This window comes from Pseudomonas sp. DW-iso3, assembly GCF_058725305.1.
Window position 1 is genome coordinate 55,438 of the sequence record NZ_JBZXDZ010000012.1, and the last position, 49,031, is coordinate 104,468.

Below are 49,031 nucleotides of genomic sequence, written 5' to 3' on the forward strand. Positions count from 1 at the left end.
CGCCCGCCGCGGGATGGCGTTTCGCCCTCCCGTTTGATCCCGCGCAATATCCACACAGAAAAAACCAGAAACCGCCAATAGGCACTTGCTATTCTACGAATAAGAATTATTCTCATTGAAACCCATCAAGGAGATGAGAACCATGACTTATTTGATAGACGCCTGGCTGGACCGACCACACCCTTACCTGCGGATCCTGCATCGGGAAACCGGTGAAGTCTGTGCGGTGCTGGAAGAAGAAGCGCTGAACGAACTGCAGGACCAGGGTGACCTGGACGTCAACGGGCTGAGTTCGAGCGAACCCGGTGTGTTGAAGGAAGTGGTGCGCAATCTGTTTCTGTTCTGCTATGCCCGAGCGTTGCGCCCGGCGACGGAGCTGAATGGCAAGTTCCATCCATGAGCGACCGCGCAAAACACTGTAGGAGCGAGCTTGCCCGCGAAGAACTTGAAACCGCCGCGCTACACCAGACGCGCGGCGTTATCGTTGACGTTTTTCGCAAGCAAGCTCGCTCCTATAGGTAATCAACAACAGGTCTTACAGAACGTCGAGCAGTTCGACGTCGAACACCAGAACGCTGTGCGGCGGGATGCTGCCAACGCCTTGAGCGCCGTAAGCCAGTTCGCTCGGCACGTACAGGCGCCATTTGCTGCCGGCATTCATCAGTTGCAGGGCTTCGGTCCAGCCGGCGATCACGCCGCCAACCGGGAACTCGGCAGGCTGGCCGCGCTCGTAGGAGCTGTCGAACACAGTGCCGTCGATCAAGGTGCCGTGGTAATGAGTGCGCACTTGGTCTTCACGGGTCGGCTTGGCGCCGTCACCTGCGGTCAACACTTCGAATTGCAGGCCGGAAGCCAGGGTGGTGATGCCATCACGCTTGGCATTTTCAGCCAGGAACGCCAGGCCAGCGCCCGCTGCAGCTTCAGCCTTGGCGGCCGCTTCGGCTTGCATGACTTCACGGATCACTTTGAAGCTGGCGGCCATTTGCTCTTGGTCTACACGGCTTGGCTTGCCGCCGAAGGCGTCGGTCAGGCCAGCCAGGATGGCGTCCAGGCTCACACCTGGTGGCGGGTTGTCACGCAGTTGGTCGCCCAACTGACGGCCGATACCGTAGCTGACGCGGGTTTCGTCGGTGGACAGATTAACTTCGGACATGAAGAGGCTCCGCTGTAGGACAACACTGGTTTTCCCAGGCTACCCAGAACTAAAAGGGCCCGCAGACTAGCACACAAGATCGCCCCATGATCAGCCCCCCCTCCCCGCGCCACGACTGCAGTGCGCCTCTTCGTCGCACCCGGCAAATTAGCATTTCAGATTCAACGCCCGCCGCCGATACAGCCCTACACAGCAGCTGGCTCCAAAATCAATAACCGTCCAGCACACCCCATCATTCTTGCGGAGCATTCGATGAATAGCTGGTTCGGCAACATCAGCGTCAACCTCAAACTGGGCCTGGGCTTCGGCCTGGTGCTTGTCCTCACGTCGATTCTGGCATTGACCGGCTGGACCAGCCTGGGCGGCCTGATCGACCGCAGTAACTGGATGAGCGATATCACCCAGCTCAACGCGTCGTTGACCAAGCTGCGTATCGTGCGCCTGCAATACATGCTCGCCAACGGCGACGAAGCGGTGGCCCAGAACGTACAGACCAACCTGGACGCTTTCGCTGCCCAGCAGCAGAAGCTGATCGACAGCTTCAAGAGCCCGGAAAACCTCAAGCTGCTCAACGAGCAGAAAGCCATCATCACCGCTTATCAGCAGTCGCTGAACAAAATGCGCGAGGCCTACCGTAATGGCAACGCCTCGCGCCAAGTGATGGGCGACAAGGCGGATATTGCCAATGCACAGATCAACGCATTGGAAACCAGCGTGAAGCAAATGCCTGACAGTTCGGAACACCTGGCGCAGTTCCAGGCGGTGGCCGATGCCAAGATGCAATTCCAGTTGGCTCGTTACGAAGTACGCGGCTACACCGGTAACGTCAGCCCGGAGACCGAAGCGCGCGCAGCTGCACAGATTGAAAAAGCCATCGCCGGCTTGAAAGACCTCAACGCCACCTTTGGCGCCAGCCAGCAAAGCGCGCTGACCGCATTGGAAACCGCCCTGGGTGCCTACCGCAGCGCGGTGCAGAACTACAAGGCAGCCAACGCCAACATCGTGACTGCCCGTGCCGAAATGACCACCCAAGGCGCTGATATCGTCACAATCAGCGACAAACTGTACGAAATCCAGCTCACTCGCCGCGACGCAGAAAGCGCCCAGGCTCGCAGTCTACAGTTGATCAGCACCTTGCTGGCCTTGCTGGTTGGCGTGATCGCCGCACTGGTCATCACCCGTCAGATCACCCGCCCGATCCAGGAAACCCTGGCGGTGGTGGAACGCATTGCCTCCGGTGACTTGAGCCACAACATCCAGGTCACTCGCCGGGACGAACTGGGCGTGCTGCAACAAGGCATCCAGCGCATGGGCACCACCTTGCGTGAATTGATCAGCGGTATTCGCGACGGCGTAACTCAGATCGCCAGCGCTGCCGAAGAACTGTCGGCCGTCACCGAGCAGACCAGCGCCGGCGTGAACAGCCAGAAGATCGAGACAGATCAGGTCGCCACGGCGATGCACGAAATGACCGCCACCGTGCAGGAAGTGGCGCGCAACGCGGAGCAAGCTTCCCTGGCCGCCGCCGATGCCGATGGCCAAGCCCGCGCAGGCGACAAGGTGGTGGCCGAGGCCATCGCCCAGATCGAGCGCCTGGCCGCTGAAGTGGCGCGTTCCACCGACGCCATGACCCACCTGCAACAAGAGAGCAACAAGATCGGCAGCGTGATGGACGTGATCAAGGCCGTCGCCGAACAGACCAACCTGCTGGCCCTCAACGCGGCGATCGAAGCAGCGCGGGCGGGTGAAGCCGGGCGTGGGTTTGCCGTGGTGGCTGATGAAGTGCGCGGCCTGGCCCAGCGCACGCAGAAGTCCACCGAGGAAATCGAAGGCCTGGTCGCCGGGTTGCAGAATGGCACCCAGCAAGTGGCCAATGTGATGAACAACAGCCGCAGCCTCACCGACAGCAGTGTCGAGCTGACCCGCAAGGCCGGCGTGTCGCTGGAGAACATCACGCGTACGGTGTCGAATATCCAGTCGATGAACCAGCAGATCGCCGCCGCCGCCGAGCAGCAAAGTGCCGTGGCTGAAGAGATCAGCCGCAGCATTGTGAATGTGCGTGATGTATCGGAACAGACCGCTACGGCGAGTGACGAGACGGCCAAGTCGAGTGTGGAACTGGCGCGGCTGGGCAGCCAGTTGCAGCAGATGGTCAGTCATTTCCGGGTGTAAGCAACCAAAAAGCCGCCTCGGCCTAAACCCAGGCGGCTCCACTTCTCAGACCTTAGCGGTCATCGAAGCTGTCTCGCAGGAACTTCCAGACGTGATAAGCACGCAGGCAGTTCACGACGAGGTTCCACGTACGTCGTGCAAACTTAGACATACTCGGCCCTCCGTGAGTTAGGCCTTACCTCCAGCGCACTTACCGGAACACGTGAGCCTTTGGACGCGGGTCATCGCATCTTTGAGGCGGCCGGGCTAATGGGCTTCCCGCATGAATCCGGCACGGATTACTAGCCCGTGGCGATCAGTCCAGAATTCGCGCGCGTACCCGGCTCACCTAATAGCAACCAACGCAGAACGGGGTGAAGCCTAACCAAAACCCGCCATGAAGGTGTGACAGAAAGTGGTTAAATATCCAGTATTTGTTTCGAAGATTTACTGCAAGCTAGTGCAGCGGAAATCGACATAATGAAACGCTCAAGATTATCGGTGCCGACCATCGCCTAACCTTGCGCGATAAAATGACCGGCGGTAGTATCCTCCCGCGGGTCATCGCATCTTTGAGACAGCAACCCCAGCCACTAACTGGGATTGCAAAAAAAACCGCCCTACCAAGGCGGTTTTTTATTGCCTGCGATTTGCCCTTCAGCCCTCGCCTTCCTCGACAAACACCACGCGATTCCCGAACGGGTCCTTGATGCTCATCTCCCGCGATCCCCAAGGTGTTTCCTCAACCCCAGGCTTGGCATACCGATAATCCTTGCCCGCCAACTGCTGCTGATAGGCGTCCACCCCTTGCGCCTGGATCCGCACCGCAGCACCCGGCGAGGCATCGCCATGATGCTCAGTCAAATGCAGCACACATTCACCCAACGACACCTGCAAATACAGCGGGAAATTCGCCTCGAAACGATGCTGCCAATCCACCTTGAACCCCAGGAAATCGACGTAGAATTCCAACGCCTTGGCCTCGTCGAAAATCCGCAGGATGGGGGTGACTTTTCCTAAGTGCATGGCGACCGCTCCGTTTAAAAGAGCCCCCACTATAGAGACGAAAAACCCCGACGCAAATCCCCGCTGCGTGCCAGGAAGCGACCCGGCCGCTGACCGTTCGCCTGCCCCTCGCTGTAGCTCAGCACGCCGTTGATCCACACCCCATCAATACCTTCCGCCGCCCGCTGCGGCGCCTTGAAATCTGCCACGTCGCGCACACGCAACGGGTCGAACAGCACCAGGTCAGCCCAGTGCCCTTCACGAATCTCCCCGCGCTCAGCCAAGCCAAACCGCGCCGCCGACAACCCGGTCATTTTGTGCACGGCGGTGTGCAACGGAAACAATCCGATATCCCGGCTGAAATGCCCCAATACCCGTGGAAACGCGCCCCACAAACGCGGATGCGGGAACGGATCCTCGGGCAACCCATCCGACCCGACCATGGACAGCGGGTGCGCCAGGATGCGCCGCACATCCGCTTCATCCATCCCGTAATACACCGCGCCTGCCGGTTGTAGCCGACGTGCTGCGTCCATCAATGAAACGTCCCACTCTGCGGCAATATCCTGCAAGTCACGCCCGCTCACTTCCGGATGCGGCGTCGACCAGGTGATGGTAATACGAAACGCGTCGGTCACCTGCTTGAGGTCCAGGGTCGAGGAACTCGCCGCATAGGGGTAGCAATCACAGCCCACCGGATGGGTTTTCGCCGCCAGTTCCAGCGAGGCCAGCAGCTGCGGACTACGTCCCCAATTACCGGCGCCGGCACATTTGAGGTGGGAAATAATCACCGGCACCTTGGCATGCCGGCCGATCAGGAAGGCTTCGTCCATCGCCTCCAGCACCGGCTCAAACTCACTGCGCAAGTGGGTGGTGTACACCGCACCGAACGCGGTGAGCTCTTCACTCAGTTGCAACACCTCATCGGTCTCGGCATTGAACGCACTGGCGTAGGCCAGGCCTGTGGATAAACCGAGGGCGCCGGCTTCGAGGCTCTCGTGCAACTGCACGCGCATGGCGGCGATTTCATCCGCTGAAGCGGTACGGTGCAGGTCGTCCATATGATTGCTGCGCAGCGCCGTATGACCGATCAGCGCCGCGACGTTGACCGCCGGATGAGCCTTTTCGACCGCCGCTCGATAGTCGCTGAAACGCGGATAAACAAACGCCGAAGCGCTGCCCAACAGGTTCATCGGGTCCGGCGGATCGCTGCGCAACGTCACTGGCGACGCACTGATGCCACAGTTGCCGACAATCACCGTGGTCACCCCCTGGCTGAGCTTGGGCAGCATCTGTGGATGACGAATCACCACCGTGTCATCGTGGGTGTGCACGTCGATGAAACCCGGTGCCAAGACGCGGCCACTCGCATCGATCTCATGCTCAGCCTGGGCGTTCGACAGGTCGCCAATCGTCTCGATGCGCCCGTCGCGCAGCCCCACATCGGCTACATAGCCGGGGGTGTTGCTGCCATCAATGATCAGCGCCTGGCGGATCAACGTGTCGTACTTCATATCAGTCTCCAAGCGGCAGGCTGTCGGGGCCGCCGCGATAATCGTCCAGGGCCAGCTTGATCCGGCGCAGGCGCTCTTGGTTGTCGTCTGGCAGGGCCAACGCCAGTTCGGTGGCGAGCAGGTCGATGGCCAACAGCAGTCCGTAGCGCGCCGCAGTGGGCTTGTAGATAAAACTGGTTTCGGCCGGTTGCAGCGGCAGCAAGACATCCGCCAACTGCGCCAAGGGGGAATCGGCCAGGGTGATGGCGACGATGCGCGCGTCGTAGTTGCGTGCCAGGGTCACCACGTCGAGCAACTCAGGGGTAAGACCAGTCAGGGAGCACACAATCAACGCATGCTCGGGCCCCAGCGTCGCCGCCGTGACGCGCATCATGACCGGGTCATGGCAGGCGGCAATCGGATAACCCAGGCGCACCAGGCGCACCTGCAACTCATCACTGCACAGACTCGACGGACCGCCCATGCCGAACGCATGGATCATCCGCGCCTTGCCGAGCAAACTCACCGCATCGACGAAACTCGCCTGGTTGAACCCCGACAAGTGCTGACGCAACGTCGCCTCGATATCCCCCAGGATCTGCCGGTGAAATGCCGACTGTTCCGGCAACCCCGCAGGGTCGAGGAAGCGGCTGCCGACTCCACTGGCCTGGGCCAATTGCAGGCGCAAATCCCGCAGATCCCGACACCCCACGCTGCGCGCGAACCGCGACAAGGTGGCTGTGCTGACCTCGGCGCGCTGGGACAACTCTTCCAGGCTGGCCGATGCGGCAAACCCCACGTCATTGAGCATCAGCTTGGCGATACGCCCTTCGCCGGCGCTGAAGGCGTCCTGGCGGGCGCGGATCTGGTAGAGGATGTCCATGGGGTCTCCGGGTTACAAGATGCAGGACAGGCCATAAGTCAGACCGAAGGCGACCACGGAAATCAGAGTCTCCAGCACGGTCCAGGTCTTGAAGGTCTGGATCACCGTCATATTGAAGTATTCCTTGATCAGCCAGAAGCCGCCGTCGTTCACGTGGGAAAAGATCACCGAACCCGCGCCAGTGGCCAGCACCAGCAATTCGGGGTGTGGATAACCCAGGCCCATGGCGACAGGTGCCACCACGCCGGACGCGGTGGTCATGGCGACGGTGGCCGAGCCCGTGGCAATTCGCATCAACGCGGCAAACAGCCAGCCCATCACCAGCGGCGACAGCTGAAAAGCGTGGGCCAGGCCGAGAATTTCGTTGGTAACGCCCGCATCCACCAGGATGCGATTCAAACCGCCGCCCGCGCCCACCAACAAGGTGATGCTCGCGGTAGGAGCCAGGCATTCATTGGTGAATTTGAGGATCGACTCGCGATTGAAACCCTGCGCAATACCCAAGGTCCAGAAACTCACCAATGTCGCCACCAGCAGCGCAATCACCGAGTTGCCAATGAACAGCAGGAATTGGTTGAAAGCGCTGCCCGGGGAGGAAATCACTTTGGCCCAGCCACCGATCATCATCAGCACCACCGGCAACAGGATGGTGCCCATGGTCAGGGTAAAACTCGGCAAGCGGGTACGCGGTTCGCGGTCAATGAACTGACGTTCCAGCGGGTTTTCCGCTGGCAGATGGATACGCGGCACGATGAATTTGGCGTAGACAGGGCCTGCAATGATTGCCGTCGGGATACCGATCAGGATCGCATACAGCACGGTCTGCCCCACCGACGCGTTATAGGCCAGCACCGCCATCATCGCCGCCGGGTGCGGCGGCACCAGTGCATGCACCACCGACAGACCGGCAACCATCGGCAAACCGACCATCAGGATCGATACGCCGACCCGCCGCGCCACGGTAAAGGCGATCGGCACCAGCAACACAAAGCCCACTTCGAAAAACAGCGGCAGCCCCACCAGAAACGCGATGCAGACCATCGCCCAATGCGCGTTGCGCTCGCCAAACCGGTTGATCAGCGTGCGCGCCACCTGCTCGGCACCGCCGGACTCGGCCATCATCTTGCCGAGCATGGTGCCCAGCGCCACCACCAGGGCGATATGCCCCAGGGTCTTGCCGACGCCCGCTTCGTAGGAGCCCATGATGGTGTCCGCCGGCATCCCGGCCATCAGTGCCAGGCCGATGGACACCAGGGTGATGACGATAAACGGGTTGAGTCGGTAACGTGCGATCAGCACGATCAAAGCAATGATGGCGATGGCAGCGTATGCCAACAGCCCGAAGCCCAGTGATGCGGCCATGCGGTACTCCTCGGAAAGGGTCACGTCGAATTGGTTGTGAAACTCATAAATCATTACCGAGGAGGATTTTCAATTTTTATGAAAGTAATTTTCGCCCATGGATAAGCGCTGTCGCATTGGGATATGCCCGACGTTCGCCGATGAAAATTCGGGGGGTGTTCTTACATGAAGATCAGAGGATGCCGGAAACTCAAGCGCCGCCATCGAGTCATAGAATGCGCCTCCACTCATGCCCAGGAAAACCGACCATGATTCGCACCTCCCTCGCTGTCAGCGCTATGTTTCTCGCCCTGTGCGGCACCGCCTCGGCGGCCGATAACGCAGCGTTGAAAAAATGCATGGACAGCGCCAACACGACCGCAGACATGGTCAATTGCAACGCCAAGGAAGCCAAGGTGCAGGACACGCGTCTGAACAAGGCCTACAAAACCGCCCTCGCCGCCCAGGAAGGCGCGCGCAAGCAGCAACTGCAGGACGTGCAGCGCCTGTGGATAAAATACCGTGACGCCAATTGCGGCTTCGCAGGCTCCGCGACCGGCGGCACCATCGACCAGGTCAACGGCTCCGCCTGTCTGCTGGACATGACCCAGACCCGCGCCCAAGAGCTGGAAGACCTGGTCGGGCCATAAGGAATGGCCCCCCTGTAGGAGCGAGCTTGCTCGCGAAAATCGTCAACGATAACGCGGATAACCTGAGTGCAGGTGGCGCACTCAAGTCTTTCGCGAGCAAGCTCGCGCCTACACGTTGGTGTTCAGTCGTGGTGAACCTTCGCGCGCTTGAGCAGCTTCTTGCACCGCTCCGACAGATGCAGCACCCGCAGATGCTTGCCGGCCTTGGTGTAACGCTCACGCAGGGTCATCAACGCGGCAATCGCTGAGTAGTCGACAAAGCTCAGGTGACGGCAATCCAGCGTCACCTGGGCCGGGTCGTTGGCCGGGTCGAACTGGTTCAGGAACGGCGTGGTCGAGGCGAAGAACAACGTGCCATGCACGCGATAAAGCTTGCTGCCATCGGCTTCCAGGTGCTCATCCGCATACAGCTCTCGCGCTTGTTGCCAGGCGAAATTCAACGCCGCAATCACAATCCCGCACAACACCGCCGTGGCCAGATCGGTGAACACGGTGATGACCGTCACCGCGAGAATCACCAGCACATCATTGACCGGAACCTTGTTGATCACCCGCAAGGAGGCCCAGGCGAAGGTCTGCTGGGACACCACGAACATCACGCCCACCAGCGCCGCCAACGGAATGCGCTCGATAAACGGCGACAGAAACAGAATGAACAACAGGATCATCACCCCGGCAAACACGCCGGACAAACGCCCGCGTCCGCCGGAGCTGAGGTTGATCACGGTTTGCCCGATCATTGCGCAGCCGCCCATGCCGCCGAACAGGCCGGAGACCATATTCGCCGCGCCGAGGGCCACGCTTTCGCGGTCGGGGTAGCCGCGGCTCTCGGTGATTTCGTCGGTGAGGTTGAGGGTGAGCAGGGTTTCCAGCAAGCCGACCATGGCCATCAGGAACGCATAGGGCGCGATGATGCCGAGGGTTTCCAGGGTCCAGGGAATCTGCGGCAGGGAGAAGGTCGGCAGGCCGCCGGCGATGTGGGCCATGTCGCCCAACGTGCGGGTCGGCAAGCCCAGCAGGTACACCGCCAGGCCCACGCCAAGGATCGCCACCAACGCGGGCGGCACGGCGCGGGTGATGCGCGGCAGCAGGTAGACAATGGCCATGGTCACCAGCACCAGGCCGATCATCACGTACAGCGGCGTGCCGCTGAGCCACTGTTCACCGCTCTTGAAATGTTCCAACTGCGCCAAGGCAATGATGATCGCCAGGCCGTTGACGAACCCCAGCATCACCGGATGCGGCACCATGCGCACCAGCTTGCCCAGGCGCAGCAGGCCGAAGGCGACCATGATCAGACCGCCCAGCAACACCGTCGCCAACAGGTATTCCACACCGTGCTGCACCACCAGCGCCACGATTACCACTGCCATCGAGCCCGCCGCACCGGACACCATGCCGGGGCGGCCGCCGAACAACGCGGTCAGTGTGCAGATGATAAAGGCGCCGTAGAGCCCCATCAGCGGGTTGAGGTGGGCCACCAGGGCAAAGGCGATGCATTCGGGCAGCAATGCAAAAGACGTGGTGAGGCCGGCCAGGGCATCGGCGCGCAGACGGGTGAGGTTCATGAAGTACCAGGGTAATGCGGAAGATAAGGCAGGGAATGGTACGGAATTGAGGGAGGTGGGGCTAGTAATGTGTAACATCAGGTAAACCGAATCGCCGCCATCGCAGGCAAGCCCGGCCCCCACAATTGATGTGTGAACACAGTCCAATGTGGGAGCTGGCTTGCCTGCGAAGGCGCACCGCGGTCTTAAGCGAACATCACACCATCTCGTTGCGAATCCACTCCACGACCGACGTACGTTTCGGCGCCCAGCCCAGCCGTTCACGGGCGTGCTTGCCACGCACTCGGCTGTTGGAACCCAAACCATAGTTGGCCATTTCATAACCCCACTCGGCTTCGGCGTCGGCCAATGGCCAATCCTGGGGTTTGCCCAGGTTCAGGGCTTCGGCAATGGCGGTGGTCATGTCGATAAACGCCGCTTCGCTGCTTTCCACGAAGTAGAACGTGCCCGGCACATTCTTGGTCAGCGCCAGCAAATACAACGCCACCACATCTTCAATGTGCACGTTGGACCAGATGTTCTGCCCGCTGCCCACATGGCGCACCACCCCACTCTTGCGCGCCTGCTTGAGCAGACGCGGCAATTGCACGCTGTCGCGCTTCACGCCCAGGCTGTGGCCGTAGATCAATGTGTTGCAGATCACCGCCGAGTTCACGCCTTCTTTGGCTGCGGCCAGGATCAGGTTGTCGATGGCCACGCGGGCGGCCTTGTCGACGGTCGGCTCAGGCAGGTTGTCCTCGAAGTAGATGACCTCGCTGGACTTGCCGCCCGACGCATCACCCACAATGCTTGAACCGCTCGTGTGCAGGAACGGCTTGTTCGAGCCCTTCAACGCTGCCAACAGCGTTTCCACGGCGGCGCGATGGTCGCTGCTTGCGGCATTGATCACCGCATCGGCCTTCTGCGCTTGTTCGGTCAGTACGGCGGTGTCGTCCAGGCTGCCGATCACCGGAGTGATGCCCAGGGCGGTCATCTCAGCGGCTTGTTCGACACTGCGCACCAGGCCGGTAACGCTGTGGCCAGCCTTGACCAGGCCAGTTGCGATGGATCCGCCGATAAAACCTGCGGCGCCGGTTACAAATACCTTCATGGAGAGTGCTCCTGAGTGAGTCAGTGATGGGGCCAGTATCAAGGGCCGATCCCTGACGAATAAGCCCCTGTTGCCCAATTCACTCTTGCGCGAAGGTCACGAATCAGCAGGCATACCGCGCCAGCTTGACCTGGATAAAGTCCAGGAAACACTGGATACGCAACGCCAGCTGCGAGTTCCGGTAGAACACCGCGTGGATCGGCTGGCGATAACCGCTGTTGAACGCCTCAAGCACCGGCACCAGACGCCCGGCCTCGATGTCGTCGATGGTCATGAAATTAGACAGGCAGCAAATACCCTGCCCCGCCAACGCCAACTGACGCACGGTTTCACCACTGGACGCTGCCACGCCGGGCTGGATCAGCCAACGGTCACCTTCCACATGGCGCAACGGCCAGTGGTTGAGGGTTTCGGTCTGGGTAAACCCCAGCAGGGTGTGGTCCGCCAATTCGGCAACCGTGGTCGGCGTGCCGTACTGCTTGAGGTAGTCGGGGCTGGCGAGGATATGCAGTGGCGTACACCCCAGCGAGCGTGCATGCAGGGTGGAGTCGGCCAACGCACCGATGCGAATGGCGATGTCAGTGCTCTGTTCCAGCAGGTCGATGATCAAGTCATCGCTGTTCAGCTCCAGTTGGATGTCCGGGTAGAGGCTGCGAAACTCCGCGATATACGGCACGATTCCATGCAGCATGAACGGCACCGCAGCGTTGATGCGCAGGCGCCCCGCCGGCTTTTTCTGACGCGACGACAGGCGTTCTTCCAGCTCATCCATCTGCGCCAGGATCACCTTGGCCTGCTCGAAGAAGTATTTGCCCTCCTCGGTCAAGTCCATCCGCCGTGTGGTGCGGTTGATCAGCGTGGTGTCGAGCTTGGCTTCCAGGCGTGACAAGGTGCGGCTGACCGCCGAGGGCGTCTGCCCGACCTGTTCGGCGGCAGCGGAAATCGAACCGCATTCAATGACGCTGACGAAGATCTGTAGCTCATCGGATCGGGCTTTCACAGGCGCTCCTCGTTATCGGTTCCCAGCAGCTTACACCGAGAAATTGAAGACCTGCGCCAGATGCTGTTCGTAGCGCGCTACGTCAGCCTCGATCGCCGGGCGCTTCATCACGTCCACGCACAGGAAGGTCGGCAGGCCGGTCATGCCAAGGAACTCGTTGGCCTTGTGAAACGGGAAGTACACCGCATCCACGCCCTTGGCTTCGAAGAAGTCGGTCGGGTCGTCAAAGGCTTGCTGGGGTGCGTTCCAAGTCAGCGAGAGCATGTACTGCTTGCCCTGGATCAGGCCGCCGCTGCCGTATTTCTGCGAGGCATCGGAGCGCGTGCGGCCGTCGCTGGCGTAGAGGCTGCCGTGGCCTTCGGTGAAGACTTCGTCGATGTATTTCTTGACGATCCACGGTGCGCCCATCCACCAGCCGGGCATCTGGTAGATGATCACGTCAGCCCAGAGGAATTTCGCCACTTCTTCTGCCACGTCGTAGCCTTCGTCGATGTGCGTGACGTTGACGTCGATGCCGGCGCGGTCCAACACCGCCACAGCGGCGTCATGCAGGGTGGCGTTGTAGCGACCATCGGAGTGAGCGAATTTCTTGCCGCCGTTGAGCAGGAGGATTTTTTTCATGGGAAGGCATCCTGAGGGGTTAACACTGTCAGCCGGCAGGCTATCGACATTGTCCCCTTGGAATAAGCGGGGGCACGGCAAAATACATTTGATCGGAAAGCACGAATAAACCCTTCATTGTTAACCGCTGATCAGCAGATGCGCGCCCAGCAAGGCCATGCCAACGAAAAATACGCGCTTGAACAACACGGCACTGATGCGCTGGCGTAGCGCCTGGCCCAGCCACATGCCCAGCAGTGCCGGCACCAGCGCCAGCAGCGACGCATTGACCTCCCCGCCACCGAGCTCGCCACGCCACACCAGCCCGGCGGCCAATGCCAAGGTGGAAACAGTGAACGACAACCCCAGCGCCTGCACCAACTGATCACGGTTCAATCCCAGGGCTTGCAGATAGGGCACGGAGGGAATCACGAACACGCCGGTCGCCGAGGTGATGATGCCGGTGATCACGCCGCACACAGGGCCCAGCCAACGCTCGGTCTCAGGCTTTACCTTGAACGTCGGTAGGAACAATCCGCTCAGTGCATACACCAGCAATGCCCCACCCAACGCATGGCCCACCCAGCTTCCCCCGCTCATGCCCAGCCACAGCGTGCCAAGCCCGGTGCCGAGGAAGATCAGCAGCAACATCGGCCACAGGCGTTTGACCAATGCGCTCAGATGGCCGCCGAACGCCAGTTGCCACAGGTTGGTGATCGTCGAAGGGATGATCAGCAAGGCCGCAGCCTGCGCCGGTAACATAGCCAGGCCGAGCAAGCCCATGGAGACTGTGGGCAAGCCCAGGCCGATCACGCCCTTGACGGTGCCGGCCAGGATGAAGGTGCCGATCACCAGCAGGGTCAGGGCGGGGCCGATATTTTGGTAGAACGTCAGGTAGGTATTCATGGGCGCAGTGTGAGGGTTTCCGATGACGCGGGAAATTCGCCATATACTGAGGCAGCCTCTTGTTTTGTGTGAGGCTGATAGACTCTTCGCGAGCAAGCCCGTCCAATCACTGGCCCCCCACCCATGCATTTTGATTTGATTGACCTGCGCCTTTATCTGCACATCCTCGACACCGGCAACATTACTGCCGGCGCCGGGCGCAGCCACTTATCCCTGGCCGCGGCGAGTGCGCGTATCCGGGCGATGGAAGCTTCGCTGGGCATTGAGTGCCTGGAGCGCGGTCGCCGAGGTGTCACACCCACTCCCGCAGGCAAAGCCCTGGCCCGCCATGCCCGCTTGCTGCTGCAACAGGCCGAACATCTGCAACTGGACCTGGCGGAATACGCCAACGGCGTCAAAGGCCAGGTGCGCCTGTTGTGCAACACCACCGCCCTCAGCGAATACCTGCCGGAACTGCTGGCGGACTTTCTATGCGAGCACCCCAATCTCGATATCGATCTGCAGGAGTTGCCGAGCCTGCGTATCACCCAGGCCTTACGCCAGGGCACGGCAGATCTTGGGATCGTCTCCGACGCGGTGGACACCCACGGCCTGCAGACTCTGCCCTTTCGCGATGACCCGTTGGTGCTGATCACACCGCAGGATCATCCGTTCAGCGCAGGGAGTTTTGTCGATAGCCTGCAATACGACTTTGTCGGCCTCGCCCCCCACAGCGCATTGACGGTTTACCTCGAAGAACAGGCGCTGCACGCCGGTTTTCGCTTGCAGACGCGCATACGTGCCGAGGGTTTTGATGGGGTGATTCGCATGGTCGCCCGCGGCGCTGGCCTGGGCATCGTGCCCCAAGCCGCGCTGGAGCGCTGGCCACTGGAGCGCAGCGTCAGGGCCTACCCCCTGCAGGAAGCGTGGGCCCGCCGGAAACTGCAGTTATGCGCGCGCTCGTTCGAACACCTGCCCGGCTATGCCAAGGCCTTGTTCGACGCCTTGGCCCTGCCCTTGCGGAAGAATCCGTAATACACCGCCGACAGAATCAGCAGGAACGGCACGCCAAACACCAGGGTCATCTTGAACGCCTCGGTGAAATACGTGGTGACCATCACCGCGCCCATCAGCACCAGCCCCAGCAGCGTGCTGTAGGGAAACAGCCGGAGTTGGAACGACAATGTCGGCCCACCGTGACGCTTGCGATAACGCCGGAAAAACAGGTGGGTAAGGAAGATCATGAACCAGGTGAAGATCGCGCCAAACATCGAGATCGCCATCATCAGCGTGAACGAGCTTTCCGGGTACACCACGTTCAACAAAGTCGCCAGCGCAATGCCCGAGCTGGACAGCAGCAATGCATTCAGCGGAATGCCGTTCTTGCTCAACGCGCCCATGGACTTGGGGGCAAAGCCGGCACGGGACAGGCTGAACATCATGCGGGTGGTGATGTAGAGCTGGCTGTTCATGGCCGAGAGCGCCGCAATCAGGATCACGAAATTCATCACCCCGGTGGCGCCGGGTATGCCGATGGTCTGCATCACCGTGACAAACGGACTCTGGGCCTGCCCGGCCTGGTTCCACGGCACGATGGCCAGCATCAGCGCCAGGGTCAGCAAGTAAAACACCACCAGGCGCACGATGGTGGCGCGGAAGGCTTTCTTCACCGCCTGTTCCGGGTCGGCGGCTTCACCGGCAGCCACAGCGATCATCTCCACACTCAAATAACTGAAGATCGACACGATCACCGCGATCCACATGCCGCTCAGGCCATGGGGGAAAAAGCCGTCGTGGGCGGTGTAATTCTGCACACCGTACTGCGAGTTGCCGGAGCCGAACACCACGTACACGGCGAGGATAATGAAGCCGACGATGGCGCTGATCTTGATCGTCGAGAACCAGTACTCGAAGTTGCCAAAGGTCTTCACGCTGATGGCATTGAGCAGGATCAGCACACTGGAAAACGACACGATCCACACCCACTCCGGCACGTTGGCGAACCAGTACTTCATGTACATCGCCACCGCCGTGACCTCGGCGCCCACTGCCAGCACGATCGCCGCCCAGTAGGCATAGCGCACCAGGAACCCGGCGAGCGGGCTGATGTAAAACTCGGCGTAGGCGCCAAACGACCCCGAGGTGGAATGGGCCACCGTCATCTCCGCCAGGCAGCCCATCAACAGCAAGGTGATCAACGCGCCGATGGCGTAGCTCACCAATACGCTGGGCCCTGCATAACCAATGGCGTAGGCGCTGCCCATGAACAGCCCGGTGCCAATGGCGCCGCCGATGGCGATCATGCTCATCTGGCCGGAAGTGAGCTGGCGCCGCAGGCCCAGTTCGCGGTGGGTGATCTCTGCAAAGCCGTTGTCTGGCGTGGTCACGTGGCGTGCCCCTTTATTATTGTGATGGTTGTTGCTGACGCGGAACCCCGTGGGAGCTGGCTTGCCTGCGATCGCGTCGGTGCATTCACCACCGTCATCGCAGGCAAGCCAGCTCCCACCTTTGATCGGCGGTGGATCAGGTGACGCTGTTGCGGACTTTGAATTGCGGTTGGTTCCAGGTGTGGTTGTCTAGAATGTCGCCGAGGGTTTCCACGGCTTCCCATACTTCGGTAAAGCGCGTGTACAACGGGGTAAAACCGAAACGCATGATGCGTGGTTCGCGGTAGTCACCGATCACACCACGGGCGATCAAGGCCTGGATCACCGCGTAGCCTTCAGGGTGTTCGAAGCTCACATGGCTACCGCGCTTGGCGTGTTCACGCGGGGTGATCAACTTCAAGTCGTGGGCAGCACAACGGGCTTCGACCAACGCGATAAACAGATCGGTCAACGCCAGGGACTTGCTGCGCAAACTCGCCATATCGGTCTGGGCAAAAATCTCCAGGCCACATTCAACCATTGCCAGTGAAGTAATCGGCTGGGTACCGCATAAATAACGAGCAATGCCGGCACTCGGCGCGTACGTCGACTCCATGGCGAACTGCCGGGTGTGCCCGAACCAGCCCGACAATGGCTGGCGCACCACATCCACCAGCGCTGGATTGACCCACACAAACGCCTGGGAACCCGGGCCACCGTTGAGGTACTTGTAGGTGCAGCCGATCGCATAGTCGGCACCGGCCTGATGCAGGTCGATGGGCACCGCGCCCGCCGAGTGCGCCAGGTCCCAGATGCTCAGCGCACCGCACTCGTGGCTCAGGGCGGTCAGCGCCTGCATGTCGTACATGTAGCCGGTCTTGTAGTTGACGTGGGTCAGCATCACCACCGCCACGTCCTGATCGATGGCCTGGGGCAGTTCGTCCGGGCTGTTCACCAGGCGCAGGGAATAGCCTTGCTGCAGCAACTCGGCCAGTCCCTCGGCGATGTACAGGTCGGTGGGGAAGTTACTCGCCTCACTGACGATCACCTTGCGCCCAGGCTGGCGTTGGCGCTGCACGGTCAACGCGGCGCTCAGCACCTTGAACAGGTTGATAGAGGTGGTATCGGTGATCGCCACTTCGTTGTCACGCGCGCCGATCAACGGTGCCAGGCGGTTACCCAGGCGCAGGGACAAATCCGCCCAGCCGGCGTTGTTCCAACTACGGATCAAACCGTTGCCCCACTCCTCGGCAATCACCGCTTGCGCCCGCGCCAACGCCGCCACCGGCCGTGCACCCAGGGAGTTACCGTCGAGGTAGATCACACCCTCCGGCAAGGCGAACTGGCGGCGCAAAGGTGCCAGCGGGTCCTGGGCGTCGAGGGCTTGGCAATGGCTTCGAGTGGTCATGGGTTGTCCTGGTTTTTATAAGTAAGAATGGACCAAATAATGAACGAAGTTTTAGAGAATTTTCGTGCAAAGTGAGTAGCAACAGGCTAATTAAGCTGTAGGAAATTCGAATTTACCCCCCAAACACGCGGATTTATTCTAACCATGATTCTCGACGCCACCGACCTGCGCCTCCTGCATTTCCTGCAACAGGATGGCCGCATCAGCAACCAGGAACTGGCGGAAAAAGTCGCGCTTTCGCCGTCCGCCTGCCTGCGCCGTCTGCGCCTGCTGGAAAGCGAGGGGATCATCAGCGGTTACCGCGCGGTGCTGAATGCGGAGCAATTGGGGATTGAGCTGGAGGCCATCGTCCACCTGTCCTTGCGCCAGGATGTGGAGGATTGGCACGAGACATTCATCAAGAAGGTGCAGGGCTGGCCGGAAGTGGCCAGCGCCTACGTGATCACCGGCGCCAGCAACTATGTGCTGCGGGTGCAGGCACGCAACCTCAAGCACTTCTCGGACTTTATCGTGAACCACCTGAACCGCACGGCGGGCGTGATGGATATACGCTCGGAGATTGTGTTGCAGAAGATCAAGGATCGGGATGAGGTGCTGGACCTGGTCGTCCGCAAATAGCGCCAACACCACAACCCCCTGTGGGAGCTGGCTTGCCTGCGATAGCTAGGGTGCATTCACCCTCGTCATCGCAGGCAAGCCAGCTCCCATATTTTTAACCGCGTTTAGTCTTCGAGGGCGCGCACTCGTTGCATGCGCTTCTGCTCTACCGGCGCATCCGCCACCTGCAATTCAAAGTCAAAATCAATCTGCGCAAACCGCCCTTCCACACCGAACTCCCGCGCCAGCTGTGGATCGTCACTGAAGCGGATCTGCGCAATCAACTCATCCCGCGTCGCATAGGCAAAATCATCATGCAGGTACGGGTCATCCGACAGGTTGATCTGCGTGGTCAGGTGTCGATGCCCCGGCGCCGAAATGAAGAAGTGGATATGCGCTGGCCGTTGCCCGTGACGCCCCAGTTGATCCAACAGTTGCTGGGTCGGCCCGCTTGGCGGGCAGCCGTAGCCGGACGGCACGATACTGCGGAATCGGTAGTTGCCCTGTGCGTCGGTCTCGATGCGTCGGCGCAGGTTGAACTCGGACTGCGTCGGATCAAACCACGAGTAAGTACCCGCCGTGTTGGCCTGCCACACGTCCACAATCGCCCCCGCCAATGGTTTGCCCTCGGTGTCACGCACCTGCCCGCGCATGAACAGCGGCACCGCGTCGTCCTTGCCATCATCCAACCGTGCCTCGTACTTCGACAGCGGCGCACCGGCCACATACAACGGGCCTTCGATGGTGCGCGGAGTGCCACCGGATTTGCCGGCTTCCTCATCGGCAGCGTCCATCAACAAGTCCAGGTAATGTTCCAGGCCCAGCCCGGCGGCGAGCAGTCCGGCCTCCTGGTGCTTGCCTAACTCGTTCAAATAGTTGACCGCCTTCCAGAATTCTTCCGGGGTCACTTCCAGGTCTTCGATGATGTTCACGGTGTCACGCAGGATCCGGTAGATCAGCGCTTTGGTACGCGGATTGCCACCGTCGTTGAGGTTGCCGCTGGCTTCTTCAAGAAACTGTTGGGCATGGGCAGTCTGGGACAGGCGGATGGACATGGTGCATTCCTCATCTTGTAGTTATTAAGGTGAATACCGGCCTAGCGGTCATCCTCATGGATCGACGAAGGGTGACGGCACAGGGCGTTCACCTCGATGGCCATGTAGGGGTAAAGCGGCAGTTGCATCAGCAGGTCGTGCAGTTCCTGCACGCTGTCGACATCGAACACGCTGTAGTTGGCGTAGTGCCCGGCGATGCGCCACAGGTGGCGCCATTTGCCTTCCTGTTGCAGGCGCTGCGCCAACGCTTTTTCTTCAGCCGTGAGGCCCGCTGCACGCTCGGGGTTCATGTCGAGGGGCAGGTTCACGGTCATTTTTACGTGGAACAACATGGCAGGCGCCTCTTAGTGTTTGTCACGACGGAAGAACGCCAGGCGCTCTTCATCGATGGCCAGGCCCAGGCCCGGTGCGGTGGAGACATGCAGCTGGAAATCGCGGTACACCGGCGGCTCGGTGAGGATGTCTTCGGTGAGCAGCAACGGGCCGAACAGTTCGGTGTCCCACGCCAGCTTGTTCAGCGTGAGGAAGGCATGCGCCGAGGCCAGGGTGCCAATGCCGCCTTCAAGCATGGTGCCGCCGTACAGGCCGATGCCGGCCGCTTCGGCAATCGCGGCGGTACGCAACACGGCACGCGGGCCGCCGTTCTTGGCGATCTTGAGGGCGAACACCGAGGCCGCGCCTTCGCGGGCCAGGTTGAAGGCATCTTCGACACACTCGATGGACTCATCTGCCATGATCGGCGCCGGGCTCGACAGGTTGAGCCGCGCCATGCCGCCGCGGTTGTTGCGTGAGATAGGCTGTTCGATCAGGTCGATTCCGTTGTCACCGAGCACTTTGCATGCACGCAGTGCCACCGCTTCATCCCAGGCCTGGTTGACATCGACGCGCACACTGGCGCGGTCGCCCAGGGCCTTTTTGATCGCGATCACGTGAGCCAGGTCGTGGCTGACCTCACCCGCGCCAATCTTCAACTTGAAGAGGCGGTGGCGGCGCAGGTCGAGCATCTTTTCCGCTTCGGCAATATCCTTTTCAGTGTTGCCGCTGGCCAGGGTCCAGGCCACCGGCAAGGCATCGCGCACACGGCCGCCGAGCAGTTCGCTGACCGGCAGGTTCAGGCGTTTACCCAGGGCATCGAGCAAGGCGCTTTCGATACCGGACTTGGCAAAGGTGTTGCCGCGAATACTGCGCTCCAGGCGCAACATGGCCGCGTTGATATTGCTGGCGTCCTGGCCGATCAACAGGGGCGCGAAGTGACGGTCAATGTTGACCTTGATGCTGTCAGGACTTTCGTTGCCGTAACTGAGGCCACCAATGGTGGTGGCTTCGCCAATGCCTTCGATACCGTCGGCGCAGCGCAGGCGGATGATCACCAGCGTCTGGTTCTGCATGGTGTGCATCGCCAACTTGTGCGGGCGAAGGGTGGGGAGGTCGACGATGATCGTGTCGATCGACTCGATGGCGCAAATCGGCATGGCAATACCCGTTGGGTTCTTTATAGATTTGAGCCGATTTTGTGCCCTATTTTTAAAGGCTTCCAATATAGAATGGGTCTCAAGCAATACCCTCAAGGTATGAAAGGAACCGTTATGGAACTGCGTCACCTGCGCTATTTCCAGGTGCTGGGGGAAACCCTCAACTTCACCCGCGCCGCCGAACGCCTGCACATCGCCCAGCCGCCATTGAGCCGGCAGATCCAGCAATTGGAGGACGAGTTGGGCGTGATCCTGCTTGAACGTAGCAGACCGCTGCGGCTGACCGAGGCCGGTCGGTTTTTCTATGAACACGCCACTGTGCTGCTGGAACAACTGAACAAGGTCTGCGACAACACGCGACGCATCGGCCAGGGTGAAAAGACCTGGCTGGGCATCGGTTTTGCACCGTCGACGCTGTACGGCGTGTTGCCGGAACTGATTCGACGGCTGCGCACGCATGAGACACTGGAGCTGGAGTTGGGGCTGTCGGAAATGACCACCTTGCAACAGGTCGAAGCGCTCAAGGCCGGGCGGATTGATGTGGGTTTCGGGCGGATACGCATCGACGACCCGGCCATCGTCCAGAGGGTGCTGGTGGAGGATCGGCTGGTGGCTGTGTTGCCCGCCGGACACCCCTTGCTGGACGCGCCCGCCACCCTCGCTCAACTGGCCGCCGAGCCCTTTGTGCTCTACCCCGGTAACCCACGGCCCAGCTATGCCGACCATGTAATTGCGCTGTTCGATGCCCACGGTTTGAGCCTCAAGGTGGCGCAGTGGACCAACGAGTTGCAAACCGCCATCGGCCTGGTCGGCGCCGGGATCGGCGTGACGCTGGTGCCTGCCTCGGTGCAGGTGTTGCACCGGGCGGACATCGGCTACACGCCGGTGGTGGAGGCCACCGCGACCTCGCCGATCATTCTCAGCCGGCGGGTAAATGATCAATCGCCGGGGCTCAGTCATTGCCTGCAACTGGTGGAAGAACTGATCTGATTTCTCCGAAACACCGCTCCCACAGTTTGACCTTCATTGTTTTCAGATACTGCGCATGCGTTTGCGCTGCTGGGTCTGGCTGGGGGATTCGTCGAACAGTTTTCGGTATTCGGCCGAAAATCGCCCCAGGTGGGTAAAGCCCCAGCCCAGGGCAATTTCGGAAATGGTGCGGGTAGAGCCGTGCTCGAGGATTTCCTGGCGCACCGCAGAAAGCCGATGCTTCTTCAAATAGGCCATCGGCGACAGGGCAAAGTACTTGCGAAAGGCATCGAACAACTTGAACCGCGACACCCCCGCAGCCGCTTCCAGATCTTCCAGGTGCACGGCTTCCCGAGCGTTGTCATGGATGTACTGGCGCGCACGGATCAGGTAATGCGGCAGTTTCACACCGAGCATATCGCGCAGTTCTTCGGAGTAATTGTTCGGCTGGGCCAGGATCAGGCCCTTGATCAGCGAGCTTTCCAGGTCGCGGGTAAACGCCGGCTGTTCATACAACTCGCTGCCGTGTTCCAGCTCCGCAATGAAGTAGCGCGCCATGCGCCACCACGCCGCCGAGGCGCCGTCCACCGCGTCCATCACCGACTCGAAGCGCAACGGCGCATCAATCGGCCGTTGCAGCAAACCTTCCAGTGACTCCCCCATCGCCGCCCGCGTGATCACCACCTGCAACTTGCGGCAATCGCCGGAAATCGCCAGCACCTGATGTTCATTGGGTGAAATGATCACGCCTTGGTCGCGGTTGGAACTCAGGCGCTCGCCGTTCTTGCTCAACTCCTGCTCGCCCACCAGGGGCAGGCTCAGGCTGTAGCTGCTGAAGTGCTCGGCGTCTTCGATGTCGATGGTCACATCGGTGCCGTATTCGATCACGCCCAGGGTGGTGGCGCGGGACTTGAACACATTGGCGCTGTGGTGAAAGCGCAGGCGTTCGGGCGTGGCGGTGGCGAGGCGATGGGGCCCGCAGATCCCGGACATCCAGCTGCGGGCGCCTTCAAGGTCGAAGCGTTGAATCGTTTGGCTGCTCATCAGGATGCACCCACGGCGGTTAGGCTGTTGCGCGCTCTGGCGGCGCGTCGTTGTTGTTCGACAGCAAATAATGCGCCACGCCAGCGCAATGGCCAGCGGGTGGATAGCATTGGTCGACTAAATGGATAAGAAAGCGGTTTTTCCGGCCATTGCCCGACAAGACAGTAGCGCATCCCATCACCACACTGCACCGGGTTGGGTATTTGCTGCCCAATTATCCGGCGCAGGTTCCCCCACTAAGCGGATAGCCCGCACCCCGCCCCGCTGCCTCTAATGGACCACCGATTAGCCCCTATCAAAAAGGTGCCTCCCATGAGTGGTGCAAGAAGCGTCGAGCAGTGGAAAACATTTATCGAAGGTTGTCTGGATTTTCGCCCGGCGGATGAAGTGTTCCGTATCGCCCGCGACATGTTCACCGAGCCGCAGCTGTTCGATCTGGAGATGGAACTGATCTTCGAAAAGAACTGGATCTACGCCTGCCACGAAAGCGAACTGGCGAATAACCACGACTTCGTCACGATGCGCGCCGGCCGCCAGCCGATGATCATCACCCGCGACGGCGAAGGCCAACTCAATGCGCTGATCAACGCCTGCCAGCATCGCGGCACCACCCTGACGCGGGTCGGCAAGGGTAACCAGTCCACCTTCACCTGCCCGTTCCATGCCTGGTGTTACAAGAGCGACGGCCGGCTGGTAAAGGTCAAGGCGCCGGGGGAGTACCCGGATGGTTTCGACAAGGCCACGCGCGGGCTGAAAAAGGCGCGTATCGAGAGCTACAAAGGCTTCGTGTTCATCAGCCTGGATGTGGCTGGCACCGACAGCCTGGAAGACTTCCTGGGCGACGCCAAAGTGTTCTTCGACATGATGGTCGCCCAGTCCGCCACCGGCGAGCTGGAAGTGCTGCCGGGCAAATCCGCCTACACCTACGACGGCAACTGGAAGCTACAGAACGAAAACGGCCTGGACGGTTATCACGTCAGCACTGTGCACTACAACTACGTGGCCACGGTGCAGCATCGCCAGCAGGTGAACACCGAGAATGGCGCGGGCGCAGGCAGCACCCTGGACTACAGCAAACTCGGCGCGGGTGATGCAAACACCGACGACGGTTGGTTCGCCTTCAACAATGGCCACAGTGTGTTGTTCAGTGACATGCCCAACCCCAGCGTGCGTTCCGGCTACGCGACCATCATGCCGCGCCTGGTGGAAGAACACGGCCAACAAAAAGCCGAGTGGATGATGCACCGCCTGCGCAACTTGAATATCTACCCGAGCCTGTTCTTCCTCGACCAGATCAGCTCGCAACTGCGCATCATCCGCCCGGTGGCGTGGAACAAGACCGAGATCATCAGCCAATGCCTGGGGGTGAAGGGCGAATCCGACGCGGACCGCGAAAACCGTATTCGCCAGTTCGAGGACTTCTTCAACGTATCGGGCATGGGCACGCCGGACGACCTGGTGGAGTTTCGCGAAGCCCAGCGCGGGTTCCAGGGCCGCTTGGAGCGCTGGAGCGACATCTCACGCGGCAGCCACCGCTGGGAAACCGGGCCCACGCCGAACAGCGAAGCCATCGGCATCCAGCCGGCCATGACCGGCACCGAATTCACCCATGAAGGCCTCTACGTGAACCAGCATCGCAACTGGCAGCAGTTCCTGCTCAATGGCCTGGACAGGCAAGCGCTGACACTGCGGGAGGTGAAGTGATGAATGCGCAATTGCAGTATCAGATCGAGCAGTTCTTCTACCGCAAATCCGAGCTGTGCGACGCCCAGGACTGGGACGCCTATGTGCAGTTGTTCGACCCGCAGAGCGAGTTCCACCTGCCGCAGTGGGACTCGGAGCACGTCTACACCCGCGACCCCAAGCGCGAGATGTCGTTGATCTATTACGCCAACCGCTCGGGCCTGGAAGACCGCGTGTTCCGCTTGCGCACCGGCAAAGCCGCGTCGGCCACACCAATGCCACGCACCTTGCACCTGATCAACAACGTGCGCATCGCCGAGCAGGCGGATGGCACGCTGGAGGTGCGACTGAACTGGCACACGCTGTTCTATCGCCTGGCCACGTCGGAGCAGTTCTATGGCCACGCCACCTATCGCCTGAAACCCGATGGCGACAGTTGGTTGATCACCCGCAAGCATGCGCTGCTGCTCAACGACACCATCAACTCGGTGCTGGATTTTTATCATCTTTAAACGCGCCTTTTTGGCCAGTCCGCTCGCCACAGGGTGCGCGCGTCATACATACGCGGAGAGCAACACATGAATCACAAAGTGGCCTTCAGTTTTGCCGACGGCAAGACCCTGTTCTTTCCGGTGGGTGCCAACGAAATCCTGCTGGATGCCGCGCTGCGCAACGGCATCAAGATCCCCCTGGATTGCCGCGAAGGCGTCTGCGGTACTTGCCAGGGTCGTTGCGAGTCTGGCGATTACAGCCAGGACTATGTGGACGAAGAAGCCCTGTCCAGCCTCGACCTGCAACAGCGCAAGATGCTCAGTTGCCAGACGCGGGTGAAGTCCGACGCTACGTTTTACTTCGACTTTGATTCGAGCCTGTGCAATGCGCCCGGCCCGGTTCAGGTAAAGGGCACCGTGAGCGCAGTGGAGCAGGTGTCAGCCAGCACGGCGATCCTGCAGGTGCAGTTGGATCAGGCGCTGGATTTCCTGCCCGGCCAATACGCGCGCCTGTCAGTGCCTGGCACGGACAGTTGGCGGTCCTATTCCTTCGCCAACCTGCCAGGCAATCACCTGCAATTCCTGGTGCGTCTGCTGCCCGACGGGGTGATGAGCAATTACCTGCGCGAGCGCTGCCAGGTGGGTGACGAGCTGTTGATGGAAGCGCCACTCGGCGCCTTCTACCTGCGCCACGTCACTCAGCCATTGGTGCTGGTGGCGGGCGGCACCGGGTTATCGGCCTTGCTGGGTATGCTCGACCAACTGGCCGCCAATGGTTGCGAGCAACCGGTGCACCTCTACTACGGCGTGCGCGGTGCCGAGGACTTATGCGAAGCAGCGCGCATACGGGCCTATGCCGCGAAAATCCCAAACTTGCGCTACACCGAAGTGCTCAGCGCACCTTCAGAAGAGTGGTCTGGTAAACGCGGCTACCTCACCGAGCATTTCGACCTGGCCGAATTGCGGGACGGTTCGGCGGATATGTACCTGTGCGGCCCCCCGCCAATGGTCGAATCCATCCAGCAATGGCTGGCGGATCAGGCACTTGATGGCGTTCAGTTGTATTACGAAAAGTTTACGCAGAGTAATATCTGACCCCTCAGCACTTCTGAGGGGCTGATGCGGCGTGCACTCAACCCTGAGAAAAACAAGTAGAAGGGAATGTTAATGGCGGATGACATGGTTAACCCGGTAGGCCTCAAGCGTGGCCTGAAGAACCGGCACATTCAGCTGATCGCCTTGGGAGGGGCGATTGGCACGGGGTTGTTCCTCGGCTCGGCCGGGGTGCTCAAGTCGGCGGGGCCGTCGATGATCCTGGGTTACGCGATTGCCGGTTTCATTGCGTTCCTGATCATGCGCCAGCTCGGTGAGATGATCGTCGAAGAGCCGGTGGCCGGCTCGTTCAGCCACTTCGCCCACAAATACTGGGGCGGCTACGCAGGCTTCCTGGCGGGCTGGAACTACTGGGTCCTTTACGTCCTGGTGGGCATGGCTGAACTGACGGCCGTGGGCAAGTACATCCAGTTCTGGTGGCCGGACATTCCAACCTGGGTCAGTGCGCTGGTGTTCTTTGTCGCAGTGAACTTGATCAACACCCTGAACGTGAAGTTCTTCGGTGAAACCGAGTTCTGGTTTGCGATCATCAAAGTGGTAGCGATTGTCGGCATGATCGTGCTCGGCTGCTACCTGCTGTTCAGCGGCACCGGCGGCCCGCAAGCCTCGGTGAGCAACCTGTGGAGCCACGGCGGGTTCTTCCCGAATGGCGGCATGGGGCTGTTGATGTCCATGGCGTTCATCATGTTCTCGTTCGGTGGCCTGGAGCTGGTGGGCATCACTGCCGCCGAAGCCAGCGAGCCGCGTAAAGTGATCCCGAAAGCGATCAACCAAGTGGTCTACCGGATCCTGATTTTCTACGTCGGCGCCCTGACCGTGCTGCTGTCGCTGTACCCGTGGGACCAACTGCTGCAAACCCTCGGCGCGTCGGGCGATGCCTACAGCGGTAGCCCGTTCGTGCAGATCTTCTCGCTGATCGGTAACGACACCGCCGCACACATCCTCAACTTCGTGGTGCTGACCGCGGCGCTGTCGGTGTACAACAGCGGCGTGTACTGCAACAGCCGCATGTTGTTCGGCCTGGCCGAGCAAGGCGACGCCCCCAAATCGCTGATGAAGCTCAACAAGCAAGGCGTGCCAATCCGCGCCCTGGCGATTTCGGCGTTGGTGACGATGCTGTGCGTGGTGGTCAACTACGTGGCGCCGCAGAGTGCCCTGGAGTTGCTGTTTGCGCTGGTGGTTGCCTCGCTGATGATCAACTGGGCGCTGATCAGCATCACCCACATCAAGTTCCGCAAAGCCATGGGTGAACAAGGCGTGACGCCGTCGTTCAAAACCTTCTGGTTCCCGTTCAGCAACTACCTGTGCCTGGCGTTCATGGTGATGATCATCAGCGTGATGCTGGCGATTCCAGGCATCAGCGAGTCGGTGTATGCGATGCCGGTGTGGGTGGGGATTATCTACGTGGCGTATCGGTTGCGGGTCCGCAGAAGTCACGCGGTCGTCAACGCACAGTGATACCTGTGGGAGCCCGGCTTGTGTGGGAGCCGGGCTTGCCCGCGATACAGGCGACTCGGTTCACAGTAAGACCCAGAGGATGCCATCGCAGGCAAGCCAGCGCCCACAGTTGATTGCATGTCAAAACAACAAGCCCCGGTAATCCGGGGCTTTTTGCTTAGAGCGTGGAGCGGACTCGCCAGAGTTCGGGGAACAGCACGGTATCGAGCATCTTGCGCAAATACCCCACACCTTCCGTGCCGCCAGTGCCGGGCTGGAAGCCGATGATCCGCTCCACCGTCGTCACATGGCGGAAGCGCCACTGACGGAACGAGTCCTCCAGGTCGATAAACTTCTCGGCCAACTGATACAGGTCCCAATACCGGCTCGGATCGCGATACACCTCGCGCCACGCCGCCTCCACCGATTCATCGTGAACCGTCGCCGCCGTGGGGTCGCGCTCGGCGCGTTTCGGATCAATCGCCAGGCCGGCCTGGATCATCAGGTTGATCGCCTCGTCATACAGCGACGGCGTGGCAATCGCCACTTTCAACTCGTTCAACAGCTCCGGCCGATGGGCGTGGGGCCGCAACAGCGCCGCGCTCTTATTGCCGAGGATAAATTCAATCTCGCGGTACTGGAACGACTGAAACCCCGACGATTGCCCCAGGAACGGGCGGATCGACTTGTACTCCGACGGCGTCATCGTCGCCAGCACCGCCCAGGCGTGCACCAGTTGATCGAAGATCCGCGACACCCGCGCCAGCATCTTGAACGCCGGCGGCAGCTCGCCCAGGCGCACGTGTTCGCGGGCGGCCTTGAGCTCGTGGAGCATCAACTTCATCCACAGCTCGGACGTCTGGTGCTGGATGATGAAGAGCATTTCGTTGTGGTCAGGCGACAGCGGATGCTGGGCGCTGAGGACTTTGCCCAGGTCCAGGTAATCGCCGTAGCTCATGGACTCGGAAAAATTCAGTTCGGCGTTGTGCCACTCTTCAGGCGGTTGGTAGTCGGCAGAGAAAGGACATTGGCTCATCGCGTGGGCTCCTTGAGCGGGCGCAGGATTGCGCGGACCGGGCTGGCATCGAGGTTGGCAAAACGCAGCGGCAGGGCGATCAGTTCGTAGTCGCCTTCCGGTACATCATCGAGCACGATGCCTTCGAGAATCGCCATGCCATGGCGCGCCACGGCGTTGTGGGAATCCATGGTCTTGGACTGCTGCGGGTCCAGGGATGGGGTGTCGATACCAATCAAGCGCACGCCCAGGCTCGCCAGCAGCTCAATGGTTTGCGGGGCGACGGCGGTGAAGTTCGAATCCCATTCAGTCAGTGGCGCTTGTGGATAAGTGCGCAGCAGCACACGCTCGGGCAACTTATCCACACGGCCTTCCAGCTGATGCGGCTGCACCAGCGCGCCGCTGTCCAGGCAATGCAACACCCGGCACGGGCCCATGTACACGTCCAACGACACCTCGCCAATCGGCGCGCCGTCCGCACTGTAGTGCAGCGGCGCATCCACGTGGGCGCCGGTATGTGGCGACAGCGTGATACGCCCGACATTCACCGGGCACTCCGGGCCGAACTGCCACACGCGCTCTTCCTGGAACGGCGTATCCCCCGGCCAGGTCGGGGTCGCCGTACTCAAGGGCGGGCTGATATCCCACCACGTTTTTATTGGGTTCATTTCAAGGCTCTTGGCGGTTACTGGAGTGAATGATACGAGGGCCGGCTGCGAATTTTCTTGCGAATTCTGGCGTGAAGCAGGAAATCTTTCGCACTTACTGCGAAGAATGGGCGTGTAGGCGCTTAGATATATCATTCCGGCACGGTGGCTCAGCCACTGAAGAACCAATGTGGGAGCGGGCTTGCTCGCGAATGCGATAAGTCAGTCAATGTATGTGTGGCTGACACACCGCAATCGCGAGCAAGCCCGCTCCCACATGGACTGCACGGTGCCCAAAGAGTCGCACTCCCCTGCGCTTCTGGGCATCCCGATGTCGAGTTCAGACCACTGGCGCAACGCCCGAGGCCTTAGGGTGGATCTTTCCATTCCCTGCCCTGGAGACATCATGTCCAAGCCCATTACCGTACTGCGCGACACCCACCCCCTGCCGGTCCTGGATGCCTGCAAGTGGGAAAAACTCGAAGGCGACCCGCACACCGTCAACCTTAACGCCTATACCAGCGAAGACGGCAGCAAGATCATGGGCACCTGGATCTGCACCCCGGGCAAGTGGTACGTGGACTATGTGAAGTGGGAATACTGCCACTTTCAGGAAGGTTACTGCATCATCACGCCGGAAGGCCTGGAGCCGATTCACTTGCGGGCTGGGGATATCTTCGTGGTGGAGCCGGGGATGAAGGGGACGTGGGAAGTGGTCGAAACAGTGCGTAAGTATTTTGTGTTTGCTTGAGCCGCAAAAAACCGGGAGCCCGCCACAGGCAGGCCCCCGGAACACGCCCTATTTGGGCTTGCGATAGCTGTTGATAATCGCCGAGAAGTCCTTGCCCCCTTCCCCACGCTGGCTCATCGATTGATACAACTGCTGGGCCACGGCGCCCAGGATCACCGGCTGCTTCACCTGGCGCGCCGCTTCAGTGGCCAGGCCCAAATCCTTGAGCATCAGGTCGGCACCGAACCCGCCGGTGTAGCCACGTGACGACGGCGCGGTTTCAATCACGCCCGGCCATGGGTTGTAGGTGTCGGAACTCCAGCAACGCCCGGTGGAGCTGTTGATAATTCCCGCCAGCACTTGCGTGTCGATACCCAGCGCATCGCCCAGGGCCATGGCTTCGCTGACGCCGACCATGCTGATGCCCAGCAACAGGTTGTTGCAGATCTTGGCGATTTGCCCGGTGCCCACCTCACCGCAGTGCACGATGTTGCGGCCCATTTGCGCCAGCACCGGTTGCAGGGTGGCGAACAGTTCCGGGTTGGCGCCGACCATGAAGGTCAACGTGCCGGCCTGGGCGCCGCCGGTGCCGCCGGAGACTGGCGCGTCGGCCACAGCTACGTCTTGCTTGGCCGCAGCAGCCGCTACGTCGCGGATGGTTTGCGGGTCGATGGTGCTGCAATCCACCGCCGGTACGCCTTTACCGATGCCGGCCAAAACGCCGTCTTCATTCAGCCACACGCTGCGCACATGCGCCGCCGCCGGCAGCATGGTGATCACCAGCTCCGCGCCTTTCGCCGCATCACGCGGTGAGTCGCTGACAGTGCCGCCAAGCTCGGCCAGCTCCTTGAGTACCGTCTGGTTCAAGTCGAACAGGTTCAGCGCGTGGCCGGCCTTGATCAGGTTGCGGGCCATGGGTGCTCCCATGTTGCCCAAGCCGATAAATGCAATCTTCATGATCGTCTCCCGGTATCAGCGCAGGTTGATGGTGGTGTTGACGCCATCGTTGACCGTGTCGTCATCGAACCAACGGCTGGTGACGGTTTTGGTCTGGGTGTAGAACTGCACCACTTGCTTGCCGTACGGGCCGAGGTCGCCCAGCTTGGAACCGCGCGAACCGGTGAAGCTGAAGAACGGCACCGGCACCGGGATCGGGATGTTGATACCGACCTGACCCACGTCGATTTCGCTCTGGAACTTGCGCGCCGCCGCACCGCTCTGGGTGAACAGGCCGGTGCCGTTGCCGAAGGGGTTGGCGTTGACCAGTGCGATGGCTTCATCGAGGGTCGCCACTTCCAGCACCACCAGCACCGGGCCGAAGATTTCCTGGGTGTAGATCTGCATGGAGGGGGTCACGCCCGAGAACAGGGTCGGGCCGACAAAGTTGCCTTGCTCGAAGCCCGGCACCTTGATGTCGCGGCCGTCCAGCTCCAGCTTGGCGCCTTCTTTCACGCCGCTTTCGATCAGCTCCAGGATACGTGCCTTGGCGCGTTTGGAGATCACCGGGCCCACATCGGTACCGGCTTCGCTGCCCGCGTTGACCTTGAGCTTCTGCGCCAGCGCCTTGAGGTCCGGCAGCCACTGCTTGGACGCGCCCACCAGCACCACCACCGAGGTGGCCATGCAACGCTGGCCCGCTGCGCCGAAACCAGCACCGACCAGAGCATTGAGGGTGTGTTCGCGGTTGGCATCGGGCAGTACCACCGCGTGGTTCTTGGCGCCCATCATCGATTGCACACGCTTGCCGTGTTTGCCGGCCAGGTCGTAGACGTGAGTGCCCACAGCCGTCGAGCCAACAAAGGACACGGCCTTGATGTCTTTATGGGTGCACAGCGCATCCACCACATCCTTGCCACCGTGCACCACGTTGAGCACGCCGGCCGGCACACCGGCTTCAAGCGCCAGTTCCACCAGCAGCATGGTCGACAGCGGGTCCTGTTCGGACGGTTTGAGGACGAAGGTGTTACCGCAGGCGATGGCCATTGGGAACATCCACAGCGGAATCATCGCCGGGAAGTTGAACGGGGTGATGCCGGCGCACACGCCGATGGGTTGGCGCAGGGTGTAGGTATCGACGCCACCGGCAACGTTTTCAGCGAACTCGCCCATTTGCAGGGTGCCGATGGAACAAGCGTGTTCGACCACTTCCAGGCCACGGAAAATATCGCCCTCGGCATCGGCAATGGTCTTGCCCTGCTCATTGCTGAGCACCACGGCAATGCGCTTGGAATGTTCGCGGATCAAGGCTTGCAGCTTGAGCATGATGCGCATGCGCGCGCCGATCGGCGTCAGCTTCCAGGTCTGGAAGGCGCGATGGGCGGCGTCGATGGCAGCGTTGACTTCATCGGCAGTGGCGAACGGGACTTTGGCCAGCACCTCTTGAGTGGCCGGGTTAACGATGTCTTGCCATTCGGTGGTCTTGGACTCGACCCACTCGCCGTTGATCAGCAACTTGACCTGTTGCACGGAAATATCGGCAGATGCGTTCATGTGGTCTCCAGAATCTTGTAGTTATGCAGAGACAAGGCGCGTAAACCGCCTTGGGAATGAGGCGTTCGGACAGTTTTTGGAGTATAGATGTGCAAATCTCTAATAAGAACGCACATAAAAGCCGGACCAATATGCAAAAAAACATCACGTCGCTGGGCTCCCTGAACTGGGATGACCTAAAGTTTTTCCTCGAAGTGGCCCGCACCCGCAAGGCCAGCGTGGCCGCCAAGCGCCTGGCGGTGGACTACACCACGGTGTCGCGGCGTATCAGTTCCCTGGAAGTGTCCCTCGGCACCCTGCTGTTCGAAAAATCCCGGACCAACGGCTTCGTCCTCACCACCGAAGGCCAACGTTTGCTGGGCTATGCCGAGTCCATCGAAAGCACCCTGCACATGGCCTGCGAGCAAGTCTCCGGCTCCGGCGTGGCGCTGTCCGGCCACGTGCGCATGGGCTGCACCGAAGGATTCGGCAGCTTCTTCGTCACTCCGCAGTTGAGCCACTTCGTCGACACCTACCCGGCCATCTCGGTGGACATCCTGCCCCTGCCCCACTTCATCAGCCTGTCCAAGCGCGAAGCCGACATCGTCATCGCCTTGGAGCGCCCGGAACACGGGCCCTATGTGTGCTGCAAACTGTGCGACTACAAACTGCAGCTGTACGCGACCCAGGGCTATCTGGACCAACACCCGCCCATCCGCAAACCCGCCGATTTGGCCGAACATCCGTTTATCAGCTATGTGGATGACCTGGCGTTCAGTTCGGAGCTGCTGTACCTGGCGAACGTGGTGCCCGGCGCCAGCGCCAGCCTACGCAGTACCAGCGTGATCGCGCAGTACGTGGCGGCGCAGCAAGGGCGGTCGATGGCGATATTGCCGTGTTTTCTCGCGGCGCAGGACCCACAGCTGCTGCCAGTGCTGGGGGAGCAGATTACGATTACGCGGCAGTTCTGGATGTATTGCCGAGAGGACTTGAGGAAGCTGAAACGGATTACGTTGTTGTGGGATTACATCCGCGAGGTGACTGAGCAGAATCAGGGGTTGTTGATGGGGGAGACGCGGGAGATACGGTTTGCGGATTAAAGGGCCATCAACGACGATTCGCTTTAAATTGCAGGACGTTTCCTAGAGACTCTCCACCCTATTGCGCCCTATCGTCTGGGTCACTAGCCTCCTGACTTCGCTGTACATCAGCGATCGGGTTTAGCGATCCGGGCTTCAGGCGTGTCACCGCTCCCAACACTATCAGCCGGCGTTTGCCCGCTTTTAACGTTTTATGGTGGCTGTGTGCTGGAGACCTTCGAGTCTACCCGGGGTGCTCCTGGCCCGGATCGCTAACCTGCACACAGCTGCCACCCTCTTCATGTTTAGCGATGTGATGTGGCGGCTCTACTTCAGCAGAGAGCAATCGTCATGACTAAAATCGTCCCCGACCCACCGATCTCCTCCATCTCCACCCTCGGCGTCGTCACCTTCGGCGACTACGGCGAAAACCAAAAACCCCTGTTCCGCGTCAACGCCGGCATGCCGATTGAGGAAGCTTTGGAACACGCCTCCACCCTACTTTTTTACTCCAAGAAACTCGCGATGGAAGCCGCCATGGATGTCCGCGGCGAGCAATACGCATGGGCTGCGCATTACCTGTTTGAAATGGGCAAGGCCGTGGTAGATGACCTGACGCAGGCGATGACACCGGGCCGGTAAGCGAATACCGTTCGAATGCGGGAGGAGCCTTGCTCCTTCCTACATTTAAATCGCACCAGCCCCGGCAATTTGCGGATACCGAGCCCGAACTTCGCGCAAAAACTTATTCGCACTGGTCTTGAGCCATTCAATCAACCGAGCGATATCCGGCTCTAACTGCCGGCCGTTTTGACAGATGATGTAGTACGCCGCTGGCGACATCATCACGGGGCTTTTCAACGCAACCAACGCGCCGTCTGCCAATAGGTCATATACCAACGCAGTCCTGCCCAGTGCAATGCCTGTGCCCTTCACCGCCAGACTGATCGCCAGGCTCGAATCCGGAAATCGCGGCCCATGGTGATAAGGCGGCGCCGCCAACCCCTGAAACGCAAACCAGCTTTCCCACCCCGGACACACCTGATCGTCCACCCGATGAATCAGCGGGTACCGGGCGACATCCTCCAGTGAAATATCCCCCTTCAACCGCAGAAATTCTGGCGAGCAAACGGGAAATACCGCGTCGCACATCAGCAATTCAACATGGTGATCCGGATAATCGCCGTACCCCATCACCACCGCGACATCGTATTGATGAGCTTCCAGGCTGGTGCTGTTCATATCGGCGCTAGTCAACACCAGATCGAGGTTGAACGAGGCCTCTGTGTGCGACCCATGCATCCTGGGGATTAGCCATGTCGAGCAGAGAGAAGACGTGCACGAGAGGTACAACGGTCGGGATTTACCGGGGTTGAGCGATTGCAGTACCCCATCCAGCGCCTTGAAAAAGCCATCGGTAACCGGCAACAAGGCTTGCCCCGCTGGCGTCAGCTTGACGCCGCGTGAATGCCGCTCAAACAACTGCACGCCCCACCATTCCTCCAAGCCTGCAATTTGATGACTAATGGCGCTGGCAGTGAGGTTAAGGTCAGAAGCCGCACGCGCAAAACTACCGGTTTGCGCAGCGCTGACGAACGCTTGAAGCATCGGTGTGGGAGGCGGACGCTGAGCCATCAGGTGCTCACTTTGATCAAGATGATCCCGCTAACAATGACGAATGCCGACAGCATCCGTCGCCAACCGAACCGTTCATGAAAGAACAGCGCGGCAATAATGGCGCCGATAATAACACTGGTTTCCCGCAGCGCTGAGACCTTGGCCACCGCGTCCAGCGACAATGCAAACAACACCAATGCGTAGGACGCCAAGTAAAAAACGCCGCCTAATAGGCCGACTCGCCAGTGCCCACGTATCGCTTGAGCCAAAGCCGAGCGCTCTTTGGAAAACGCCAGCAGTGGGATCGGAATACTCTGGAACACCGTCAGGTAGACGATGTACTGCAACACCGTCTCACTGGTTCTTACACCTTTGGCGTCCACTACAGTGTAAGACGCGATAAACGCTCCAGCGCACACCGCCATCAGGATCGGCTTGAACATCTGCGCCGTCATCCGACGCACAAAGGTCAGGCTGATAATTCCCACACATATCAGCGACACACCCACCAGTGCCTGAACTGACAACTGTTCATGCAACAGAAAGTAGGAAAACAGCGCGACCAATACCGGCGGTACCCCACGCATCACCGGGTAAACCTGACCGAAGTCACCCGTTTCGTACGCTTTGATCAGAAATAATCGATAGACCGTATTGAGTACCACGGAGACGAGGATATAACCCCCTACTTCCAGGCTCGGTACACTGACAAGCGGCAACGCCAACAGGCATATCACCAGCGCGGTGCCATCCACCATGGCCAAGGTCATGAAGCGACTGCTACCGGCACGGACTACGGCGTTCCAAGTGGCGTGCATAAAGGCAGAGATCAGGACCAGCGTGATCGCGATATCGGAGTTTTCCATGGGGTTCGGCTTATGGCGGATAGAGGGGGGGATGTAAGTTAGGCGCCTCGAGGCATCATTGTTTGCGTAACCACATCCGTAGCATGTAGCGATTTAGATCGTTCAAGGACTCGCCATCATCAATCACACAACGTGGAATATTCATATCTATAAAGTGCGTGCGGGTATGGAGAAACTTGTTATCGGCTGAAATGAGTACCTGCCCTGGTTCCAGCAACACTCGATGCTGAACCGATGACTGATCGAGAACGGTGTCCAGAAAGTCTAGCGCTTGGGATTGGGCCATGGTTAATGGCACTCCCGCCTTAAGGTGAGCGGACTCAATGTAGACGCGAAAGTATCTGACCAGTGGAATACCTTCATCGGAAAAACTCAGGATAGGCGCTTTGAACAACTGCTCCTCATCTGACATGCCGCGGTTTTCAAAAAAGAAGTCGCATTTAAGTTCTTCCAGTATTTCTGGAAACGCCATCAGCTCCGCGTATACCGCGCTTGCATCAATCAGAATGCTCTCACCTCCCAAAAGCGCTTTTTGTCCGCACGCCAGTATCAAGTAATCGATAGGCAACGGGTCGCTCACTCCATCGTTGTGCACATAGGCACCTTGGCGGGTTTGATGGTATCTCGCACCATCTTCAATGCTCTTACCGCCCCTGTCATAAACCTCAATCACCTTATGACCGAGATGGTTCTGCACCATTGGCACACCGAGTAGAGAACCAAATGTCCATATCAGCGATTTGAAACTCGAAAGTTTGTCGACCTTAAAGCCATCAAGAATCAAAACATGGCTTTCATGATCGATCATGGTTCGGATTCTATCTAGCTCCTTGCTCAGGACGGGTGATTGTAGAGGATTGATGTGCGCGGCTTTGGTATCGAATCGAATTCCCTGACTTTCAGACTCGAACAACGCTCTTGCGCTCAACAGCTCATTAAAAGCACTGTGTGAAAGCCTAGTTTTAAAAACCTCTTGGCGGAAGTTACTGACGTTTATGCTCATCGCAGTCCTTTACGGTGGTTACTTGGAGCGGCCATTTAACTAAGCCCACCCTTTGCGAAAAAGCGAAACTTCGTCAGCCTAGCCATCAAGATTCGTCATGGCAGACTTCTCCTACAGGAAACATGCTTGACGATCTTTGCTGAGATACGGTGATGGTGCGTCAACGCAGGCGATGACACCGGGCCGGTAAGCGAACGCTGTAGCCAGGCACCGCAAAACCCACTGTGGGAGCTGGCTTGCCGGCGATGGCAGTGTGTCAGTCAGTACATCCCGTACTGAGACACCGCTATCGCCGGCAAGCCAGCTCCCACAGTTGATTGGGTTTTACATTGAGGTCGGTAGGACGGGCTCAGTCCGCGATCACCACAATCGACACCCGCCGATTTTCGGTGCGTCCCGCCACTGTGTCGTTGGACGCCACTGGCTGGCTGCTGCCCAGCCCGCGCAGCTGGATGTTTTCTTCTTTCATGCCCACGCCGGTCAACACCGTCGCCACACTTTTGGCACGGCGCAGGGACAGTTGCTGGTTGTAGGTTTCCTTGCCCGACGCGTCGGTGTGGCCGTCGACGCGAACGCGTTCGATACCCACGCCCAGCAGGGCTTTGCCGATACGCTGGACAATCTCGGTACTGGGTTGGTTGAGCGTCTCGACGTCACTGCCGAACAGCACTTTGCCGGACAGGCCGAATGCCCAGCCGTCATCGGTCAGCTCGAAGCCCTGCTGCTTGAGGACGGCCACTTGCGCTGGGGTCAGGCCTTTGGGTGGCGGCGTCTGGCAGCCGCCAAGGGCGAGCAGTGCCACGAGCAGGGTGATAAACATGAAACGCGCGGTCGAGAACAAGGTGTCAGCTCCTGTGTTGAACGTTGGCGGCCGAGTGCTCCGACTCCGCCGTTTGCTGGCCGCCCGAAGACAAACGTTTGGCCTGGTACATCGCCGCGTCGGCGGCATTAAGCAAGGCACCTGGGGTGGCACCATGATCGGGGTAGATGGCGATGCCGATGCTAAGGGACGTCAGTACCTGGGTGTTGCCAGGCACGGGGATCGGCAGGTCCATGCTGGCGATGATCTTGTCGGCAATACGCTCGGCGTCTTGCGCCTTGTGCAACGGCGCCAGCAGGATGGCGAACTCATCGCCGCCCAAGCGCGCCACCAGGTCGTCTTCACGCAATTGCGCACGCACGCGCTCCGCGACGGCGACGAGGACTGCATCGCCGGCGGCGTGGCCAAAGCTGTCATTGATCTCTTTGAAGCGGTCGCTGTCGAGGTAAAGCACCGCCACCTGTTCTTTGGCCTTGGCCGCACTGCGCAGCGCCCGAATCAAACGGCCTTCGAAAAAAGCACGGTTGGGCAGGCCGGTGAGGCTGTCGTGGTTGGCCTGATGGGCGAGGGATTCGTTTTCGCTTTGCAGATGGCTTTGCCAGGCTTCCATCTCGCCGAGCAAGGCGTTGAAGTCACTGCCCAGGCTGTCGAGTTCGGCGATTTTTGCCGGGGGTACGCGGCGGTCGAAGTCGCGTTCACTGCGCGCGGCGTGGGCCACGGCGGCGAGGCTTTGCAGCGGGCCGGTGATGCCGCGCAACAGGCGCCGCGCCAGGTGCAGGGCGATCCACGCGCTGAGCGCAGTGCAGATGAGGATCCCGGCCAGGCCGCTGAGCAGGAAGCGCAGCAAGCTGCCGCCGTGACCGGTGAGGTGGGTGCTGCCGATGACTTGGCCTTGATGCAGGATCGGCTGGCTGATGGGTTGTTCGAGCAGGGTATGCGCCAGCTCCAGCTCGACCCGAGAAAGCATGCCGGTTTCCGGGCGTATCCACTTCGCCAACAACGTGCCGTTGACATCGAAGACTTCGGCCTCGGCCACTTCTTCGGTGGAGGCGATCAGGCTGAGGGCTTCGGTGGCCGCCGCGCTGTCGTTGAACACCACCGCCGCTTCCACGGTGTAATTGATGGAACGTGCGATCAGGTGCAGGTTGTGCTCGGCATAGACCCGCAACGCCAGCACCCCGAGCAAGGTCAGAGAGACACTCGCCAGGGTCACGGCCACCAGCGCCAGGATCAGGTGCCCTCGGCCGATGACGGAACCCAGGGTCGGCCGCACTTTAACAACGGTCATGACGCAGGCGCTCGGCGACGGGACAACTGCAGCACGCTCGGGTGAATGCGTACACCGCTGCGGGCGACGGAGTCGAGGTTGACCTCGAACGAAACCTGCTCATCGCTCACCCGCAGACAGAACAGACTGCCCACCGTGCATTGGTCGCCACCTTCGCTGATGCTCAGTACCGGATGGCCGATCAACGACGTGAACAGCTGGCTGCGCTCATCGGCACTGAGTTTGCCGATGTACACCGCGTCACAGGCATTGACGATATCCGGATGGTTGGCCAGCAGGCGCTGAACCACGACGGGACGGCCGGTGGCCTGGGTGGTGCCTTTGATCAAATCGTCGGTGTACTGGGTCGGGCCAACAACACACAGGCGCAATTGCGCAGGCTCTACCGGCCAGCGCGCATAACTGAGGATACCCAGTACCACTTGGGTGACCGCCTGGGCGCGGTGTGCGGCAAGGCCTGCAGGGTCGGATGCCTGGGCGCAGGCGTGTGGCGCGAGCACACACAGGACCGCCACCAGTAGCAGGCGTCTCCAGCTCAAACTGCGCTCTGTGGACGCGACAGCCACGTTCATGCAGCGATTCTCTCAGGTGTTTTTATAAATGATGCCGCAACGATAGCACAGCGGCGGAAAACCCCACGAAGACGGGCGTCGGCGGGGCTCGCTATTTTTTCAGAAAAATCAGACGCCTGAATAAGAAATATTGCATGAACTGTCAGTCAGTTTTTTCTGATTCGTGACCCAACTCCAGCATCAACCCACTCAAACGCTTGACCTTACGCCTGACGGCTTCTTCAAACACGCCGCCTCGGGGCTCGATCAGGCTGAACCAACGCTTGGCCCGAGTGATGCCGGTGTAGATCAGCTCTTTAGTGAGCACCGGGCTCAACGCATCCGGCAGGATCAGCGCGGTATGCGTGAATTCCGAGCCCTGGGACTTATGCACGGTCATGGCGTACACGGTTTCCACATCGTTCAGACGGCTGGGCAACACAAAACGCACGCCGCCCTGGCCGTCGTTACGCGGGAAAGCCACGCGCAGCACCTGGGGACCGCCGTCGCTTTCGGGCAATTTGAGGGCGATGCCGATGTCACCGTTCATCAAGCCCAGGCCGTAATCGTTACGGGTCATCAGCACCGGGCGCCCCTCGTACCATTGTTCGTCGCCGTCGATCAGCCGTACCTTGCGCAGGGCGGCGGTGATGCGCAGGTTCAGGCCTTCCACGCCCCAGGGGCCTTTGCGTACCGCGCAGAGCAGTTGGAACGCGTCGAAAGCTTGCAGCAGTTGTTGCGCCCAGTGGGTCCAGGCGTCGCTTTCGCGCGGTGTTTCCGGCGACGGACGCGCGCTTTGCAACAGGTTGAGGTAATAGCGATAGCCCTCGGCACCCTCGCCCTGCCCGTCCAGCACCAGGCGTTCCAGGGCGTGATCGTGTTCGCCCTTGAGACTGACGCAAAACAGATCATCGTGACTGCGCGCAGCAAACAGTTTGCGGGCTTCTTCAGGGTTTTGCTGGTTGACCCAGCGCGCCAGTTGGCCGATGCCACTGCCTTCGCCGAAACGTCGCGAGTAACGCAGCATCACCACTTGCTGGGCCAGGGGATGGCTGCCGTCGAGGTCTTCCTGCAGGCCGCTGGCGCTGAGGTCTTCACCGCTGACGGCCTGCAGCCATTGGCGCGTCTCGGCGCTGTAGAAACCGGCTTCGGCGTCGCGGCACAAATCACCGAGCACGGCGCCCGCTTCTACCGACGCCAGTTGGTCCTTGTCGCCCAACAGCACCAGGCGTGCATGGGGCGGCAAGGCGTCGAGCAGGTTGGCCATCATTTCCAGGTCGATCATTGAGGCTTCGTCCACCACCAGCACATCCAGCGGCAATGGGTTGCCGATGTGATGACGAAAATGCCGCGTGCCCGGACGACTGCCCAGCAGGCGGTGGACGGTGGTGACCTGGGTTGGGATTTTTTCCTTCACGCTGTCAGGTACTTTCAGCGACAGCACTTGTTGGCTGATGGACTCGGTGAGGCGTGCGGCGGCCTTACCGGTGGGCGCGGCCAGGCGAATGCGCAGTGGGCTGCCGACTTCCACAGCCGGCGCCTGCAACAGCGCGAGCAAGCGCACCACGGTGGTGGTCTTGCCAGTGCCGGGGCCGCCGGTGACGATGCTGAATGCGCCGCGAGTGGCCAACGCGCAGGCGAGTTTTTGCCAGTCGATCACGCCGTCGGGCGGTGGTTGGTCGAACAGGCTGTTGAGGCGCTGCGGCAAATCAGCGGCGACACTCTCCTGAGTAGCGAGACGCAGGCGCAGGGCGGTGTCGATGCGCCGTTCGTAGGTCCAGTAGCGGCGCAGGTACAGGCGCTTGCCGGAGAGTACCAAAGGGCGACTTTGGGCGGATTCGCGGCCATCGACTGCCAACGCCACCAAGTGACTGGCGGCCAGAGCATGGCACCAGTGGGCGCCGTCCAGGCCGTCGAGCAACTGCGACGGCAGCAGCATGGCGCCGGTTTGCAGGTCGCCTTCAGGCGGCAACGACAGGGCGAAATCCGGCGCCTTGAGGGTTTCGAACAGGTCAAGGCAGACATGGCCGTGGCCCAATTGATGGCTGGTCAGCGCGGCGGCCAGTAGCACCAGCGGGTCCGCCTGTGGATCAAGCTCGTGCAGGAAACCGACAAAGGCTTTGTCCAAGGCACGCAACCAGCCACGGTCGACCCAACGTTCCAGTAATTGCACCAGGTCGGCGGCGCGGCTGAGGGGCGTCAGTTCCTCCAGCGGTAACGGCAACAGGCTCATAACAACACTCCTTGTTCCCAGGCGGGCTCAACCTTGGGCGGGATGGGCTTGCCCTGGAACAGCAGGTCCAGGCCTTCAATCAATTCCCGCGGCGGTCGGGTGAAATACGCCCCCAGGCTCGCGGACTGCGTACCCCGCAGGAAAATGTACAACGCACCGCCGACATGGCGGTCGTAGTCGTAGTCCGGCAGGCGCGCCTTGAGTTGGCGGTGCAGGGCCAACAGGTAAAGCACGTATTGCAGGTCGTACCGATGATCAAGGATCGACTGTTCCATGGCATCAAAGGTGTAGGCCGAATCGTCGGGGCCCAGCCAGTTGGATTTGTAGTCGGCCACGTAATAGCGGCCGTCATGTTCGAAGGTCAAATCGATGAAGCCCTTGAACATACCGTTGAGCAGCACCGGCTCTGCGGCGACGCGGGATACACCGTTGTGGGTGTATTGGCAGACCAGCTTGTCGAGGGCGAGTACGTCGACCTTGTGGCTGGCGAACCAGAATTCCATCTCGATCTGGTACTGCTGCAAACCACTGAGGGAGACGTGGCTGTTATTCACAGGCAATGGCGTTTGCAGCAGGTGGCCGAGCCAGCTGCTGAGGGTAATGATCCAGCCTTCCCAGTTGCGCCGGTTGCAGCGGGCGCCCACGGCCTTTTCGATCGCCTCGGGCGTGACGTTGAATCCGTCCTCCCCTGCCCATTCCAGCAGGCCGTGCAGGAAGGTCCCTGGGTTAGGGCCGCGTGGGAAACGGTGAATGTCGCCGCCGGATGCCGCCACTTCGCGCGGTGCGTCGGGATCGAGGCGTTCGTCATCAAACAGCTTTTGGGCCTGCGGGCTTTCCGGTGCTTCGAGGGTGGCGGCGCTCATGCTGTCGCCGATGCGCAAGGCGCTGTAGGAAGCAATCCACCAGTTTTCTGCAGCCTTGCGTTTGGGCAGGAGGGGCGCTCGCAGCGTGGCTTCGTTGCGGGGTGGGTGGAAGAGGTTGTCTTGCGCTTCGGGCACCTGGCCATAGTGGATTGCCGTGCACCCTTCTTGAAGGTCCAAGAGCCAGCGCGCCAAGCCGGCGGACTCACCCAGTGATGCTCCTGCGCCAAGCAAATAGCCCAGCGCCGACAGGTGCAGTACGGAGTTGTTGCTGTTGCCGCGCTTGAGGTCGGCGATACCCAGCCAGCACGCATGCTTGGCGCGGGTCAGGGCTACGTAGAACAGGCGCAGGTCTTCGGCCAGCCGTTCGTTGTCCGCCTGGGCGATCAGCTCAGGCGTAGGGCGCAGGCTGACGTGGGATTTACCGTTTTCATCATGGTAATGGAGGGGCAATCGGCTGCCGTCCACGGGTTTGGCTGAGCAGATGAAGGGCAGGAAAACCAGGTCGTATTCCAGGCCCTTGGATTTGTGGATGGTCACGACCTTGACCAGTTGTTCATCACTTTCCAGGCGCAGGATTTGTTCTTCGCCCGCCTGGCCGGAAAGTGCCAGGTGTTCAGCCAAATGGCGGATCAGTGCCTGCTCGCCATCAAGTTCAGAAGCTGCCTGTTGCAGCAGTTCACTGAGGTGCAGCAGGTTGGTCAGCACACGCTCACCGTCACTGCGTGCGATCAGGGTTTGCGGCAGCTTGAAGTCGTGCAGCAGGCGACGCAGCATCGGCAGCACGCCTTGGGTGCGCCAGATCGTGCGGTAGCCACGGAACTGCATGACGCGGCTTTCCCACGCCAGCTCGTCCTGGTTCAGGCGCTCCAGTTCTGCCAGTGACAGGTTGAGCGTGACGCAGGCCAGAGCGGCGCGCAGCGGGCGTTCGACATCCGGCTCGGCGCAAGCCTTGAGCCAAGCCAGCAGGTCGTGGGCCTCCTGTGCGGCGAAGACGGAGTCCTTGTCGGACAGGTAGACGCTGCGCACTCCACGGGCGGCCAATTCGCCGCGTACGGCTTGGGCTTCCTTGCCGTCGCGCACAAGGATCGCGATGTCTGACGGGCGTACACCTTTGAAGCTGCCGTCCGGTTGTAGGAAACCTGCGCTGCCTTGCTGCCCGCCGTTGAGCAACTCAACAATGTGCGTGGCACAGGCGGCCGCCAGCTGCTGACGATAAATTACGTTGGAAACCGGCTGGTCGGTGGGTAAATGCCAGAGGTTCATCGCGGGCAGCGTTTGCCCACCGACCTGCAATTGTTCCTTGCGCCCCTGGGACAGTACCGAGTGGAACGGCACCGGGTTTACACCATCGGGCTCGCGGAACAGGAATGCACCACGGCCCGTTTCCGCACGCTGAAACACATGGTTCACTGCCTCGACCATCGCGTGGCTGGAGCGGAAGTTGGTGCCCAACGTGTGGTGGCGGCCGGTGGTGGACTGACGGGCGCGCAGGTAGGTGTAGATATCGGCGCCACGGAAGGCGTAGATCGCTTGCTTGGGGTCGCCGATCAGGAACAGGCCACTGTCGAGGTGGTTTTCTTCAATGCGGTAGATGCTGTCGAAGATGCTGTATTGCACCGGGTCGGTGTCCTGGAACTCGTCGATCAGGGCCACCGGGAATTGCTCGCGGACCACACTGGCCAGGCGTTCGCCGCCGTCGGCTTGCAGCGCGGCGTTGAGGCGGATGAGCATGTCGTCGAACCCCATTTCGGCGCGACGGCGTTTTTCTTCTTCAAAGCGTTTGCCCACCCAGCCGGCGGCGTGTTGCAACACGGCAGCGTCGGGGGTCGGCAGCGCATCGAGAGCCGCCTTGAGACCGGCCATGGCGTCGATGCCAGGATGCTGCGGTGGCTCGCCTTTCCAGGCTTCGGCCATGCCGTCAGGCGTCAGGCGCGTGAAGCCGGTGCCGATGTCGAGTTGTTCGAGGGTTTCGTCAGCAGCCCAGGCACTGATTTTTTCGAACCAGGGTTCGAAGTAGCGCGCCTGCATCTTGCGCCCGTCGACGGCTTTGGCGGCCACGGCTTGCAGGCAGATGTCGCGCAGCTCAGTGGCCCATTGTTGCCAAGGCGCCTTGAGGGTTGTCAGCGCTTCGCGGCGCTCTTGCAGGCAAGCCGTGATCAGTTCTGCGGGCTCGCGGGTTTCATCCGTCGGCCGCTCGCTGCCGAACAACGCGCGTACCCGTGGCATCAACGCAGCAGGTCCACCCCAGTGACTGCGCACCCAGTTGAGCGCGTCGTCATGCATCGGGTAGCAGAACAGCCGCCAGTAATCGCGCAACACTTCGCCGAGCAAATCGCTGTGGTCGGTTTCCAGGGTCTGGGTGAACAGGCTGCCGCTGTCGAACGCATGTTCGCGCAGCATGCGCTGACACCAACTGTGGATGGTCGAGACGGCGGCTTCGTCCATCCACTGGGCGGCGATGTCCAGGCGGTTGGCGCAGGCAGGCCATTGTTCGGGTAGGTAATCCGCGCGCAGATCGGCGATCAGGGCGTCTGGCTGTTCAATCTCTTCGCGAAAAAAACGAGCGGCTTCGGCCAGGCGGATGCGGATGCGTTCGCGCAGTTCTTTGGTGGCGGCATCGGTGAAGGTCACCACCAGGATCTGCGGCGGCAGCAGTTCGCGGCCAAAGCTTGATTCATCGCCCCCGTGGCCGAGGACCAGGCGCAGGTAGAGGGCGGAGATGGTGAAGGTCTTTCCGGTACCGGCGCTGGCTTCAATCAGCTGGCTGCCTTTGAGCGGAAAGGCCAGGGCCAAGGGTCTGCTGGTCATGCGCTGGCCTCCTCGCCGGTGAGTGATCGCCACGGGGCGTTGAGCAGCGGGCGATACAGGGTTTCGCACCAACCTTCGAATTCTTCACTGGCGATGAGTGTGGCGTAATCGGGGAATTGCCGGGTGAGCGCCGGCGTTTCGCGGCGTTCGCCTTCGTTGTTGAGCCCATCACCTTCGTAGGTTTTAACTGCGGCTGCTTCGGCCTTGACGGGGTCGGTCTGGCTGAGCCACGCGAAAGCGGTTTTGACGGCCACGGGCAACGGTTTGCTCATTCCGGCATGCCAGGCGAGCAGCAAGTGGCCGAGGACTTCCTGGGCATTGGCTTTATCCAGAGGCGGCAGCAGCAGGGTGTCATCGCTGGCCACCAAGCCGGTGCTCAGCGGCAGACCGCACGCACAGGCAACCACGTGATTGACCCAAGGGCGAATCAGGCGATGCCACTTGCGGGTCTTGATCGAGCCGATGCTGTTGGGAATGGTGGTAACGCTTAGCAACCCGCCATCACTGCGTCGATGCAGACCGCTGATCCAGCCTTCCAACTGCACGCCGTGATGCTCAAAACTGACCGGTTCGGCACCGGTGTGCGGGGTAGGCCAAAGGGCGAGCAATTGCTGATAGCGTCGCAACAGATCGGGTAAAGGCTCGATCAGTTCGTTGCGCAGGCATTCGCCGAAACCAACCATCGGCAACAGGCCACTGCCTTGCAGGCGCAGGGCCTGGGCGTTCAGGGTCTGGTCGAGCTGATCGGGTCGGGTGAGCGCGGCGTTCAGCAGGCTGTCACTCAGGCTGTAGCGTTGCAGTGCGTCAAGAACGAAGGGCTCTTCGTCGGCCAGCGGGACTTCGGCGGCTTCGAAGAATACTTTCAGGCGCTGGCTGAAGAAGTGTTTGACCGGGTTGCGCAGGAAGTCTTGGAGCTGGCCGAGACTCAGGGGTTCTTCCTGTTGGTGGGGAACCAGGTCGTGTTCTGTCGGGAGGGCATCGGAGGCTTCATGAAGCAACTGCCATTCGCGCGCGTAGCTGAACAGCGCATCGCCTTCATGGAAGTAGCGGGCGCTGAACGGTTGCAGCGGATGCTCTTGGGTCATGGCTTCGATCAGCGGTATGTCACTGTTTGCCAGGTGCCAGCCACTGGCGAGATGGTCACGCAGTTGGCCGATGAGTACCGACGCTGGGCGGTCACTGTTGTCGCGGATGCTGCGGCCGACCCAACTGACGTAGAGCTGGTCACGTGCTGAAAGCAGGGCTTCGAGCAGCAGGTAGCGGTCGTCTTCACGGCGTGAGCGGTCGCCTGGGCGGTAGTCGCTGCCCATCAGGTCGAAGTCCAGCGGTGGTTGCGCGCGCGGGTAATCACCGTCGTTCATGCCGAGCAGGCAAACGAGCTTGAACGGGATCGCACGCATGGGCATCAGAGTGCAGAAATTGACAGCCCCGGCGAGGAAGCGTTGGGACAGGCGACCTTGGTCCAGCCCCGCAAGCCAGGCCTCGCGGACCACTGTGAGAGGTAATTCGTCTTGCAGGCCGACGGATTCGCAGGTTTCCAGCCAGGTTTCCCTGAGTTGTTCGAGTTGGCCCAGCAGGTAGTCATCGTGCTCGCTGCTGGGTAGGAAGAACAGTTGTATCAGGCGTTGCAAGCGCTCGCCCCATTGCGTCGGTGAAGCCGGCAGTGATAACGCTTGATGCGCATCGCTGAGTGCGTCGAGCAAAGCGACCAAAGGGCCGATGAGCGCCGCATCAAGGCCACCGATTTCGTCGTAGGGCTCGATACCATCACACGCGGCGCCGGTGCCGACGGCGTAACCGAGCAACATGCGGCGCAGGCCGAAACGCCAGCTGTTTTGTTCCAGTTCTTTTGGCAGGCCCAGACCGGCACGTTGTTCGGCGTTGAGCCCCCAGCGGATGCCGGCGCCTTCGATCCAGCGATGCAGCGTGGGCAGGTCGCGCTCCTTGATGGCGAAGCGTTCGCGCAGGGCCGGCACGTCGAGCAGATCGAGGATCTCGCTGACCGGGAAGCGGCTGTCGGGCAGTTTCAGCAGGTGTTCGACGGCGATGAGCAGCGGGTCACGGCCGCGTTGGCCTTGGTCGGTCAGGGTGAACGGGATGAAGCGTGGGTCATTGCGTTCGAGTTGGCCGAACACGGCGCGGATGTGCGGCGCATAGCTGTCGACATCCGGGACCATGACGATGACATCCCGCGGGCGCAGCGAGGGGTCGGCACTGAAGCGTTGGAGCAGTTGGTCGTGGAGAATTTCCACTTCTCGCTGCGCGCTGTGGGCGATGTGGAAGCGAATCGAGGTATCACGTTGCAGGTCGACAGCAGGCCATAGCTCGCGTGTTTCATTGAGTGGACGCAATTCCAGGATGTCGTCCTGGAGTTGATTGAGCAGTGTGGTGGGCTCGCTGTCGCTGAACAGGTCGATGCGGCCATCGCGGAATGCAGCGCGGTAGCTATTGGGATCGTCGTAGCTGTCCAGCAGGCTGATGTAGTCACGGCCTTGTTTGCCCCAGGCGGCCAGTAGCGGGTGGGCGTGCTGGTGCAGGGTTTGTGGGTCGATGGTGACCGGCATGCCGGCTTTGCGCGCCTGGCGTTTGTATTCGTTACGCAGGAGGTCTTTGTCGGCGACGATGTCGGACCAATGGTGGCGGCAAGGGTTGTGCACGCAGAGCAGAACTTGGCTGAATCGCGCGAGGCCGGCGAGGGCTTCCAGTGCCTGGGCGGGCAACGAGGAAATGCCGAAAACGATGACTCGGGATGGCAGGCCCTCGGGCGCTTTTTCCAATGTATTGATGCGCTCGATAAAGCGCTGATGAACGCCGGCGCGGCTTTCGGCCATGCCTTCTTCACCAACATCCAGCAGCAGTGCTCGCCATAGTTCGGCTTGCCAGCAGTTGGCAGGGTTGAGTGGCTTGGATTCGCCTCGACCGTTGCGCAGCTGGTGGCGGCCGGCAGCCCAGTCTTCGAGCCAATCGGCACGGTAGACCTGATATTGGTCGAACAGGTCAGCCAGACGCTCGGCGAGTTGGTAGCGTTTGCGCAAATCGGTGTCGTGGGTGAGAAAGCGCTGGAGTGGTTCGAAGTGCGGTTGATCGATAAGCTCCGGAAGCAGGCGCATGAGGCGCCACGTCAGCGGGGCTTTATCGAGCAGGGATTTGGGCGGAATTTCATCTTTTCCCAAGACCATACGGTAGAGCTGCCACATAAAGCTGCCGGGTAGTTGAACATCGATGGCGGCGGCGATGCCGCAACCCCCCATGTCGTCGTCTTCCGGATCTTCCGCCAGGGCCAGCTTGAGCCACTGGGCGATACCGTTGCTTTGGACCAGGGCGATTTCGTTTTCCAGGGGAGCCAGGGGGTAGCGGCGCATCCAGCTGACCACCAGGCTGCGCAGTTCGTCCAGGCGATTGCCGTGAACCACCATGAATCCAGCGCTGAGGGACGTCGCATCCGGCATAACGGCTTCCTTGGGAAAAGCGAAAATCGAGGGTGCGACTTTAGCACTGTGGGCAGTTGTTGGCGGAATTGCGATGTGAGCTGTCTTTTCGACCGCCCAAAACAAAACCCCATCTGCTTTCGCAGATGGGGTTTCGGAA

At 60.6% G+C, this 49,031-nt stretch carries 42 protein-coding genes and 1 pseudogene; 14 read left to right on the top strand and 29 right to left on the bottom strand.

Annotated features, from left to right (window positions below; genetic code table 11):
- The first annotated feature begins 142 nt into the window (after window positions 1-142).
- Window positions 143-400 carry a PA4570 family protein gene (locus AC4PS7_RS28010; RefSeq protein ID WP_003194088.1) on the top strand — a complete coding sequence of 86 codons (258 nt, stop codon included), beginning with the start codon at window positions 143-145 and terminating at the stop codon, window positions 398-400.
- Window positions 401-535: 135 nt separating this feature from the next.
- Here AC4PS7_RS28010 and bamJ read toward each other — a convergent pair whose 3' ends face one another.
- Window positions 536-1,153: a BamJ family beta-barrel-assembly machinery protein gene (gene bamJ / locus AC4PS7_RS28015; protein WP_010206497.1), complete on the bottom strand. Its 618-nt coding sequence runs from the start codon at window positions 1,151-1,153 to the stop codon at window positions 536-538.
- A gap of 387 nt (window positions 1,154-1,540) precedes the next feature.
- On the opposite strand from bamJ, the pseudogene AC4PS7_RS28020 reads away from it, so the two are divergent.
- Both AC4PS7_RS28020 and AC4PS7_RS28025 read left to right on the top strand, forming a co-directional pair.
- Window positions 1,541-2,470 (top strand): annotated as a pseudogene (locus tag AC4PS7_RS28020) (methyl-accepting chemotaxis protein); the annotation flags it as partial.
- On the top strand, window positions 2,462-3,325 hold the full coding sequence (locus AC4PS7_RS28025) for a methyl-accepting chemotaxis protein (RefSeq protein ID WP_370636473.1): 864 nt from the start codon (window positions 2,462-2,464) through the stop codon (window positions 3,323-3,325). The pseudogene AC4PS7_RS28020 and the gene AC4PS7_RS28025, both read left to right, overlap by 9 nt.
- A gap of 636 nt (window positions 3,326-3,961) precedes the next feature.
- Here AC4PS7_RS28025 and AC4PS7_RS28030 read toward each other — a convergent pair.
- The 4 genes from AC4PS7_RS28030 to AC4PS7_RS28045 are packed head-to-tail and all read right to left on the bottom strand — an operon-like array spanning window position 3,962 to window position 8,101.
- The gene (locus AC4PS7_RS28030; RefSeq protein ID WP_010206499.1) at window positions 3,962-4,330 is read right to left on the bottom strand and encodes a glyoxalase superfamily protein; all 369 of its coding nucleotides are present in this window, start codon (window positions 4,328-4,330) and stop codon (window positions 3,962-3,964) included.
- 29 nt (window positions 4,331-4,359) lie between these two features.
- Entirely contained in the window at window positions 4,360-5,823 is a 1,464-nt protein-coding gene (locus tag AC4PS7_RS28035) for an N-acyl-D-amino-acid deacylase family protein (protein ID WP_492179860.1), read from the bottom strand.
- A 1-nt stretch (window position 5,824) separates the two neighbouring features.
- Window positions 5,825-6,685: a MurR/RpiR family transcriptional regulator gene (locus AC4PS7_RS28040; RefSeq protein ID WP_010206501.1), complete on the bottom strand. Its 861-nt coding sequence runs from the start codon at window positions 6,683-6,685 to the stop codon at window positions 5,825-5,827.
- 12 nt (window positions 6,686-6,697) lie between these two features.
- Window positions 6,698-8,101, bottom strand: a complete 1,404-nt coding sequence (locus AC4PS7_RS28045) for a GntT/GntP/DsdX family permease (RefSeq protein ID WP_492179861.1) — start codon at window positions 8,099-8,101, stop codon at window positions 6,698-6,700.
- A gap of 194 nt (window positions 8,102-8,295) precedes the next feature.
- On the opposite strand from AC4PS7_RS28045, the gene AC4PS7_RS28050 reads away from it, so the two are divergent.
- Window positions 8,296-8,676 carry a lysozyme inhibitor LprI family protein gene (locus AC4PS7_RS28050; protein ID WP_431480377.1) on the top strand — a complete coding sequence of 127 codons (381 nt, stop codon included), beginning with the start codon at window positions 8,296-8,298 and terminating at the stop codon, window positions 8,674-8,676.
- Window positions 8,677-8,798: 122 nt separating this feature from the next.
- On the opposite strand, the gene AC4PS7_RS28055 is transcribed toward AC4PS7_RS28050, so the two are convergent.
- From AC4PS7_RS28055 to AC4PS7_RS28075, 5 genes are all read right to left on the bottom strand, one after another.
- Window positions 8,799-10,244: a SulP family inorganic anion transporter gene (locus tag AC4PS7_RS28055; RefSeq protein ID WP_010206505.1), complete on the bottom strand. Its 1,446-nt coding sequence runs from the start codon at window positions 10,242-10,244 to the stop codon at window positions 8,799-8,801.
- Between the two features lie 196 nt (window positions 10,245-10,440).
- Window positions 10,441-11,334, bottom strand: coding sequence for an NAD-dependent epimerase/dehydratase family protein (locus AC4PS7_RS28060; RefSeq protein ID WP_021492160.1), 894 nt, complete (start codon window positions 11,332-11,334; stop codon window positions 10,441-10,443).
- A 103-nt stretch (window positions 11,335-11,437) separates the two neighbouring features.
- The gene (locus AC4PS7_RS28065; RefSeq protein ID WP_010206514.1) at window positions 11,438-12,334 is read right to left on the bottom strand and encodes a LysR family transcriptional regulator; all 897 of its coding nucleotides are present in this window, start codon (window positions 12,332-12,334) and stop codon (window positions 11,438-11,440) included.
- 30 nt (window positions 12,335-12,364) lie between these two features.
- The gene (mdaB, locus tag AC4PS7_RS28070; protein ID WP_198730005.1) at window positions 12,365-12,955 is read right to left on the bottom strand and encodes an NADPH:quinone oxidoreductase MdaB; all 591 of its coding nucleotides are present in this window, start codon (window positions 12,953-12,955) and stop codon (window positions 12,365-12,367) included.
- 120 nt (window positions 12,956-13,075) lie between these two features.
- On the bottom strand, window positions 13,076-13,840 hold the full coding sequence (locus AC4PS7_RS28075; protein WP_021492161.1) for a sulfite exporter TauE/SafE family protein: 765 nt from the start codon (window positions 13,838-13,840) through the stop codon (window positions 13,076-13,078).
- 123 nt (window positions 13,841-13,963) lie between these two features.
- Here AC4PS7_RS28075 and AC4PS7_RS28080 point away from each other — a divergent pair, with 123 nt between their 5' ends.
- Window positions 13,964-14,854, top strand: coding sequence for a LysR family transcriptional regulator (locus AC4PS7_RS28080; protein WP_010206518.1), 891 nt, complete (start codon window positions 13,964-13,966; stop codon window positions 14,852-14,854).
- On the opposite strand, the gene AC4PS7_RS28085 is transcribed toward AC4PS7_RS28080, so the two are convergent.
- Together AC4PS7_RS28085 and kynU are read right to left on the bottom strand one after the other, a co-directional pair.
- The gene (locus tag AC4PS7_RS28085) at window positions 14,800-16,206 is read right to left on the bottom strand and encodes an amino acid permease (RefSeq protein ID WP_431480376.1); all 1,407 of its coding nucleotides are present in this window, start codon (window positions 16,204-16,206) and stop codon (window positions 14,800-14,802) included. The genes AC4PS7_RS28080 and AC4PS7_RS28085 overlap by 55 nt on opposite strands.
- A 136-nt stretch (window positions 16,207-16,342) precedes the next feature.
- Window positions 16,343-17,593 carry a kynureninase gene (gene kynU, locus AC4PS7_RS28090; RefSeq protein ID WP_045791636.1) on the bottom strand — a complete coding sequence of 417 codons (1,251 nt, stop codon included), beginning with the start codon at window positions 17,591-17,593 and terminating at the stop codon, window positions 16,343-16,345.
- Between the two features lie 144 nt (window positions 17,594-17,737).
- On the opposite strand from kynU, the gene AC4PS7_RS28095 reads away from it, so the two are divergent.
- Window positions 17,738-18,211, top strand: coding sequence for an Lrp/AsnC family transcriptional regulator (locus tag AC4PS7_RS28095; RefSeq protein WP_003176072.1), 474 nt, complete (start codon window positions 17,738-17,740; stop codon window positions 18,209-18,211).
- A gap of 104 nt (window positions 18,212-18,315) precedes the next feature.
- On the opposite strand, the gene catA is transcribed toward AC4PS7_RS28095, so the two are convergent.
- From catA to AC4PS7_RS28110, 3 genes are read right to left on the bottom strand one after another with little or no spacing between them, the layout of a single operon-like run.
- Window positions 18,316-19,245, bottom strand: a complete 930-nt coding sequence (catA, locus tag AC4PS7_RS28100) for a catechol 1,2-dioxygenase (RefSeq protein WP_044287873.1) — start codon at window positions 19,243-19,245, stop codon at window positions 18,316-18,318.
- Window positions 19,246-19,286: 41 nt separating this feature from the next.
- Window positions 19,287-19,577, bottom strand: a complete 291-nt coding sequence (gene catC, locus AC4PS7_RS28105) for a muconolactone Delta-isomerase (RefSeq protein ID WP_492179862.1) — start codon at window positions 19,575-19,577, stop codon at window positions 19,287-19,289.
- A 12-nt stretch (window positions 19,578-19,589) separates the two neighbouring features.
- The gene (locus tag AC4PS7_RS28110; RefSeq protein WP_010206523.1) at window positions 19,590-20,717 is read right to left on the bottom strand and encodes a muconate cycloisomerase family protein; all 1,128 of its coding nucleotides are present in this window, start codon (window positions 20,715-20,717) and stop codon (window positions 19,590-19,592) included.
- A 114-nt stretch (window positions 20,718-20,831) separates the two neighbouring features.
- On the opposite strand from AC4PS7_RS28110, the gene AC4PS7_RS28115 reads away from it, so the two are divergent.
- Window positions 20,832-21,707 (top strand): LysR family transcriptional regulator, encoded by an 876-nt coding sequence (locus AC4PS7_RS28115; protein ID WP_492179863.1) that lies wholly within the window; start codon window positions 20,832-20,834, stop codon window positions 21,705-21,707.
- Between the two features lie 42 nt (window positions 21,708-21,749).
- On the opposite strand, the gene AC4PS7_RS28120 is transcribed toward AC4PS7_RS28115, so the two are convergent.
- Window positions 21,750-22,730, bottom strand: a complete 981-nt coding sequence (locus AC4PS7_RS28120) for an AraC family transcriptional regulator (RefSeq protein ID WP_010206525.1) — start codon at window positions 22,728-22,730, stop codon at window positions 21,750-21,752.
- Window positions 22,731-23,042: 312 nt separating this feature from the next.
- On the opposite strand from AC4PS7_RS28120, the gene antA reads away from it, so the two are divergent.
- The 4 genes from antA to AC4PS7_RS28140 all read left to right on the top strand — a co-directional run bounded on the left by antA (window position 23,043) and on the right by AC4PS7_RS28140 (window position 27,475).
- Complete coding sequence (antA, locus tag AC4PS7_RS28125; RefSeq protein ID WP_010206526.1) at window positions 23,043-24,434, top strand: anthranilate 1,2-dioxygenase large subunit; 1,392 nt, start codon at window positions 23,043-23,045, stop codon at window positions 24,432-24,434.
- Window positions 24,434-24,925 carry an anthranilate 1,2-dioxygenase small subunit gene (gene antB / locus AC4PS7_RS28130; protein ID WP_010206527.1) on the top strand — a complete coding sequence of 164 codons (492 nt, stop codon included), beginning with the start codon at window positions 24,434-24,436 and terminating at the stop codon, window positions 24,923-24,925. The genes antA and antB overlap by 1 nt, the downstream gene beginning before the upstream one ends.
- 66 nt (window positions 24,926-24,991) lie before the next feature.
- A complete protein-coding gene (antC, locus tag AC4PS7_RS28135) occupies window positions 24,992-25,999 on the top strand; it encodes an anthranilate 1,2-dioxygenase electron transfer component AntC (protein ID WP_021492164.1) in 1,008 nt (335 codons plus the stop codon).
- Between the two features lie 72 nt (window positions 26,000-26,071).
- Window positions 26,072-27,475 (top strand): amino acid permease, encoded by a 1,404-nt coding sequence (locus AC4PS7_RS28140; RefSeq protein ID WP_010206530.1) that lies wholly within the window; start codon window positions 26,072-26,074, stop codon window positions 27,473-27,475.
- Window positions 27,476-27,632: 157 nt separating this feature from the next.
- On the opposite strand, the gene kynA is transcribed toward AC4PS7_RS28140, so the two are convergent.
- Window positions 27,633-28,490: a tryptophan 2,3-dioxygenase gene (gene kynA, locus AC4PS7_RS28145; protein WP_010206531.1), complete on the bottom strand. Its 858-nt coding sequence runs from the start codon at window positions 28,488-28,490 to the stop codon at window positions 27,633-27,635.
- Window positions 28,487-29,137 (bottom strand): arylformamidase, encoded by a 651-nt coding sequence (kynB, locus tag AC4PS7_RS28150; RefSeq protein ID WP_010206532.1) that lies wholly within the window; start codon window positions 29,135-29,137, stop codon window positions 28,487-28,489. The genes kynA and kynB overlap by 4 nt, the downstream gene beginning before the upstream one ends.
- 385 nt (window positions 29,138-29,522) lie before the next feature.
- On the opposite strand from kynB, the gene AC4PS7_RS28155 reads away from it, so the two are divergent.
- Complete coding sequence (locus tag AC4PS7_RS28155) at window positions 29,523-29,867, top strand: cupin domain-containing protein (protein ID WP_010206533.1); 345 nt, start codon at window positions 29,523-29,525, stop codon at window positions 29,865-29,867.
- Between the two features lie 48 nt (window positions 29,868-29,915).
- Here the strand turns inward: AC4PS7_RS28155 and mmsB are convergent, their stop codons facing one another.
- Window positions 29,916-30,803 carry a 3-hydroxyisobutyrate dehydrogenase gene (gene mmsB, locus AC4PS7_RS28160; protein WP_044287875.1) on the bottom strand — a complete coding sequence of 296 codons (888 nt, stop codon included), beginning with the start codon at window positions 30,801-30,803 and terminating at the stop codon, window positions 29,916-29,918.
- 15 nt (window positions 30,804-30,818) lie between these two features.
- The gene (locus AC4PS7_RS28165; protein ID WP_015885874.1) at window positions 30,819-32,336 is read right to left on the bottom strand and encodes a CoA-acylating methylmalonate-semialdehyde dehydrogenase; all 1,518 of its coding nucleotides are present in this window, start codon (window positions 32,334-32,336) and stop codon (window positions 30,819-30,821) included.
- Between the two features lie 131 nt (window positions 32,337-32,467).
- On the opposite strand from AC4PS7_RS28165, the gene AC4PS7_RS28170 reads away from it, so the two are divergent.
- Window positions 32,468-33,415, top strand: a complete 948-nt coding sequence (locus AC4PS7_RS28170; RefSeq protein ID WP_198832236.1) for a LysR family transcriptional regulator — start codon at window positions 32,468-32,470, stop codon at window positions 33,413-33,415.
- 330 nt (window positions 33,416-33,745) lie between these two features.
- Window positions 33,746-34,036, top strand: coding sequence for a DUF3077 domain-containing protein (locus AC4PS7_RS28175; protein ID WP_492179864.1), 291 nt, complete (start codon window positions 33,746-33,748; stop codon window positions 34,034-34,036).
- Window positions 34,037-34,081: 45 nt separating this feature from the next.
- Here the strand turns inward: AC4PS7_RS28175 and AC4PS7_RS28180 are convergent, their stop codons facing one another.
- The 9 genes from AC4PS7_RS28180 to recC form a co-directional block, all read right to left on the bottom strand.
- Window positions 34,082-35,029, bottom strand: coding sequence for a LysR substrate-binding domain-containing protein (locus AC4PS7_RS28180; protein ID WP_044287879.1), 948 nt, complete (start codon window positions 35,027-35,029; stop codon window positions 34,082-34,084).
- Complete coding sequence (locus AC4PS7_RS28185; RefSeq protein ID WP_010206542.1) at window positions 35,029-35,877, bottom strand: EamA family transporter; 849 nt, start codon at window positions 35,875-35,877, stop codon at window positions 35,029-35,031. Before AC4PS7_RS28185 ends, AC4PS7_RS28180 begins: the two co-directional genes overlap by 1 nt.
- Before the next feature lie 55 nt (window positions 35,878-35,932).
- Window positions 35,933-36,685 carry a TauD/TfdA family dioxygenase gene (locus AC4PS7_RS28190; protein WP_241912278.1) on the bottom strand — a complete coding sequence of 251 codons (753 nt, stop codon included), beginning with the start codon at window positions 36,683-36,685 and terminating at the stop codon, window positions 35,933-35,935.
- A 544-nt stretch (window positions 36,686-37,229) separates the two neighbouring features.
- A complete protein-coding gene (yfiB, locus tag AC4PS7_RS28195; protein ID WP_010206544.1) occupies window positions 37,230-37,721 on the bottom strand; it encodes an outer membrane lipoprotein YfiB in 492 nt (163 codons plus the stop codon).
- A gap of 4 nt (window positions 37,722-37,725) precedes the next feature.
- Complete coding sequence (dgcN, locus tag AC4PS7_RS28200) at window positions 37,726-38,988, bottom strand: diguanylate cyclase DgcN/YfiN (protein WP_010206545.1); 1,263 nt, start codon at window positions 38,986-38,988, stop codon at window positions 37,726-37,728.
- Window positions 38,985-39,560 (bottom strand): regulatory sequestration protein YfiR, encoded by a 576-nt coding sequence (gene yfiR, locus AC4PS7_RS28205; protein ID WP_137206593.1) that lies wholly within the window; start codon window positions 39,558-39,560, stop codon window positions 38,985-38,987. The genes dgcN and yfiR overlap by 4 nt, the downstream gene beginning before the upstream one ends.
- Before the next feature lie 142 nt (window positions 39,561-39,702).
- Complete coding sequence (gene recD / locus AC4PS7_RS28210) at window positions 39,703-41,772, bottom strand: exodeoxyribonuclease V subunit alpha (protein ID WP_010206547.1); 2,070 nt, start codon at window positions 41,770-41,772, stop codon at window positions 39,703-39,705.
- Window positions 41,769-45,443, bottom strand: coding sequence for an exodeoxyribonuclease V subunit beta (recB, locus tag AC4PS7_RS28215; protein ID WP_492179865.1), 3,675 nt, complete (start codon window positions 45,441-45,443; stop codon window positions 41,769-41,771). The genes recD and recB overlap by 4 nt, the downstream gene beginning before the upstream one ends.
- A complete protein-coding gene (gene recC, locus AC4PS7_RS28220) occupies window positions 45,440-48,892 on the bottom strand; it encodes an exodeoxyribonuclease V subunit gamma (protein ID WP_492179866.1) in 3,453 nt (1,150 codons plus the stop codon). The genes recB and recC overlap by 4 nt, the downstream gene beginning before the upstream one ends.
- Window positions 48,893-49,031: the final 139 nt, after the last annotated feature.

Coding starts and splice junctions, on each gene's coding strand:
- AC4PS7_RS28165 (WP_015885874.1), bottom strand. CDS start 32,336: ATGAACGCATCTGCCGATATTTCCGTGCAACAGGTCAAGTTGCTGATC.
- AC4PS7_RS28180 (WP_044287879.1), bottom strand. CDS start 35,029: ATGGCTCAGCGTCCGCCTCCCACACCGATGCTTCAAGCGTTCGTCAGC.
- yfiR (WP_137206593.1), bottom strand. CDS start 39,560: ATGAACGTGGCTGTCGCGTCCACAGAGCGCAGTTTGAGCTGGAGACGC.
- antC (WP_021492164.1), top strand. CDS start 24,992: ATGAATCACAAAGTGGCCTTCAGTTTTGCCGACGGCAAGACCCTGTTC.
- catA (WP_044287873.1), bottom strand. CDS start 19,245: ATGTCCATCCGCCTGTCCCAGACTGCCCATGCCCAACAGTTTCTTGAA.
- recB (WP_492179865.1), bottom strand. CDS start 45,443: ATGACCAGCAGACCCTTGGCCCTGGCCTTTCCGCTCAAAGGCAGCCAG.
- AC4PS7_RS28030 (WP_010206499.1), bottom strand. CDS start 4,330: ATGCACTTAGGAAAAGTCACCCCCATCCTGCGGATTTTCGACGAGGCC.
- AC4PS7_RS28025 (WP_370636473.1), top strand. CDS start 2,462: ATGGGCACCACCTTGCGTGAATTGATCAGCGGTATTCGCGACGGCGTA.
- catC (WP_492179862.1), bottom strand. CDS start 19,577: ATGTTGTTCCACGTAAAAATGACCGTGAACCTGCCCCTCGACATGAAC.
- AC4PS7_RS28080 (WP_010206518.1), top strand. CDS start 13,964: ATGCATTTTGATTTGATTGACCTGCGCCTTTATCTGCACATCCTCGAC.
- AC4PS7_RS28095 (WP_003176072.1), top strand. CDS start 17,738: ATGATTCTCGACGCCACCGACCTGCGCCTCCTGCATTTCCTGCAACAG.
- AC4PS7_RS28190 (WP_241912278.1), bottom strand. CDS start 36,685: ATGATCGATCATGAAAGCCATGTTTTGATTCTTGATGGCTTTAAGGTC.
- kynB (WP_010206532.1), bottom strand. CDS start 29,137: ATGAACCCAATAAAAACGTGGTGGGATATCAGCCCGCCCTTGAGTACG.
- AC4PS7_RS28040 (WP_010206501.1), bottom strand. CDS start 6,685: ATGGACATCCTCTACCAGATCCGCGCCCGCCAGGACGCCTTCAGCGCC.
- AC4PS7_RS28185 (WP_010206542.1), bottom strand. CDS start 35,877: ATGGAAAACTCCGATATCGCGATCACGCTGGTCCTGATCTCTGCCTTT.
- antB (WP_010206527.1), top strand. CDS start 24,434: ATGAATGCGCAATTGCAGTATCAGATCGAGCAGTTCTTCTACCGCAAA.
- AC4PS7_RS28115 (WP_492179863.1), top strand. CDS start 20,832: ATGGAACTGCGTCACCTGCGCTATTTCCAGGTGCTGGGGGAAACCCTC.
- mmsB (WP_044287875.1), bottom strand. CDS start 30,803: ATGAAGATTGCATTTATCGGCTTGGGCAACATGGGAGCACCCATGGCC.
- recD (WP_010206547.1), bottom strand. CDS start 41,772: ATGAGCCTGTTGCCGTTACCGCTGGAGGAACTGACGCCCCTCAGCCGC.
- antA (WP_010206526.1), top strand. CDS start 23,043: ATGAGTGGTGCAAGAAGCGTCGAGCAGTGGAAAACATTTATCGAAGGT.
- AC4PS7_RS28010 (WP_003194088.1), top strand. CDS start 143: ATGACTTATTTGATAGACGCCTGGCTGGACCGACCACACCCTTACCTG.
- AC4PS7_RS28055 (WP_010206505.1), bottom strand. CDS start 10,244: ATGAACCTCACCCGTCTGCGCGCCGATGCCCTGGCCGGCCTCACCACG.
- AC4PS7_RS28045 (WP_492179861.1), bottom strand. CDS start 8,101: ATGATTTATGAGTTTCACAACCAATTCGACGTGACCCTTTCCGAGGAG.
- AC4PS7_RS28035 (WP_492179860.1), bottom strand. CDS start 5,823: ATGAAGTACGACACGTTGATCCGCCAGGCGCTGATCATTGATGGCAGC.
- dgcN (WP_010206545.1), bottom strand. CDS start 38,988: ATGACCGTTGTTAAAGTGCGGCCGACCCTGGGTTCCGTCATCGGCCGA.
- kynA (WP_010206531.1), bottom strand. CDS start 28,490: ATGAGCCAATGTCCTTTCTCTGCCGACTACCAACCGCCTGAAGAGTGG.
- AC4PS7_RS28155 (WP_010206533.1), top strand. CDS start 29,523: ATGTCCAAGCCCATTACCGTACTGCGCGACACCCACCCCCTGCCGGTC.
- AC4PS7_RS28075 (WP_021492161.1), bottom strand. CDS start 13,840: ATGAATACCTACCTGACGTTCTACCAAAATATCGGCCCCGCCCTGACC.
- bamJ (WP_010206497.1), bottom strand. CDS start 1,153: ATGTCCGAAGTTAATCTGTCCACCGACGAAACCCGCGTCAGCTACGGT.
- recC (WP_492179866.1), bottom strand. CDS start 48,892: ATGCCGGATGCGACGTCCCTCAGCGCTGGATTCATGGTGGTTCACGGC.
- AC4PS7_RS28170 (WP_198832236.1), top strand. CDS start 32,468: ATGCAAAAAAACATCACGTCGCTGGGCTCCCTGAACTGGGATGACCTA.
- AC4PS7_RS28050 (WP_431480377.1), top strand. CDS start 8,296: ATGATTCGCACCTCCCTCGCTGTCAGCGCTATGTTTCTCGCCCTGTGC.
- AC4PS7_RS28175 (WP_492179864.1), top strand. CDS start 33,746: ATGACTAAAATCGTCCCCGACCCACCGATCTCCTCCATCTCCACCCTC.
- AC4PS7_RS28140 (WP_010206530.1), top strand. CDS start 26,072: ATGGCGGATGACATGGTTAACCCGGTAGGCCTCAAGCGTGGCCTGAAG.
- mdaB (WP_198730005.1), bottom strand. CDS start 12,955: ATGAAAAAAATCCTCCTGCTCAACGGCGGCAAGAAATTCGCTCACTCC.
- kynU (WP_045791636.1), bottom strand. CDS start 17,593: ATGACCACTCGAAGCCATTGCCAAGCCCTCGACGCCCAGGACCCGCTG.
- AC4PS7_RS28110 (WP_010206523.1), bottom strand. CDS start 20,717: ATGCCGATTTGCGCCATCGAGTCGATCGACACGATCATCGTCGACCTC.
- AC4PS7_RS28060 (WP_021492160.1), bottom strand. CDS start 11,334: ATGAAGGTATTTGTAACCGGCGCCGCAGGTTTTATCGGCGGATCCATC.
- AC4PS7_RS28120 (WP_010206525.1), bottom strand. CDS start 22,730: ATGAGCAGCCAAACGATTCAACGCTTCGACCTTGAAGGCGCCCGCAGC.